This is a genomic window from Mesorhizobium sp. WSM4307 (assembly GCF_007003945.1).
GTDB lineage: Bacteria > Pseudomonadota > Alphaproteobacteria > Rhizobiales > Rhizobiaceae > Mesorhizobium.
Genome location: NZ_VFTB01000008.1, coordinates 111,762 through 166,268 on the forward strand (window position 1 = coordinate 111,762; position 54,507 = coordinate 166,268).

A 54,507-nucleotide genomic window follows, 5' to 3' on the forward strand; every position below is an offset into this window, starting at 1 on the left:
CAAGTATGACGCCGTCTACGCGGCGGGCGGGCGCGGTCCCGAATACATCCGCATCGACAAGCGGGTGCAGGCGCTGGTGCGGCATTTCCACGAGGCCGGCAAGCCGATCTTCACCATCTGCCATGGCGTGCAGATCCTGATTGCGGTCGACGGTGTGGTGCGGGGCAGGGAAGTGGCGGCGCTCCACTATTGCGAGCCGGAAGTGACGCTCGCCGGCGGCATCTACATCGACGTCGCGCCGACCGGCGCCCATGTCGACGGCAATCTGGTGTCGGCCAAGGGTTGGCCGGGCCTGTCCAACTTCATCCGTGAGTGCCTGAAGGTGCTTGGCACCGAAATCCGCCATGGCGAGATCCTGATGCGCGAAGAGCGCCAGGCCGCCTGAACAGGGGTTTGCTTCCGCCGCCGCGCCACGGCGCGGCGGTCGTCGTTCTACATCGTCGCCCGTGCCTCGCGGAACGACACCAGCTTCCGGCGATTCTCGTCCCACAATGCCAGTTTGACGCAGCGCAGGCTGTCGAGCAGCGTGACGCGACCGATGCCGCGCAGTTCCGGATAGTCGCGCAGCACTTCCTGCAGCCGGTAGCAAGGCACCTTGGCGGAGAGGTGGTGGACGTGATGAACGCCGATATTGCCGGTGAACCAGTTCAGCACCGGCGGCAGGTCGTAATAGGACGAGCCATGCAAGGCGGCATGCTGGAACTCCCAGTCGTCATCCTTTGCCCATTCCGTCTCCTCGAACTGGTGCTGGACGTAGAACAGCCAGATGCCTGCCGAGCCGGCGAGAATGACGATCGGCAGATGGACGACCAGGAACGCACCGGGACCGACGGTCCAGATAAGCAGGGCCGCCGCTAGCGCGATGGCGAGATTGGTGGTCATCGACGACACCCAGGGCGTCAGGCCGCCGCGCATCATGCCGATGGGCAGCCTTTGCGAGAAGATGAACAGCCAGATGGGTCCAAGGCCGAACATCACCAGTGGATGGCGATAAAGGCGGTAGGCGAGGCGCCCGCGCCAGGACAATTGCCGGTATTCGGCAACGGTCAGCGTCGTGATGTCACCCATGCCGCGCTCGTCGAGATTGCCGGCGCTGGCATGATGTGTCGCGTGGGCGCGCCGCCAGCAATCGTAGGGTGTCAGCGTCAGGACGCCGAGCGCGCGGCCGATCCAGTCGTCGGCATAGCGGTTGGCGAAGAAGGACCCATGGCCGCAATCATGCTGGATCATGAAGATGCGCACCAGGAACCCCGCTGCCGGAAGGATCAGGATCAGCCCCCACCAATGGCCATAGGCATAGGCAGCCGAGGAGAGCGCCCACAGCGTGGCGAACGGGATGAGGGTGATGGCGAGTTCGACGGCGCTGCGTCGCCGGTCCGGCTTCTTGTAGCGCGCCAGGACCTTCAACCAGGCACGCTTGCTGTTGGCGACCGCATCGGGGGAAATCATGTTCATCAGGAAGCATAGGCACGGCATGTGGCTACCGCAAGGCAGCCATCACGCAAAATTACTGCGCGTAATTGTCGCGTAAAGAGCTACTGCCGCCGCAATCTGGTACCGCCATCCTCGACCCGATCGAGGCGGTCGAGCAATTGCCTGAAGCGGTCATGAGTATCGGTTTCGATACGGAAAGCCGGCAAGGTACGCAGAAAACGCGTCATCGCCTCGGCACCGAACTGGCGCCTGACTTCTGCGGCGAGCCTTTCTGCCTTTTCAGCCTTGTTGCGGGTCATCATTTCAAATCCTGTGTCGGCTCCGAAACTCCTCCAGTAGGGGAATGGTTCCCGCATCACGCTTCCGTGGCAAGCTAAGCCGGCAAGTACGGTAAACTTTGAATTAAAATCTAAGCATCGCCATTGATCACGACCCAGGTCCGGCCCAAGGCTCAATGATCGCTTACCCCTTGATTTTTGGCTGCCAAACCTCGATATCGGGCACAAAATCCATACCATTCGAGATGACGGGAAACGGCGATGAGCGACCAGGCAAAAGACGAACGCGCGCCCAGTGAAGCCGAGGCGACCGAGGCCAATGCCGAGCGGACGGAAGGCAGCATCGATGGCGACTATGAAGCGCTTGTGCGACTGCTGAAGGAAAATGAAGAGCTGAAGGACCGCGCGCTGCGCGTCGCGGCCGAGATGGAGAACCTGCGCCGCCGCACCGCGCGCGACGTACACGACGCGCGCACCTATGCGGTTGCGAATTTCGCCCGCGACATGCTGTCGGTGTCGGACAATCTGCGCCGCGCGCTGGACGCCATTCCGGCGGAGGCGAAGGCCTCGGGCGACGCCGGCTTCAAGGCGCTGATCGAAGGCGTCGACCTGACCGAGCGCGCGATGCTGTCGGCGCTGGAACGGCATGGGGTCAAGAAGCTCGCGCCGGAAGGCGAGAAGTTCGATCCCAATTTCCACCAGGCCATGTTCGAAGTGCCCAATCCCGATGTCCCGGCCAACACCGTCGTCCAGGTCGTGCAGCCGGGCTATTCGATCGGCGAGCGCGTGCTGCGTCCGGCCATGGTCGGCGTCGCCAAGGGCGGCCCGAAGATTGCCGCCGAGGCGCCGGTCGAGCCGGGGCCGGTGAATGAGCAGGCGGAGAAGGATGCGTAGTTAGGGGTAGGGCAGTAGGGAATAAGGCAGTCGTATCAATCGTGCGGCTTCGTGCTATGCATACGCCCAATTCCTAATCCCTAAGCCTACTCCCTTACCGCCATGCATCCCATCGCCCTACTCGACTATGCCGGCGTCGCTGTTTTTGCGGCGACCGGGGCGTTGGCTGCTTCGCGAAAGCAACTCGACATGATCGGTTTCCTGTTCCTTGCTAGCGTCACCGGCATTGGCGGCGGCACGTTTCGCGACCTCATCCTCAACGTGCCGGTCTTCTGGGTTGGAAACCGCGACTATGTGCTGATCTGCGCGGTGGTGGCGATCCTTGTCTTCTTCACCGCGCATCGCGTCGAATCCCGCTACAAGCTGCTGTTGTGGCTCGACGCCATCGGGCTGGCCGCTTTTTCAGTGATGGGTGCGGCCAAGGGCCTGGCGATCACCGGTTCGCCGGTGGTTTCGATCATCACCGGCATGCTGACCGCGACCTTCGGCGGCATATTGCGCGATCTGCTTGCCGGCGAACCATCGGTGCTGCTGAGGCCGGAGATCTACGTCACGGCCGCTCTGGCGGGCGCCGCCATCTTCACATTTGGCGACGTCGCCGGATTGCCCCAGATCGTCTCGGGGTTGGCCGGCTTCGTCGTGGCGCTCGCCGTGCGCGGCGGCGCGCTGCGTTTCGGCTGGTCGTTTCCGTCATACAAGAGCCGGCCAGGCCGGCGGCCGGAGGATATTCCGTAAGGAAGGGAATAGGGAGTAGTCAGTAGTGCGTAGTCAGCGAAGCGTGAATCGTAGCGTCTTGCCTACTGCCCTTACGCCGCAAAGCGCTGCGCTTCCCCGCCATAGTAATTGACGTAGCGGGCGCCGATCTCCTTGACCGGCATCACCACGAAGACATCGACGGTCGAGAATTCGCGGTCGATGACGCAGCCGTCGCCGATGCGGGCGCCGACCCTCAGATAGCCCTTCACCAGAGGCGGCATCGCCGCGATCGCCGCCTTGGTGTTGACCGCCTCGATCGGCATCAGGTCCATGGAACAATAGCGCCCGGACACCGCGCGCACGTCCCAGGCCGAATTCGTGCGGCAGTGATGGGCGAGATAGGTGAGCGCCTCGGCATGCGCCGCCGGCACGGTACCGTGGAAGGAAGCGCAGCCGGTCATCACGCCGATTTCGTAGTGATTGATGTAGGCCCAGATGCCTTGCCACAGCGCCTCGATGGTGCGCTTCGAGCGGTATTCCGGCAAAACGCAGGATCGGCCGAGCTCGAGGAAACGCTGGCCGGGATGGCGGGCGATGAGCTTGGTCAGCTCGAATTCGCCTTCGGAATAGAAGCCCCCGGCGGCGGCCGCGATTTCTTGCCGCAGCAGCCGGTAAGTGCCGACGATGCGGCGGTGTTCGGGGCCGGAAATCGAATTGTCGAAGACGAGCAGATGATCGCAAAGCGGATCGAATCGGTCGGCGTCGCGGCGGTCCTGCGCCTGGAACAGGTCCTTGCGGGCGCCAAGCTCGTCATAGAATACGCGGTAGCGCACTTCCTGCGCGGCCGCGATCTCGGCCTCGTTGCGGGCGAGCCGCACTTCGAGATTGCCAATACGGCCGAGTGCTGCGCCCTTTATGACGGAATCGACATTACGCCCGCCGAGCAAGGCGCTGCTGGCGTTCGGCCGAGTGTCACATTCCGGCATAACTGTATGCACGAGTGATTCTCCTTCGAGCCATCCCTCTTGGCACGGGGATACGGTGTAGGTGCAACAGGATTGTGACAGTACCGTGATAAGGCGTCGCGGGCAATACTTCGTCGGCTGGCGAAAACGGTCAACCGGCTACGTTAGGTGAGGAGGAGCGAGGCGCCTTTCGTTTGCACGGATCAACTCGCCGCGCTTCAAACCCTTGTTTTGATGGGGGTCGCCCTCGATAAATCGGGGCCTCTTTGGGTTGGCGTGCATCAGCCGCCCAGCTGGAAAAAAGCGGATCAGGCCGCAACCTGGCCCTCGACGGCGTTGACGAGCGCATCCGGGTCGAGGGGCTTGGTGACGAAGCCGCTGGCGCCATGGGCAAGCACCGCATGGCGCGTCTTTTCCTGGCTGTCGGCCGACAGCACCATGATCGGCACGGGCGGCGCCGATGTCTCTTCCTCATGGCGGCGGATCGCGGCAATGGCATCCAGCCCGTCCATGACCGGCATATGCAGGTCCATCAGCACCACGTCGAAGCGGTGCTTGTGCCCGGCGCTGGTGACGGCCTCGACGGCGGCCTTGCCATTGCCGACTACCTTGACGCGGTGCCCCGCCTTCAACAGCGTGGCGCGGGCCAGCATGGCATTGATGTCGTTGTCCTCGGCGATCAGCACGGACAAGCCCAACTGGCGGTCGCTTGAAGCGCGCAGCGCAGGGGTGCGGCGCTTTTCCGGCTGCGGCTGGGCAAGGGCCGGCGCATGGCTGGTCAAAAGAACACGCAAAAGTGTTCCACCGCGCACCGGCCGGGCCAGGAAGGTCGCGTAGCCGCTGGCGCGGAATTCGCCAAGCAGGCCGCGGTCGGTCGGTGCGATCAGCGTAACGGCTTCGCAATCCAAAAAGCCGACTTGGCGCAACCGTTTGAGCACTCTCCCATCGCTCTCCTCCATGGCCGCGTCGACCAGAACCACGTCGCAGCCGTCGGCGAAGGAGGCGGCCTGTGCCACCGTGGTGGCGATGGCGGCCGCGCCGCCATTGGCGCGGATGGTGCGGGCGATGGCGTCTGCCTCGACGGCGTTCCTGGACAGGATCACCGCGCGCCTGCCGGCAAGCACGTTCTGCCGGCCCTGAGGCGCCTCGGTGGCCTCCGTGGCCGGGATTTCGAAGACGAATTCCGACCCTTGGCCAAGCCGGCTGGACACCGAAATCGTGCCACCCATGGCAGCCACCAGTCGCTTGGAGATGGCAAGTCCGAGCCCCGCTCCGCCATGTGCGCGCGTCGAGGTGCCGTCGGCCTGTTCGAACTCCTCGAAGATACGCTCCATGTCCTCTTCGCGCAGCCCGGGACCGGTGTCGGTGATGGTGAAGCAGATGCGGTCGGTGGTCTCGGTGCGGGCGCGCGCGATGCTGACCAGCACACCGCCGCCGTCGGTGAACTTGATGGCGTTGCCGATCAGATTGAGCAGCACCTGCCTGACCCGGCCTGGATCGGCTGTGATCAATTGCGGTACATCCGGTTCGACGTGGCAGCCGAGGCCAATACCCTTCGCGAAGGCGCGGGCGGCGAGCAATTCGATGATGTTGTCGGCGATCTCGCGCACCGACATGGGCTGCGGTTCCGGATCGAAGCGACCGGCCTCGATCTTGGAATAGTCGAGCAGGTCCTCGATCAGGGCGAGCAAGGCGCTGGCCGAGGTCGAGATGGCGCCGACATAGGTCTGCTGTTCCGGCGACAGGCTGGTATCGGCGAGCAGCCTGGCCATGCCCATGATGCCGTTCATCGGCGTGCGGATTTCATGGCTGACCGTGGCGAGGAAGCGCGATTTGGCCTGGCTTGCGTATTCGGCGCGCTCGCGCGCGGTGATGAGCGAGGATTCGGCGCGCTTGCGGGCAGTGATGTCGCGGGCGATGGCGCGATGCGATGCCGTGCCGCTGTCCTTGTCGCGCACCGACAGTTCGATCCAGGAGAACCAGCGCGGGCCGCTTGGCGTGCGGATGGCGACATCGGTGGAACTGAGGCACTCATGGTCGGAAAAGGCGGCATCGGGGACGATGCCGACCTCGATGCCAAGTTCGGCCAGGGTCTTGCCGGCAAGATCGCGCTGATCGGCTTCGACCAGATCGGCGAACACCTTGTTGGCATAGACGATGTGGCCGTCGCGATCGCGATGGATGACGAGGTCGCCCAGCGCATCGATGAGACCGCGAAAGCGCTCCTCGCTTTCCTGCATTTCCCACATGCGGTCGGCCAGCGTCTCGATTTCGGCGCGGCTTCGGGCGGTGGTCTCGTCCAGCATTACCACGGTGCGGTGGGCGCTGCGTCTGGCATGGAAATGCATGGCCAGGCCGGCGAGGCCGGTTGCCAGCAAGGCGAGGCTGATGAAGATCGGCGCCCCGGTCAGATGCGCGAGGCCCGCCAGGACCAGGATGGCGACGAAGGTGAGCAGCGGCAGGCCTTCCCGCCTGACCAATTGTTGCTCGGGCACCAGCGGCGGTGCGGCGATGAACCGCCGCGCCGCCGCTGGTGCCGCAACCGCATCGACATCGTCGCCCTTGTTTGCCTGTCGGCTGTCGGATTCCGCGATCATGCGAAACCCTTGCCAGACAGAGATTATGGAAAATTGCGGCGGATCGTTCGAATTTTAGCGGATAGGCGTTTTTGTCCCGGCAGCGGCGGATTCGCCACCGGATTAGGCGATCCATCCGCTGGCTGGAGCCCGCGAGGCGGGCTTACATGTCGACGACGACGCGACCGCGGATCTTGCCGTCGACGATGTCGCGCGCGGCATCGATGATATTGTCGAAGCCGATGGTCGTGGACAGGCTGGCGAGCTTCTGCAGGTCGAGATCGGTGCCGATGCGCCGCCAGGCCTCGAGGCGCACGGCCTTCGGCGCCATCACCGAATCGATGCCGAGCAGCGAGACGCCGCGCAGGATGAAGGGGGCGACGCTCGACGGCAGATCCATGCCGCCGGCCAGGCCGCAGGCCGCGACCGCGCCGCCATAGGAGGTCATCGACAGCACATTGGCCAGCGTGTGGCTGCCGACCGAATCGATGCCGCCGGCCCAGCGTTCCTTGGCCAGCGGTTTGGCGGGCTGGCTGAGCTCGTCACGCGAGATCACCTCGGCGGCGCCGAGATTTATCAGATAGGGGCTTTCGGCATTGCGTCCGGTCGACGCAATGACGTGGTACCCGAGGCTGGACAAGATGGAGACCGCGACCGAACCGACGCCGCCGGCTGCACCCGTCACCACCACCGGGCCGCGATCAGGCAGGATGCCGTGCCGCTCCAGCGCCATGACGCAGAGCATGGCGGTATAGCCGGCGGTGCCGACCGCCATCGCGTCATGGGCGCTGATGCCTTCCGGCAGCGGAACCAGCCAGTCGCCCTTGACGCGGGCACGCCCGGCATAGGCGCCGAAATGCGTCTCGCCGACACCCCAGCCATTCAGGATGACCTTGTCTCCCTTGCGCCAGTCGGGATTGGAGGACGAGATGACCGTTCCGGCGAAGTCGATGCCCGGCACCAGCGGCCAGCGGCGGACCACCGGCGCCTTGCCCGTAATGGCCAGCCCATCCTTGTAGTTCACCGTCGTCGCCTCGACCGCGACGGTGACGTCACCCTCCATCAGGTCGGCTTCGGTGAGATCCGTCACGGCGACCGACTGTTTCTTGTCGGCGTCGCGCGAGACGAGGATGGCTTTGAAGGTTTCGGACATCTTTTTCTCCGCGAACTTGCTTGGCGTCCTTGACTGTGCGGCGATGGCCGCGTGGGGTCAATCTTTGGAAGATTTGGCGTTCGAAGCTTTGGGCTCGCGACGCCAGCCGATGAGTTCGTCGAAGACGACCAGTGCCGCGCCCACGGAAATGAAGGCGTCGGCGAGGTTGAAGATGGCAAAGGACCAAACCGGCGTGTGGAACAAGATGTAGTCGATGACGTGGCCGTAGACGGCACGGTCGATCAGATTGCCCAGCGCGCCGCCGGTGATCAGGGCAAAGCCGGTGCGGGCGATGACATGGCCCGATGGCGTGCGGGTGGCGAGGTAGAGCACGAAAGCCACGACCATAACGGCGATGACCACCAGGCCGGTATCGCCGAAGGAGGAGAACATCGAGAAGGCGATACCGGTGTTGTAGGTGCGAAACAGCGCCAGGAACGGCACCAGATCGAGCTTTTCCTGGAAGGGCAGGCCGGCCTCGACCAGATGCTTGATCCACTGATCGAGCGCGATGGCCGCGACGACGAGCAGCGCGTAGGGGGACCATGATCTCACGGGCGGGCAACCTTCATTGCTGGTCGGCGATTGGTTCGAGCCTCAGCGCGCCGCGCCGGATCTCGAACAGCATGATGCCGGTGGCGACGGCGAGATTGAGCGAATCGGCGCGGCCCGCTTGCGGGATCCTGAGCAGCCGGTCGCAACTCGCTGCCAGGCTTTCAGGCAGGCCCTGTTGCTCATTGCCCATCATCAGCAGCACAGGCCCACGGGAAAAATCGACCGAGCGGTAGTCGACCGCACCCTTCAGATGCGTGCCGGCGACAAGGCCAGAAAATCCGCCGCGCCAGGCAAGGAAGGCCTCGGTCGTTGCCTTCGCCACCGGCACGGCGAAGATCGAACCCATGGTGGCGCGCACCGTCTCCACGGAAAACGGGTCCGTGGTGTCGCCGACCAGGATGACACCCTTGGCGCCGACGGCATCGACGGTGCGGATGACGGTGCCCAGATTGCCAGGGTCGCGCACCCGGTCGAGCGCCACCCAGACATCGCCATTGTCGGCGCGGATGTCCTTCAGCGCCAGGAATTTTTGCGAGAAGACGCCGACCACCATTTGCGGATTGTCGCGGCGGGTGATGGCGACAAGCACTTTTTCCGAGACTTCGAGCACCGTGCCGCCGGCGGCAACCGTGCGCGCGGCGACCTTTTCCACCGCCGGGTTGCCGCGCCCGGCCTTGGCGAACACAAGCGTCCTGATCTGCCAGCCCAGGTCGAGCGCATCGATGACCAGCTTCAGCCCCTCCGCCATGAAGGCGTTCTGCTGGTCGCGGAATTTCTTCAGGGCGAGTGCCTTGATGTCCTTGATCAGCGGATTGGCGAGGCTGGTGACTTCCTTCACCTGGCCAGGTGCGCCCACATGCCGTTCGTTCATTCAGGCCACCCAACGCGAAAACAATGAGGTCGAAAGCGCCCTGCCAGCGGACTTTTCGCGAATGATCAGCTCACCCGATTCAACCCTGCCGCCCATGCCGGCGAAGGTGTCGCGCATCAAAGCGTGGATGGCGAAGAAGGAGGCGCGGATCGAATAGGCGGTCAACACCACGGCAAGCGGCTTCGGCGTCAGGATCGCGCGACAGAGATCGGTCAGGGCAGGCAGATCCTCGAACAATTGCCAGACCTCGCCCTTGGGGCCACGGCCATAGGCCGGCGGGTCGAACAGGATGATGTCATAGCGGCTGCCGCGGCGCTCCTCGCGCTCGGCGAATTTCACCGCGTCGTCGACGATCCAGCGGATCGGCTTGCTGCCCAGCCCGGCCATCTCCTGGTTTTCACGCGCCCAGCCGATCGCCTTCTTCGAGGCATCGACATGGGTGACCTCGGCGCCGGCGCGGGCCGCCACCAATGAGGCGAGGCCGGTATAGCCGAACAGGTTCAGCACCTTGACCGGCCGCCTGGCCGCCGCGATCAGCCCGGCCATGTGGTCCCAGTGCGAGGCCTGTTCGGGAAAGACGCCGACATGGCGAAACGAGGTGAAACGGCCGAGATAATCGATGCCGTTATGCTTCATCGGCCAGGTCTCGCCGAGCGGCATCTTCGGGAAACGCCAGCGGCCGATGCCTTCTTCGTCGGTGTCGCCGGTGAAGATGGCGTCGGCACGCTCCCAGTCCCTCGCCGGCAAGGCCTTCTGCCAGATCGCCTGGCCCTCGGGCCGCACGATGCGGTAGGGGCCATATTGTTCGAGTTTCTGGCCGGCGCCGCTGTCGAGCAGCGCATAATCGGCATTCGGCGCCACTTCGAGAATCAGCGGAAGCTGCTCGGCGGGCAGGGCGCCGTCACGGCGGGCAAGGATGCGCGGCGCGGAATTCGGTGCGGGCTGGCTGTCCGGGCTGCCGGCCTGCTTTTCCCGTGGCCTTGCCTCCGACCTTGCCGCACCACGATTGTCGTGCGCACGCGCCTGTTGCGCGCCGTCTTTCGCGGGCGGGCGGCCGTCGCGGCGTTTGTCGCGAAAAGACTTCAAGAAGCAGCATCTCCGGCGGTTCGGCCCGCTTCTGCCACAGCTATGCCCTTCGGCGCAACAAAACCCGCGCGACATTGCGACGGCGGCGCGGTGGCGGGCGGTTCAGCCGCGCCTGATCGCAAGCAGGGCGAGAGCCAGCGAAATGAAGCCGGCGGTTTTGAATGCCGTGACAGCCATGTGGCCGGTTTCCCAACGCAGCCGGATGGCTTCGAAACCATCCGGGATCGGGCCCGGCACCCAGGTGGCGAGGACATCATTGGCCGGTTTGACGAGAACGAACCACAACACGAGCGACAGCGCGTAGAGCAAGGCGGCTACGAGCGCGAACCAGAACGCCGGGCGATCGTCGCGCAGCAGCCAGGCTAGCAGTCCGGGGCAGGCGATTGCCGCGATGTCCAGCGGCGCGCCAATCACCGCGAAGAGCAGGAACTGGCCGTTGAAAACGGTGGTCTCGCGCCAAAGGGCCGGCGACCACTGGGTGAGCCGGGGTGCCGATTCCAGGACGTGGGCGAAAGACGGCCCGAGGCTGAGTGCGGCGACCATGGCAGTCAGCACAGACCAGAACAGCAGGAAACCGTATATCTGCATGCCGGAACAACGGTCCCTCGTCCGAGGAGTTCCGAGCCATCAAGCCGCTTGCGGCGCCAAGCATGGCGGCCCTATCGTTCGTCGCCAACGGATTGCCATTGATGTCCCGCTCCGAACGCCTGCTCGACCTGATCCAGTCGCTGCGCCGGCACCGCTGGCCGGTGAGCGGGCAGGCGCTGGCCGATGAGCTCGGGATTTCGATCCGCACGCTCTACCGCGATATCGCCACGCTGAAGGGGCAAGGCGCGCCGATCGAGGGCGAGGCGGGACTGGGCTATGTGCTCAAGCCCGGCTTCATGCTGCCGCCGCTGATGTTCAGCGACGAGGAGATCGAAGCCATCGTGCTCGGTTCGCGCTGGGTTGCCAAGCAGCCGGACCAGCGTCTTTCGGCCGCTGCCGCCAATGCGCTGGCCAAGATCGCGGCCGTGCTGCCGGAGGATCTGCGCGAGGATCTCGATGCCTCGACCCTGTTGGTCGGGCCGCAGATGACGGCCATTGAAGGCATAGATCTTGGCGTCGTGCGGCAGGCCATCCGCCACGAACGCAAACTCGGTTTTCTCTACCGCGATGCCGGTGGTGCTGCTTCGCAACGTATCGTCTGGCCGTTCGCGCTCGGCTTCTTCGACAAGGTGCGGGTGGTGGTGGCGTGGTGCGAGATGCGACAGGATTTCCGGCATTTTCGCGCCGATCGCATATCCGGCCTCGACGCCGTCGATGCGCGCTATCCGCGTCGCCGCCAGGCGCTGCTCAAGGAGTGGCGGGCAACGCTCGACAAGCCGCGCGGGCCATGATGCCTACTGCCAGAATCTGACAGTAGCTTGCCCTATATCAGCCAAGTCGAAACGTTGAAACAGCTTGGAGAGCAGTCATGGTAAGCCCGAATTTCGTCATTCTCTATGTCGACCAGCCGCTCAAGAGCGGTGCCTTCTACAGCGCGCTGCTGGGGCGCGAGCCGCTCGAAAGCGCGCCGGCCTTCGTGCTGTTCGTGCTCGACAACGACTTCAAGCTCGGCCTGTGGTCGCGCCATACGGTCGAGCCGGCGGCGGCCGCGGCCGGTGGCGGCGCCGAGATCGTGTTTGCGCTGGAGACGCCGGATGCGGTCGACGCAACCCACGCCGACTGGTCCGGACGTGGCTTGGAGATCCTGCAGACGCCGACCGACATGGATTTCGGCCGCACTTTCGTTGCGCTCGATCCCGACAACCACCGCCTGCGCGTCTACTGGCTGTCCGACGGGCAACAGGCCGATGGAGAGCAGAAATGAGCGCGTATTGGATCGCCGTTGCGTCGGCCGAACATGTCCGGCGCGGCCGAAAGGACGGTTTCATGCAGGTCAATCACGGCAAGGCGGCGCCGCTGCGTCGCGTCAAGCCCGGCGACGGCATCGTCTACTATTCGCCGACCACAGTTTTGCGCGAAAAAGACGGCCTGCAGGCATTCACGGCAATCGGCACGGTGCGGGAAGGAGAACCCTATCAGGGCGACATGGGCGGCGGCTTCACGCCGTTCCGGCGCGATGTCGAGTGGATGGCGGCTGAAGAAGCGCCGATCAAGCCGTTGCTCGAACGGCTGGACTTCACCGCCGGCAAGTCGAACTGGGGATATCAGCTGCGCTTTGGCCTGTTCGAAATCACCGATCACGATTTTCGTCTGATCGCAGAGGCGATGGGTGCTGCAAAGAAACTTGCAGAAGCTAGGGCTTGAGAGCCTTGTAGACGGCAATGCCCGCTGCAAGGTCCTCGAGTGCCGCGCCAACCGACTTGAACAGCGTGATCTCGTCAGGGCTCTCTCTGCCCTTTTTCCGGCCGCGCGCCAATTCGTGCAGGTCGGCGACGATGGCGTCCGTCTTCAGCACGCCCGAGGCCAGCGGCTGGACGATGTCGCCGGCTTCCTTGGTGGCGCCGGCGCGGGTGTCGACATACACGCGGGCGCGGGCGATGGCGTCGTCATCACTTTCACGCATCGTCGGGGTGAAGCCGCCGACCAGGTCGACATGGGTGCCTGGCCGCAACAGAGCGCCCTTGATCAGCGGCGTGGTGGTGATCGTCGCCGAGGAAACGATATCGGCCTCACCAAGCTCGGTATCGAGGTCGGTCGCGGTGCTGGCCGCAAAGCCATCGGCGCGCAAATCGGCCGCGACTTTCTCGGCGTTTGCCGGGGTGCGGTTCCATATGCGGATGGTTTTGATCGGCCGCACGGCCGAATGCGCCTTGGCGAGGAACGGCGATAGGGCGCCCGCGCCGACCACAAGCAGCCGCGAGGCGTCGTCGCGGGCAAGGTAGGAAGCCGCCAGCGCCGAGGCGCAGGCGGTGCGCCATTGCGTCAGCCGCTGGCCGTCGATCAGGGCTTCCGGTTCGCCTGTCGCGCCATTGAGCAGGAGATAGAGCCCCATCACGGCGGGCTTGCCGATGGCGTTGTTGTCGGGCGAGACGGTGACGATCTTGACGCCGATATGGCCGCCGGAAGACGTGCCGGCGGCGTTGAAATCGGTCCATGCCGGCATCAGCAGCAAGGTCGAGGCGGCACCATCGGGCCGTTCGACAGCGTGATGATGCCTGACCGGCTGCACCGCACCTTCGCGGAATGCCGCGCGCAACGTCTCGACCAGTCCGGGAAAGGTCAGCGCACTGTCGACCTCGGCGGCCGAAATGGTCAGCATGAACAGCTCCGCGGAACGAAAGGCGCCGGCCGGCCCATCAACTGGTCGGCTTTGGCAATGCCGACCCTTGGGCCGACCCTTGGGCCGACCCTTGGGCCTGTCCTTGGGCTGATCCCTGCGGCGCTGATGGCGCGCGGCTGACCGCCTGGCGCAGGTTTTCCGCCTCGACGCCGCGCTGGCGCGCCAGTTTGCGGTAGCGGCCCTGCTTGACCCAGGTCGCCAGGCTGCCGACGATCATGCCGATGGCAAGCGCCAGGAACAGGAAAATGAACAGCGGCAAGGTGAGCGTCAGCTTCGGATTGCCGGGATTGAACGGATCCAGCGTGAAGGCGACGAGTTCGCGGTTGGCGACGGCCAGCGCGATCAGGATGATCGCCAGGGGCACGAAGACCACGATGAGCATGAAACGATTGAGCATTATGTTTTCCGTCGGAAGTTGGCGCTGCGCCTACTTGCCGCCGTTCAGCCTTTCGCGCAGTTCCTTGCCGGTCTTGAAGAACGGCACCCATTTCTCCTCGACCTCGACGGATTCGCCGGTGCGCGGGTTGCGGCCGGTACGGGCGGGACGGTTTTTCACCGAAAAGGCACCGAATCCGCGCAACTCGACCCGGTTGCCTTCGGCGAGTGCGTCGGTGATCTCGTCGAAGATCGCGCCGACGATGTTTTCGACGTCGCGCAGGAAAAGATGCGGATTGCGCGTGGCAATAATCTGCACAAGTTCGGACTTGATCATCAGACGGGTCCCCGTGAAAGCAGTTCGGTCGAAATTATGAGGATGATTTTATTGGCTTTTTCAGCTGCCCCAAACCGCGCTCAAGGGTGCCAGACAGAAACGAGGCCGTCAAGAAACAAGCGGTCGGCGCCAAGTTCGTGGATGACATCACTGCTGTAGTCCGGCAGGCCAAGCGCGCTGCCCACCGTTTTTACCATGGCTTTTGACCACAGGAAGCTGCCGCGCCGCTCCGTATCCTTCCATTCGACCACCTTGAGCTTGGCGTCGACACCCTTGGCCGCCAGCCAGTCGATCGCCTCGGTTTCGCCGCCGACGGCGTCGATCAGCCCGTTGGCGACACCCTGGCGGCCAGTAAAGATCGATCCGTCGGCCAGCGCCAGCGCCTGTTCGTGGGTCATCTTGCGGCGTTCGGCGACGATGCCGACAAACCAGTCGTAGCTGTCGAGGATGAGCTTGCGGACCATGGCGCGCTCGTCGTCATTGGTCGGCTTGAAAGGAGAAGGCGAAGCCTTGAGCGGCGAGGATTTCACCTCCTCCAGCTTGATGCCGAGCTTGTCCATCAGGCCGCTGACGTCGGGATACTGGATCAGCACGCCGATCGAGCCGACGATCGAGGTCTTGCGGGCGACGATGTGGTCGGCCGCACTTGCGATCATATAGCCGGCCGATGCGGCGAGCGTGCCGACTTCGGCCACAACCGGCTTGTCGGCGGCGACCTTGCGCACCTCCTCATAGATCGATTCACCGCCGACGGTGGTGCCGCCGGGTGAATCGATCGCGAGGATCACGCCCTTCACCTTCGACGACTTGCGGATGTCTTCCAGACGCTTGATCAGGTCCTCGTCCTCGGTGATCGTGCCTTCGATCCTGACCTTGGCAATATGGTCGACAGCCGAGCCGCCGAGATCGTCGCGATAGAACCAGGCCGACAGCGCGATCACGCCGAGGGCCACGATGCCGATGGCCGCAACACGCCAGAATGTCAGCTTGCGCCGCAAACGGCGGCGGTCGATCAGGTCGTCGGCTCTCAATGCCATGGTCAGCCTCACGGTCGGCGGGAAGAGACGCTTTTAGACCATGATGTCGTCATCGGGAAGCAGTTCCGCTTGCCTGTGGCGCGGCAATCGCCCGCGGCGATCCAAACACTGTCCTTTTTGTGACTGGCCTGTGCAAGGCACGCGAGGTAAGGGGAAGAACAGCGGTGATGAAAAAAAGGCGCAGGCGCGCCCATTTCTGCTATGAAGTACCGGCTGTTGTGCCGACCTCGTTTTCGTTTGTACAACCACAGTTGTCACATTTTTGCGGTTTTCGTGGGCTTGTGCTTGCTTGAGAGTGCCGGCCCCCCACCTATAGGCGGTGTTCCTTGGCGGGCAGGGTCTAGAAGAAAGCAGTCATGTTAGCGCGATCGAATGAACCGACCAGCCCCGAGACGGCGTTGGCTCCCCCGGCGGATGGCTGGACGCGGGGCGATGCGTTCGACCGCGCCCAACGTCATTCGCGCCGCGTGCGCGTGCTCAAATTCGCCGTGCCCCTGGCCGCGGCGCTGATCGCCGTCGCCTTCCCGATCTATTCCTATCTGGCCGCCCCCGTCTCGGTCGCGGTGCAGTCGGAAGGCGCCGCCTTTTCCAACGGCAAGCTGGTGATGGCCAATCCCAAGCTCAACGGTTTCACCAAGCAGAAGCAGCCCTATTCGATGACAGCCCTGCGGGCGATCCAGGATGTCAGCACGCAAGGCATCATCGAGCTCGAAGGCATAGACGCCAAGGTGCCGGTCGGGCCGGACAATGTCGCTGCCATCAAAGCCTCGCACGGTATCTACGATCGCGACGGCAATACGATGAAAATGACCAGCGACGTCATGATCACCACGACCGACGGCATGCAAGCCAAGTTCAAATCGGTCTTCCTCGACATGGGCAAAGGCACTATGAAGACGGACGACCCCGTCGACGTCAGCAGTGGCGGGTCGCAAATCACAGCGGATTCCCTGTCGGTCCAGGACAATGGCAAGATCCTGGTGTTCGAGAAGAGGGTGCGCGTCAACATCGATCCCGCCAGCGTGAAGGCGGCTGAGGCAAAGGGCGAAGAATCGAATGTGGCACAATAGTTCGACACGGCTTGCGGCCGCAACTTCGGTGCTGCTCCTGCTGGGCCTTGTGCCGTCGGTGGCGCAGTCGGGTGCCAGCAGCCAGGTGTCCGGGCTCAAATTGTCCGGCGACAAGCCAATCCAGATCGAAAGCGACAAGCTGGAGGTGCGGCAGGCCGAGAACCTCGCCGTGTTCACCGGCAACGTCACTGTCGTCCAGGGGCCAACCCTGCTCAAGGCCGGCAAGATGATGGTGTATTACGTCAAGGATCCCAACGCGGCCGCCAAGGGTACCGAAGCGGCGGGTGCCGCGATGACCGGCTCCGCCAACATTGACCACCTCGAAGTCAGCAGCAAGGTCTACATCAAGTCGAATGACCAGGTTGCGACCGGCGACAATGGCACCTTCGACATGAAGACGCAGGTGCTGGTCCTGTCCGGCAAGGAAGTGGTGCTGTCGCAAGGCCCCAACGTGCTCAAGGGCTGCAAGCTGACCGTGCAAATGAAGACTGGCCTGGCCAATGTCGATGGTTGCGGGGGACGTGTCATCATGTCGATGACCCCGCCGAAATCGGATGCGCCAAAGGCGGGAGCGACGAACCCCTGATGGCCAGCCTGTCATCGCTGACGGCGCGTCTTCCGGGACGTGCCGCAGCCAAGGTTTCGGCTCCGGCCACGATCACCGTCGACAAGACGAAGTTCAAGGGAACCTTGATCGCCAAGGGCCTGACCAAGAGCTACAAGGGCCGCAAGGTGGTCAGCGGCGTCACGCTCGGCGTGCGCGCCGGCGAGGCCGTCGGGCTGCTCGGCCCAAACGGCGCCGGCAAGACCACCTGTTTCTACATGGTTACCGGCCTTGTGCCGGTGGATGAAGGCACGATCGAGATCGACGGTTTCGACGTCACCTCGATGCCGATGTATCGTCGCGCGCGCCTCGGTATCGGCTATCTGCCGCAGGAGGCGTCGATCTTCCGAGGCCTCAATGTCGAGCAGAATATCCGCGCCGTGCTCGAAGTGGTCGAAAAGGATCGCAAGGTGCGCGAGCGCAATCTCGACGAACTGCTCGAGGAATTCCACATCAGCCATCTGCGCAAGGCGCCATCCATGTCGCTCTCCGGCGGCGAGCGGCGGCGCCTGGAAATCGCACGCGCGCTGGCGACGCGCCCGGCCTACATGCTGCTCGACGAGCCCTTTGCCGGCATCGACCCGATCGCCGTCGCCGATATCCAGCAGCTTGTGCGCCATTTGACGGCGCGCGGCATCGGTGTCCTCATCACCGACCACAATGTGCGCGAGACGCTCGGGCTGATCGACCGTGCCTACATCATCCATGCCGGCCAGGTGCTGACCCATGGCCGCGCCGACGAGGTGGTGGCGAACCCGGATGTGCGGCGGCTTTACCTCGGCGAGGGCTTTACGCTCTGACCTTTTTTCTCATGCAATTCCGGCTGGAGGATCGTTTCCGGAAATTTGCCTTAGGCGTGAAATTTGTTTCCTGGCACGATTTTTTGCGTGTCGCGGGCTGATTTTTCGCGATTTTGCTCCGAGATAACGCTCCGGTAAGCGGCTTTTGCTAGGCTTTGCCTTGACAAGCAAAAGCCGGGCCAGTTTTTATGGCCGGCTGCCGAATTCGTTTCGGGAGGCGCGGACGCGTAGAGGAGGCGTTTGAAACCGAACCATGGCGTTGGCGGCGAAATTACAGCTCAGACAGTCCCAGTCGCTGGTGATGACGCCGCAGCTGATGCAGTCGATTCGGCTGCTGCAGTTCACCCATGTCGAGCTTGAGCACTTCATCGACGAGGAGATCGAGCGCAACCCGCTTCTGGAGCGCGCCGAGCCGCAGGACGACGCCGCGAGCGACCAGGTGCAGAAGATCGAGGCAGAGCCGCAAGCGGCCGCCGAGGGCGACTGGTTCGAGAACGAGGCGGGGTGGAGCGCCGAGGCGATATCGGAAAAACTCGATACGTCGCTGGAGAACCTGTTTCCCGACGATCCCGGCATCAGCGAGCGGCTCGGACCCGACCTGACGGCGCAATGGAAATCGGCATCCGGCAATGGCGGCGGCTCCTCGTCCGAGGGGCTCGACGCCGGCGACATGGCGGCGAGCGCCATCACCTTGCGCGACCATGTCGGCGAGCAGATCGCCCTCGCCTTCGTCGATCTCGCGGCGCGGCTGATCGCAGGCGAACTCGCCGATGGCCTCGACGAAACCGGCTATGTCAGGGCTGATATCGAGGAGATCGCCGCGCGTCTGGGCACCGACGCAGCGAGCGTGGCCAAGGTGCTGGCGGTGTGCCAGACCTTCGAGCCGACCGGCCTGTTCGCCCGCGACCTTGCCGAATGTCTTTCGCTGCAGCTTGCGGCGCGCGACCGTCTCGACCCGGCGATGAAGGCCCTGGTCGCCAATCTCGAGCTCTTGGCGCGGCGTGATTTCCAGACGCTGAAGCGGATTTGCGGCGTCGACGAGGAGGATCTGCTCGACATGCTGGCCGAAATCCGGGCACTCGATCCGCGCCCGGGCATGGCGTTTTCGGGCGGCGCTAGCGACGCCATCGTCGCCGATGTCGAGGTGCGCGCGGCCAATGACGGCAGCTGGACCGTCGAACTCAACGCCGAGACGCTGCCGCGCGTGCTGGTCGACCATATTTATTTCGCCCAGGTGTCGCCGCATGCGAAGAACCAGGCGGAAAAGGATTTCCTGGCCGAATGCCTGCAGAACGCCAACTGGCTGACGCGCAGCCTCGACCAGCGGGCAAAGACGATCCTCAAAGTGGCCTCGGAAATCGTGCGCCAGCAGGATGCATTCCTGGTCCACGGCGTGCGCCAGCTGAAGCCGCTCAATTTGCGCACGGTGGCCGACGCGATCGGCATGCACGAATCGACCGTCAGCCGCGTTACCGCAAACAAATACATGCTGACCCCGCGCGGCGTGTTCGAACTGCGCTATTTCTTCACCGCCTCGATCGCCGCGTCGGGCGGCGGCGACGCGCATTCCTCGGAAGCGGTGCGTGATCGCATCAAGCAGCTGATCGACGAAGAAAAACCTATCGATGTACTTTCGGATGACGCGATCGTCGACATGCTCAAAGAGAGCGGCGTCGATATCGCCCGGCGCACGGTCGCCAAGTATCGGGAAGGCATGAATATTCCGTCGTCGGTGCAGCGCCGGCGCGAGAAGCGGGCGCTCGCCAGCGCCGGGCGCTAGGCCCCTGCGATTTTCCACAGCGGCCGAGCTTCATTGACAAGCCTCGGGGAAGTGGCTAGAAGCCCGCCCGCATGAGACGGGCCTGATGCCCGCTAGCGGATGGTCCGTCACGACAATGGCCTCGGGATGGTCAAAAAGGCGGCTTGTGATCAACCGGAAAGTTCGGATTTAAATCGGCGCGAGTGACGCCGCAAAGCTTGTGCGCACGGATCACGAGTATAAACTCGGGCCAGTTTGAAGCCTGAGCAAGGAAGGTCAGTTTTCAGATGAATCTGCGCATATCGGGAAAACACATGGATATCGGCGATGCGTTCCGCACACGCATCAACGATCGTGTCGGCGAAGCGATCGGCAAATATTTCGATCGCGGCTTTGCGGGACACGTCACCGTCATCAAATCGGGCTCGCGCTATTCGGCGGATTGCATGATCCGGCTGGATTCCGGCGCCTCGTTGCAGGCCACCGGCGATGCCCAGGATCCGACCCTGGCTTTCGAGGCCGCGGCCGATCGGCTGGAGACCCGGCTTCGGCGCTACAAGCGCCGTCTCAAATCGCACAATTCAGGCAATGGCGATTTGACCGACATCGCCTATACGGTGATGGCGCCGCTTGCCGATGACGACGAGGAGATGCCGGAGGATTTCGCGCCGGCCATCGTCGCCGAATCGACCATGACGCTGAAGACCATGTCGGTGGCCTCGGCGGTAATCGAACTCGATACCAAGGACAGTCCGGTGTTCGTTTTCCGCAACGCCGGAACCGATCATCTCAATATCGTCTATCGCCGGCCCGACGGAAACATTGGCTGGATCGACCCGTCCACGACCAAGGTCGCACAGGGATAAAAGCCAGCCGCACGAGGGGTGGGGACTGGCCACGGCAGGCGAACAAGGGATTTTCAAGCATGGATCTGAGCGATCTTATCAGCGTTCCGGCGATCTTGCCGGCGTTGAAGGCGAACTCCAAGAAGCAGCTTCTGCAATTGCTTTCTGAACGGGCGGCGGCAATTTCGGGCATTCCGGAGAGGGAAGTGTTCGACACCATCCTGCAGCGTGAGCGGCTGGGCTCGACGGGCGTCGGCAATGGCATCGCCATTCCGCATGGCAAGCTCGCCGGCGTGAAGCGCATCGCCGGTGTTTTCGCCCGGCTGGAAACGCCGGTCGATTTCGAGTCGCTGGACGACCAGCCTGTCGATCTGGTGTTTCTGCTGTTGGCGCCGGAAGGGGCGGGCGCCGATCATCTGAAGGCCTTGTCGCGCATCGCGCGCGTGCTGCGCGACGCCGACACCGTGGCCAAGATCAGGGGGACGCGCGATGCCGCGGCGATCCACGCGCTGCTGTCGGACACGCAGGCCTCGCACGCCGCCTGAAGCCGGATTTTGAAAAGACTTGCCAAGGGCCGCCGCGGGCGGCCCTCTTCGTGTCAGCCAACCGGTCGCTTTTAGTGAATGGCGACGGTGGTCAGGTCGTTTTCCATGGCGCCGGCCAGCGCGCGGTCACGCGCGTCGGAAAGCAGGATCGGCTGGCCATTGGCGGCAAACAGCGCCCACAATTCCAGGCCGGGCGCGATTTCACCGATGTTGGGGAAGCGGCCGAGCAACTCGTCGCTCGAGACCTTGCGCAGATAAGCGACCGAGCCTTCGCCGAGATGGGCGAATTCACCGCTGGTCATGGTGATATTCTCGTCAGTCCTGGTCATTTCAAGCCTCCTTGGCGCGAGGACGCCGCTCAAGGCCATCCCGCATGAGAGCCGTCGGTGAAGATCAGTCTTTCACCGATATATTTATTTTCCGTACCAGCCGTTCGGATTCCGGCCGATCGAGGTCGATCGACAAAAGGCCGTTCTTCAGCTCCGCCGCGATCACACGCATGCCGTCGGCCAGCACGAAACAGCGCTGGAATTGGCGCGCGGCGATGCCGCGATGAAGGAATTCGCGCTCGGTGTCGTCGGTCTGACGGCCGCGCACGACCAGCTGGTTTTCCTCCGTTGTCACATCGAGATCGCTTTCGGCGAAACCGGCGACGGCGAGTGTGATGCGCAGCCTTTCGGCCTTGCCGTCGGCACCGCTGAGGCGCTCGATGTTGTAGGGAGGGTAGCTATCACCGGACTTCGCCAGACGCTCCAAGGTCTTTTCCATGGCATCGAAACCAAGGAGAAGCGGGCTGGAGAAAGGCGTCATTCGGCTCATGTTACACTGTCCTCTCAAGAGCGACATAAACTGGAAAAACCCGGATGGCATTTTTCCCGATGGCCTTGATATGGTCCGCCCCGCGACCAAGTTCAAGCCACCACAAGACCCGCCCAAAAAGACCAAGCCTTGGACTCACAGGAATAATCGACATGGCGCTTGAAACGACGCGCGGATGCAAGGAGAAGCGCCGGGGTCGTTCTTCAGGCGTGCGATCGATCCGGTGAGCTCACGGCCTCCCAAACAAGGAATTGAAATGCCCCAACCACGCAAGATCATCATCGACACCGATCCCGGCCAGGATGATGCCGTCGCTATTCTCTTGGCGCTCGGCAGCAGCGAACTGGAGATCGTCGGCATCACCGCCGTTGCCGGCAACGTGCCGCTGAAGCTTACCGAGAAGAATGCCCGCAAGATTTGCGAACTGGCCGGCCGCCCGGAGGTCAAGGTCTATGCCGGCGCTATCCGTCCCCTGGCGCGCACATTGGTCACCGCCGAGGAAGTGCATGGCAAGACCGGCCTCAACGGGCCGCAGCTGCCCGAACCGACGATGAAGCTGCAGGAGCAGTATGCCGTCGACTTCATCGTCGAGACGCTGATGAAGGAAGAGAGCGGCACCATCACGCTCTGCCCGCTCGGGCCGTTGACCAACATCGCGCTGGCGCTGATCCGCGAACCGCGGATCGCGCCGCGCATCAAGGAAATCGTGCTGATGGGGGGCGGCTTCTTCGAGGGCGGCAACGTCACGCCCGCGGCCGAATTCAACATCTATGTCGATCCGCAGGCCGCCGATCTGGTGTTCAAGGCCGGCATCCCGATCGTGATGATGCCGCTCGACGTCACCCACAAGGCGCTGACCACCACCAAGCGCACGCAGGCTTTCCGCGCGCTCGGCACCAAGGTCGGCATCGCGACCGCCGAGATGCTGGAATTCTTCGAGCGTTACGACGAGGGCAAATACGGCACCGATGGCGGCCCGCTGCACGACCCCTGCGTCATCGCCTACCTGTTGAAGCCGGACCTGTTCAAGGGCCGCAACTGCAATGTCAGCGTGGAGACCGCCTCGGAACTGACCATGGGCATGACCGTGATCGACTGGTGGGGCGTCACCAAGCGGGAAAAGAATGCCATGGTGATGCGCGACATCGACCATGACGGCTTCTTCGCGCTGCTGGTGGAGCGGCTGGGCCGGCTGTAACACTTCCGCCGATCGATGCAGACGGTTTGCCCAGAGGCATAGAGCTTCTGGGCATGTCTCACTCGGGAAACCGGTAGAAGACGACGCCATTGTCGCGCGTGACGCGTTCGATGCCCGCATCTGACCCAATCAGATGCGGGCGGTCGTCGTCGATGAGCACAGACGAGCCATCGTCGAGAACAAGCACATAGAGGATGTACTTACCGTCTCTCCATTGGGCACTTTTGATCGTTGCATCGATGGCACCGACAGACCGAATCGGGCTTGCGTCGTTGGCCCATTTGTTCGCCGCCAACATGAGCATAATCGCAAACGCACCGATGAAGAGGATCACGCCAGGCGCATTCCTCTTCAAACCATCCCAAGTCCAAAAGACAGGCATGAATCCCCCGATAGAGATTCATGTGGTGGTGGGAGAGCAGACTTTCAATCGGTTGCTATGCGAGGGCGCTGCAACTCTTCGCGTCGCCCGGCTCGCGGCCGCCGTTACTTCGACCTCGAAAACGCCAGCCAAAGGCCACCGCCGACCAGAAAACTGCCGCTGATCCTGGACATGAGCTTGATGCGGTGGGCCGACAGCAGGCGCCCGGCGCGGCCGGCGGCGAGTGCGTAGGTCGAATCCGACACGGCGGCAAAGATCATGGCGGTGAGACCCATGACGACGATCTGCAGCGAGTAATTGCCTTGCGGCGCGATGAACTGCGGAAAGAAGGCGCCGAAGAACACCAGCGTCTTGGGGTTGCTGAGCGCCACCACCAGGCCCTGCAGGAAGAAACCGCCGCGCGGCTTTCTGGCGGTTCCGTCGGCATTCAGCGTGCCCTTGGAGCGGAACATCTGCACGCCCATCCAGATCAGGTAGGCGGCGCCGATCAGCCTGACCCATTCGAACCAGTGGCCCATGCCCGCGATCAGCGTGTTGAGGCCGATGCCGACAATGGCGATCATGATGGCAAGCCCGGCCTGCGTGCCGGCGACATTGGCCAGACCGGCGCGGGTTCCGTGCCGGATGCTGTTGGCGATGATCAGCGTGACCGTCGGTCCCGGCACCAGGATGATAACGATGCAGGCGAGAACATAGGCGGCGTAAAGTTCCAGCGACATGATCTTCCTCAAAATGCTGCCAATGCGGCGTGGCAGGCGACAATTAATGCATGCGGGTAACCTCCGCGCAAGCCTGACGCGAAACGCCGGGCCGTTGCACGTGCGTCAGGCGCCGGCCTGCCAGGGCAGCGTCGCCTCATAGGCGGCGGCGGCCCTCAGTACGGCGAGGTCGCCGCGCGGCCGGCCGATCAGCTGCATGCCCATTGGCCGGCCCTTGTCGTCGAAGCCGACCGGCACGTTGACCGCCGGGCAGCCGCCCAGCGTGGCGAAGGCTGAAACCTGCATCCAGCGGTGATAGCTGTCCATCGGCCGTCCCGCGACCTCGCTGGGCCAATGCATGCCGACTTCGAAGGGGAAGACCTGCGCGGTGGGCAGGGCGATGAGATCGAAGCGGTCGAAGATCGACAGCAGCATCTGATGCCAGGAGGTGCGCACCACCGAGGCCGCGCGGATCTGCGGCGCCGTCAGCCGCATGGCGTTCTCGATTTCCCATATGGCTTCCGGCTTCAGCACACCGCGCTTGGAAGGATCGTCGTAATGGACCTTGAGGGCGCAGCCGCTGCTGGCCTGGCGCAGCGTCACGAAGGCCTGCCACAGCGCTTCGAAGTCGAAATCCGGGAGCAAGGGTTCCGCCGGGAAGGATGCATCCGCGAAGCGGCCGAGAGCCGCCTCGCACAGATCGAGGATGCCAGGTTCGACTGGCAGATGGCCGCCGAGGTCGCCGAGCCAGGCGACGCGGCCGCCAGTCGATGGCGGTGCAAGCCCTTCGAGAAACGAACCCGGTTTCTCATAGGACAGGGGCGCCTGCGGATGGTAGCCCGCCTGCACGTCGAGCAGCAGCGCCATGTCGGTGACGTTGCGGCCCATCGGGCCCTCGACGCCCATCTGCGCATGGAAGACCTCAAGATCGGGTCCGGCGGGTACAAGCCCTTGCGATGGCCGGAAGCCGTAGACATTGTTCCAGCCTGCCGGATTGCGCAGCGAGCCGCCGAAGTCGCTGCCATCGGCGACGGGCACCATGTCGAGCGCCAGCGCCACCGCCGCGCCGCCGCTCGATCCGCCGGCGGTGAGCGCCGGATCGAAAGCGTTCAGCGTCGGCCCGAAGACGTTGTTGTAGGTGTTGGATCCCAACCCGAATTCGGGAACATTGGTCTTGCCGATGATGATGGCGCCGGCGTTGCGGATGCGCTCGACGAAGAAATCGTCTTCCTGCGGCACGAAATCGGCAAAGATAGGCGAGCCGAAGGAGGTCCTGAGCCCGGTCGTCGAGGCGAGGTCCTTGATGGCGATCGGCAGGCCGAAGAGCGTCCCGGTTTCGCTCGCTTGCCTGGCATCGGCTGCATCGGCCTCGCGCAGGATATCGTCGCGGTCGCGCAACGAGACGATGGCGTTGACCAGCGGGTTGACCGCTTCGATGCGGTCGAGGAAGGCCGTCACCACCTCGCGCACGGACAGTTTCTTGCGGCTGATCGCGCCGGCAAGGTCGATGGCGGACAGGCGGCAGATATCACCGGCCGGCGGCACGGCATGTTTCGTCCCGGGGCGCATCACTTTCAATGGGTTTCCAGCAAGGCTTGATCGACATCCTTGGCCAGCGGGATCGCCGGCTGGGCGCCGGGCTTGAGACATGCGAGCGAGCCCGCCGCAGCGGCGCGTGCCAGTGCCTTGTCGAGGGCCAGGCCGGCAGACAGGCCGGCAGCGAAGTAGCCGCAAAAGGTGTCGCCGGCGCCGACCGTGTCGACAGGCGTGATCTTCATGGCCGCAAGGGTGAGGAACTCGCTCGGTGTCGCTGCCATGACGCCGTCGCCGCCGAGGGTGACGACGATGGTGCGGCCGGTTTTCGCGGCGAAGTCGCGCATGCGTGCCGCGCGGTCGCGGCCGTTCAGCGCCAGCGCCTCGCCATAGAGGTCGAACTCGGTCTCGTTGGCGACGGCATAATCGGTCTTTCCGAGGAAAGCCGCCGCGTCGCCCTGGAAAGGAGCGGTGTTGAGCACGGTGATGGCACCGGCCGCCCGTGCCTGGTCGAGTGCCGTATCGACGGTCGCCAGCGGGATCTCGTGCTGGAGCAGCACGACATCGCCCTTTTGGAGGAAGGCCTTGGAAAGGTCGCCGGGCACCACGGACGCATTGGCGCCGGGGACCACGGCGATGATGTTCTCGCCATCGGCGCCGACCATGATCAGCGCCGTTCCGGTCGAGGCAAAGGTTTCGCCCACGCCCGACAGGTCGACCCTGGCCTCGCGCAGCAACGCCAGTGCCTCGCCGGCGAAACTGTCCTTGCCGACGGCGCCGACCATGCGCACCTGGACGCCGGCGCGCGCGGCAGCCAGCGCCTGGTTGGCGCCCTTGCCGCCCGGCGCCGTGGCGAAACTGGAACCGCTCACCGTTTCGCCGGGGCTCGGCAAGCGGTCGACTTTGGCGATAAGGTCGAGATTGATCGAGCCGATGACGACTATCAAGAAAGTGCCTCCCTGCCAGCGCTGGCCGGAAATCAGGATCGACTTTCGGAAAGCACGATATGGATCGAGATCCACAATGTGGATCGAGATGACGAGCTGCGCCGGTGCATCCGTATCGATGCGCCGTCACCCCGGTTGTGCGGGAAGCTAGCGCTTCCTGCGATGAGTTGCCAGACCATGTGGATATCAAAAGGCGATTTGTCGCCTCACTCGCAGCGCACGGTGACGATGCCCTGATAGGTGCCCGCGGGAAAGACGCCGCTCGACTTGGTGGCGGTGAGATCGACCTGCAGGGCGTGGGTGCCGTTGGTGACCCTTTGCGGCACGCTTCCGTTGATGTCGACCCCCGTGCCATCGAGCCGGAAGACCGAGGCGAAGGTGACGTTGGTGCCGCCGCCGGTCGGCGCGGACGAGAATGCGGCAGGCGCCGGCGCCGAAACCGAATAGCAGTCCAGCAGGTTGAGCAGGGTGCACAGAAGCGAGCTCGCCACCACGGTGGCGCTGGCGCTCGATCCGCCTGCCTGTTTGGAACCCAGTATGCTTATGGCAGGATTTGCGGTCATCGTCCCCGATGCCCCGACCATGATGGTGCAGGTGCCGATGATCGCCGCCGGTGCGGGCTGGCTGAAGCCGGCAAGGGCTGCTATCGTAAGCAGCGCGGGGCTATTTTTTCTTCTTCTTCTTGCCATCGCTGTTTCCGGTCCTGATGGTCCAGCCTTCGTTGGCCCATCCAGGTGATGCGGCCGCGGTCGCGGGAGCGCTCGTGGCCACGCTTCCGGTCGGGCCGTCGCCGCCGAGGCCCATTTTGAGCAGTTTCAGCTCCATCTGCAGGCGCTGGACCTCCAGTTCATACAGCCGGCTGCAGTCGAGGCGTTTCGGCGTACGCCCGATCGGGATCACCACCCGGCCGTAGGTGGCGACGCCATTGTCCGTCTGGTTGTTGCCTCTGATAACGCCGAGATCGACATAGGCACCAGAACCGGAAACGGCGGAACGGCAAGTGGTGCCGTCCGCGGCATGGACCTCGTCCTGGCCCTGGGGCAAGGTGACACCGGGCAAATTGAAGCCGTTCTCGTTCTGGTTGAGATTGTAGATCTGGTCCTGGGCCTGAGTTGGAACGGTGCTTGTGACAGCAACCGCGAGTGCCAGCGTCAGGACTTGCGGTGCCCAAAGAACTTTCCGCATATCTGCGCCCTTATCTGCGTCTGCTGGTTGGGGAAGGGGATGCTTTCCGTACAGATACGCACTTTACGCTCGGCGGCGCCGCCGAAGGGCACGACCACAAGGACGGGACGGGAGGCCTGGGCGCCGAGCTGGAAGGCAGCCGGTGATATCCTGGCGTCCACCGGCTGAAAATCCTGATCGTAGACGTGGATTTCGATCTTGATCTTCTGGTCGTATGGATTGGCCGGGAAGACGCGGACCGCGAAGACGTCGGTGAAACTGTTGACCTCGCCGCGCATCGGCGACATCGACTGCGCCGCCGCGGCAGCAGGGATCAGGCCGACGGCCAGCGCCGTCGCCAGGGTTCGAAAAGGTGTCAAGGATGCCTCCTTCCCCGGGCGCTACTCGCAGCGAAGCGTTACCGTTGCCTGATAGTTGCCGTTGGCGAAGCGGTTGCTGCCGCCCTTGGTGCCGGCGAGATGGACCGAAACGAGGTCGGCGCCGGGTGTGCTGATGGCGGTAGCGGAACCGGTCTCGACGATGGAGTGCGCACCGGCGGAAGAGTAGGTTGGCGTCCAGGTGGTCGACGTCGTGTCGGCCGACGGCACTGTCGTGGCGGTAACCGGATCGACGCTCAGCGACACGCCGCCTGTCGTCGTCAGCGTGACGGTTCCGGCAGAGCCGCCGCTGTTGTGGGAACTGAGGGTCTGGAGGTCGGGACTGACCGTCATCGTGCCATTGGTGGCAATGACAAGCGTGCAGGTCGGGGTGATCGTGCCATTGAAAATGACATTTTGCGTCGCAGCCGATGCAGGCTGGCCCAGACACGCGACCAGCAGGGTTGCACCGAAGGCGGTGCGAAACAACTTCATCGAGACCTCCTATTAAGTCGGATCGCCCGAATTAACAGGAGTCATGATCGCTTTATCGTGGTTAATTTAGTGTAAACTTAAATAATTCTCGGAAATAACATCTTATAAAGAACCGAAGGTTGTCACCGGTTGTAACGTGAATTTCCGATAGAATCCAATTAATACTTTCTGCTATCCAAGATCTGTAAATTTCTTCGCCGGAAACTGGAAAAACGATATTTACGACGACACTTGGCCCGCCTCCCAGCCAAGGATGGCGCGCTTGCGGGTCAGGCCCCAGTGGTAGCCGGTGAGGTCGCCGGACTTGCCGATGGCGCGATGGCAAGGCACCACGAAGGAGAGCGGGTTGGCGCCATTGGCGGCGCCGACCGCGCGGCTGGCGCTTGGCGCGCCGATGCTGGCGGCGATCGAGGAATAGGTGCGGGCCTTGCCCATCGGGATCTGCAGCAGCGCCTCCCAGACGCGAACCTGGAAGTCGGTGCCGATCATGACGACGTGCAGCGGCTGGTCGGGGCGCCACAGCGTCGGATCGAAGATGCGCGCGGCGTAAGGACCGGTCGCGGCCAGGTCCTCGACATAGATGGCGTTCGGCCAGCGGCTGGACATGTCGGCGAAGGTGGCGCGCTCCTCGCCGGGGTCGCAGAAAGCGAGGCCGGCAAGCCCGCGGTCAGTGGCCATGATCAGGGCGGTGCCGAAAGGCGAGGGATGGTAGCCGTAGCGCATCGTGAGGCCGGCGCCGCGTGTCTTGTAGTCGCCCGGCGACATTGCCTCATGGGTGACGAACAGGTCATGCAGCCGGCCAGGGCCGGACATGCCCAGTTCGAACGAGGTTTCGAGCAGCGGCATGCCGGAATCGAGCAGCCGGCGGGCGTGGTCGAGCGTCACCGCCTGCAGGAAGGCTTTGGGCGACAGGCCGGCCCAGCGGGTGAAGAGTTTTTGCAGGCCGGTTGGCGTCTCGCCGACTTCCTCGGCAAGCTCCTCGAGCGAAGGCTGGTCGCGATAGTCGAGGCTGATCTTCTCGATGGCGCGGCGCACGATCTCGTAGTCGCTGCCTTGTGGCGTGATGTCCTTTTTGAGGACGGCTGTCTGTGTGCTCATCGAACTGTCTCCTTGGCCAGGAATATCGCCCCTCGGGGCGGCGATCGCCACCCGAAACTTGCCTTCTTGCCGTGCATACCCAGATAGACTCGGGGTTTCGAGAGCCTGTTCCATCCCGATGGGTCGGGACGGGGCTCTCTCTTTGTGTTCGAGCATGATCTTTTCCGAAAACCGGTATCCACTTTTCGGGATCATGCTCATGCCAGGAGTCGCTCATGGCTGGCGAGAAAGTGCATTTGACCGGGGCAAAGGAAACCTTGCTGATGACGCTGTACGGCAAGGCGCTGGAGAGCCGGCTGCCCCATTCGCTGCTTGGGGATCATTTCGCCGACGAGGCGGTGCACAAGATCGACTATGATTTCTCCAGGCTCAAGGTCGACGAGAATCTCGGCATCGGCCTGGCGATCCGGGCCAAGACGCTGGACGTTCGTGTCGAGGATTTTCTGGCGAGAAATCCCGGCGCCATCGTGCTGCATCTGGGCTGCGGGCTCGATACGCGCATCTTCCGTGTCGATCCGCCGCCAGGCGTGGACTGGTTCGATGTCGACTATCCCCAGGTCATCGAACTCAGGCGAAAACTTTACCCGTCCCGCGACCGTTATCATCTCATCGCTTCGTCGGTGACCGAGCCTGGCTGGCTGGCCGAAGTACCCCGCAACCGCCCCGCCATCGTGGTGGCAGAAGGGCTGACGCCCTATCTTCCCGCAGCCGAAGGGCTGCGCCTGGTTTCGCGGCTTGTCTCGCACCTTGCCGGCGGCGAGCTGATGTTCGACGCCTACAGCCGTTTCGGTCTGACGCTGCTTCGTCTCAATCCCACCATCAAGGCGACTGGCGCAGAGGTTCACTGGGCGATCGATGATCCGCACGAGCTGGAACTGGCGGTTCCGAAACTGCGGTTCGTCGAGGATATTTCCGCCTACATGCCCGAACACGCCGCCCGCATGGGCTGGTCCGCCAAACTTTTCGTTCGCCTGTGGAAACACATTCCGGCGCTGCGCAAGGTCGGCAGGCTTCTGCGCTATCGGTTCTAGAGCAATTCCAGGAAAAGTGTGAACGGTTTTCCGTCCGGAATTGCGTCAAAACAAAGAGCCGTTCAGCGCGCCTTGGCGGTCGCCAGCGCGCGCGAAAAGGCGGTGGCAAAGCTCTCGCGGGACTCGGGATCGAGAAAGCCGCCGATCGGCACGTTCCGGCCTTGGCCTTCGACCGTCATTTTGGTGATGCCGATCTCGGCGTGGCGGGCGACCGAAAACCGTGCCCAGAACGGGTTGAAGCGGTGAGCTTCCGATTTTCCGGAAGGGGCCGTCTTGCGGATGTCGAGGGTGGTACGCGAGACCGATACCTCCTCGCGGGCGCGGGCGGCGCGGTAGTTGACACGGAAGGCGATGTAGACGGCGACCACGTCGAGACCGAAGAAGCCAAATACCGGCCATGCGCCGCGCGACAGGAAGAACGCGCCGGTCGCCAGCCAGCCGAACGACAAAGCGCCCATCAGGACCAGGAAGCCCGTCCTGCCCAGCGACCGGTGCGGGGTCAGCAATGCGTGAAAGAAGGGCTCGTCAGCCTGGAACGAGGCGTTTGTGTCGCTCATGACAGGATATTATAGGAAGGAAATGGCGAGCCCCAAGTCCAAAGATTCTTCCATGCTCGAAAAAGACCTGCCAGCCGGACGACGTGACGGCTCGAACGCCAAGCCGTGCTCGCGGCCGGTGCGGCGGACGTCACGCTACAGTCCGGCCGAAGTGCACGAGATCTTCCGCCGCTTTTCCGTCCAGCGGCCGGAGCCGAAGGGTGAGCTCGAACATGTCAACGCCTTTACGCTCCTGGTGGCGGTGGTGCTCTCGGCGCAGGCGACGGACGCCGGCGTCAACAAGGCGACAAGGGCCTTGTTCAAAGCCGCCGATACGCCGCGGAAGATGCTGGCACTGGGCGAGGCCAAGGTCGGCGATTACATCAGGACCATCGGTCTGTGGCGCAACAAGGCCAAGAACGTCATCGCGCTGTCGGAAGCGCTGATCCGTGACCATGGCGGGGAAGTGCCCGACGACCGCGATGAGCTGGTGAAGCTGCCGGGCGTCGGGCGCAAGACCGCCAATGTCGTGCTCAACATGGCCTTCGGCCAGCATACGATGGCGGTCGACACGCATATTTTCCGGATCGGCAACCGGCTCGGCCTGGCGCCCGGCAAGACACCCGAACAGGTCGAGCAAGGGCTGCTGAAGATCATCCCGGACGAATATATGCGCCATGCGCATCACTGGCTGATCCTGCATGGCCGCTATGTCTGCAAGGCGCGCAAGCCGGACTGCCCGGCCTGCGTCATCGCTGATATCTGTAAGGCGCAGGAGAAGACGACCAGCATTCCGGCGCCGTTGGTGCCGATCGCTCCGCTCGATCCACTGGACGCGGTTCAGGCCCAAAGCTGACCGGGCTTCAACTCTCCTCCACGAACACTTCTTCGCGCTTCTTCTTGACCGAGGGCAGGAAGACGATGACGAGCACGGCCAGCGCCACCAGTAGCAGGCCGGCGCTGATCGGCCGCGTCACGAAGGTGCTGGGGTCGCCGCGCGACAGGATCATGGCGCGGCGCAGGTTTTCCTCGAGCAGCGGGCCGAGCACGAAGCCGAGCAGCAGGGGAGCCGGTTCGCAGCGCAGCTTGGTCAGGACATAGCCGAGCAGGCCGAAGAAGGCGACGGCATAGAGATCGAAAGCATTGGTGTTGACGCTGTAAACGCCGATCGAGCAGAACGCCATGATGATCGGGAAAAGCACGTAATAGGGGATCGTCAGGAGCTTCACCCAAAGGCCGATCAGCGGCAGGTTGAGGATGATCAGCATCAGATTGCCGATCCACATCGAGGCGATGACGCCCCAGAACAGCGCCGGCTGCTCGGTGGCGACATTGGGACCGGGCACGATGCCCTGGATGATCATGGCGCCGATCATCAGCGCCATCACCGGATTGGCCGGAATGCCCAGCGTCAGCATCGGGATGAAGGAGGTCTGGGCGCCGGCATTGTTGGCCGATTCCGGTCCGGCGACGCCCGCGATGGCGCCCTTGCCGAATTCCTGCGGGGTTTTCGACACGCGTTTCTCGACCGTGTAGGAGGCAAAGGCCGCAAGCACCGCACCGCCGCCGGGCAGGATGCCCAGCGCCGAACCGATGATGGTTCCGCGCACGATGGGTGCTGCCATACGCTTGAAGTCGTCGCGGGTCGGCATCAGGCCGGAGACCTTGCTGATCAGCACCGAGCGCTCATGCTCGGTTTCAAGATTGCGCAGGATCTCGGCGATGCCGAAGACGCCGACCGCCACCGCGACGAAATTCAGCCCGTCGGCATATTCGCGGATGCCGAGGGTGAAGCGCGGCGCGCCGGTGTAGATGTCGGTGCCGACGATGCCGAGCAGCAGGCCGAGCACGACCATCGCCAGCGCCTTGACGATCGAGCCGTGAGCAAGCGCGATGGAGGAGACTAGGCCGACGATCATCAACGAAAAATACTCCGCCGCGCCGAACCGCAGGGCTATCGCCGTCAACGGCGGGGCAAAGACGGCGACGAGGAAGGTCGACACCGTGCCGGCGAAGAACGAGCCGATCGCGGCGATCGCCAATGCCGCCCCGGCGCGGCCCTGGCGGGCCATCTGATAGCCGTCGATGGCGGTGACGGCCGACGAGGATTCTCCAGGCATGTTGATGAGAATGGCGGTGGTCGAGCCTCCATACTGGGCGCCGTAGTAAATGCCGGCGAGCATGATGAGGGAAGAAACCGGGTCGCCGATCTGGAAGGTGATCGGCAGCAGCATGGCGATGGTTGCGGTGGCGCCGATGCCGGGCAGGACGCCGATCAGCGTGCCGAGCAGGACGCCGATCAGGCAGAAACCGAGATTGGCCGGCGTCGAGGCGGTCGAAAAGCCGAGCGCGAGGTTGTTGAGCAAGTCCATGTCAGCGCCTCACAATGCCAGCCATGAGGGCAGCCAGGGGCCGAAGCGCTGGAAGGGCAGGCCGAGCGCGTAGCTGAAGACGAGGATCGAGAACAGCGTCAGGCCAGCCGACAGCACGAGCGCGGTGAGCGCCTTCATGCGGCAGCTGGCGAAAGCGGCGATCAGCGCCGTCAGGAAGATCGACGGCACGAAGCCGAGGCCGCGCACCGTCAGGCCGAAGAAGATCGGCGCCGGCAGGATGAACAACATGCCGCGCCACGCCATGGGGCCGATCGGCTCGCCCTCGACGCTTATCGCCTGGATCAGGATGATGGCGCCCAGCAGGATCAGCACGATCGCCAGGACCAGCGGGAAATAGCCCGGTCCCATGCGTAGCGCGGTACCGATTTCGAGGCTGAGCGACTGCAGCGCGAAAAACGCGCCGAAGAAGATGAACAGCGCGGCGCACAGGCCGTTGGTCCTGTCGATTGCGAAAGGTTTCATGGCGGTCCTTCCTGACCCTTGGAGCGGGCCTGCCGTTGCAGGTGAAAACGGATCGAAGCGAACGGGGCGCCGCTGGCGCCCGGTTCAAGCCATCAGTCGGCGTACTGGCCGGCGGCTTCGATGATCGGCTTCCAGCGCGCGATCTCGCTTTCCAGCTTTGCCTTCAGCGCCGCCGGCGTCGCGTCGGCCTCCGATGACGGCCTGGTGCCGAGTTCGGCGAAGCGGGCGATGACGTTCGGGTCCTTCAAGGCGACCTGGAGCGATTTCGACAGGCGGTCGGTGATCTCGGCCGGCGTGCCCTTCGGCGCATAGAGGCCGTGCCAGATGCCGACCTGCACCGCGGGGAGGCCGGCTTCGATCGTCGTCGGCACATCCTTCAGCACGTCGAGGCGCTCCGGCGAGGTGACGGCATAGGCCTTGATCGTGCCGCCCTGGATCTGCTTGGTGGTGTTGGTCGTCTGGTCGCACATGATGTCGACCTGGCCGCCGAGAAGATCGGTCATGGCCGGGCCGGTGCCCTTGTAGGGCACGGTGACCAGCGGCGTGCCGATGGCGCTCATGAACAGCATGCCGCACAGATGCGAGGCCGCACCGATGCCGGCATTGGCGACGGTGATGCTGTCCTTGTTGACCTTGGCGTAGTCGACAAGCCCTTTCAGATCGGTCGGCGGGAGTTCCTTGCGGCCGACGATGGTCATCGGCACTTCGGTCACCAGGCCGACATATTCAAAGGCGTTCAGCGTGTCGTAGGCGAGTTTTCTGTAGAGCGTGGCACTCGTCGCCATGCCGATATGATGGAGGAGCAGCGTGTAGCCGTCGGGATCGGCATTGGCGACGCGGCCCGCGCCGAGCGTACCGCCGGCGCCGCCGACATTCTCGACGATGACCTGCCGGCCGAGATCCTTCGACACGGCTTCCGCGACGAGCCGGGTGACGGTGTCGGTCGGACCGCCGGCCGCGAACGGCACGACAACGGTGATGGTGCGTTCGGGATAGGATTGTGCGTCGGCGGTGAACGAATAAAGCGTGAGGGCCGCAGCGGCGGCCAGAGCGGCAACAAATTTTCGCATCGTAATTCTCCTCCCGGGATATGAATAAACCGCTGCGCGGAACTCCTCTCAATGCCGGCCGCGAATGAAACAACAACCAGCGCAGGCCAATAGATTGCAATCGGACTCAAATGGCAAACCGGGATATCCGCGGCAGCCGGCATGCAACGGATAGATGTTCGAGCCAGAAGGCCGGATCCGAAACGGTCGATCGTCGAGCGGCTTCGGCAAATGCCGATTGCGGACCTCTGTCCGCTCTCGTTCTATTCCAGATCTATTGGTAGCCGTAACCGCGCGCCATCGCCGCCGCGAACACCGGGATCAGCAGGAAGACGAAGGCCTCGGCGCGGATATAGGTCTTTACCGAGGCCAGTTCGCCCGCCGGCACGGCGAAGGAGGGATTGGCGCTGGCCTGCCGGTTCCAGGAAATGAAGCGCACGGTCGGGATGATCGAAAGCAGGCCGACAATGCCGAACGCCGCCATCTTGGCCCAGAACATCCAGTTGTAGATGTAGAACTCCCATCCCTTGAGGCCCCAGAGGACACGGCCGATGCCGACGATGATGATGAGTGAGGCGATGATACCATAGTGGCGGTCGATGCCGGCGAGTCGCTTGAGGGTTACGGCGGGCAGGTCGCCGCGGATCAGCACGAATTCGGCGCCGATGATCCCTGCCAGGGAAAACACCAGCAGATGATGGATAATGGCAAGCACAAGGTCGGTCGTGTCCGTTTCTTCCCTGGGTTGAGCACCAGCCCCGCGTCTGAAAAGGTCGCGCCGCAAATGTGCTGAATCAGCCTGCCGGGAAATTAACACCGTCGGGCAGAATTCCCATAGAAAGCTGCTCCCTGGTCATAGGCGGCGTTGACGCTCGGTCCAGGCACGTTAGGTTCGCAGGCATGACCGGACTGAAACGCCCCCTGAATCCGATGCCTGACCTGATCCACGCCGTCTTGACGGAACGCGGGCTGATGACTGCCTGTGAGGCCCGGCCGGACTACCAGAAGAACGACTATCTCGGCTGGATTGCCCGCGCCAAGCGCCCGGACACCAGGCAGAAGCGGCTCGACCAGATGCTGGACGAATTGCAACGTGGCGGTGTCTACATGAACATGGCCTGGCGCGGCTAAAGATCTGCTTAGGCCGCTGTTCTGGATGATGGCGCGTCTTCCGCTGGCCCTTGCACCGCAGGGGCAATTTGCTAAGCGCGGACAAGATCAGCAAGGCAAATCCAATGAACAACCGCAAAGTGACCGTCACTCCCGTCATCGAAACGCAGCGAACCATTCTGCGGGCACACCGGCTGGAGGATTTCGACGCCTATGCAACGATGTGGGGCGACCCCGCCGTCACCCGCTTCATCGGCGGCAAGCCGCGCACGCGCGAGGAAAGCTGGATGCGCTTCCTGCGTCATGCCGGCCTGTGGTCGCTGCTCGGCTACGGCTTCTGGGCGATCGAGGAGAAGGCGACGGGCCGCTTCGTCGGCGAGGCCGGGTTTCACGACCTGAAGCGCGGCATGGAACCGTCGATCGAAGGCATTCCAGAGGCCGGATGGGCGCTGGCACCGGAAGTGCACGGGGCGGGCCTTGCCACAGAGGTCGTCGGCCGTGTGCTGGCCTGGGGCGAAGAAACCTTTGGACGGGTGAAAACCGTCTGCATCATCGATCCCGAGAATACCGCCTCGTTGAATGTCGCTGATAAGGTCGGCTATCGCGAGGTGTTGCGGACCACCTATCATGACGCGCCGACCGTGCTGCTGGAGCGGCTGTCCTGAACCTGGATTGCAGATCAGGTAGACTAGCCCGCCTTGCGGCGCAGCTTCCGCGCCAGATCGGCCCATGGATCGACGCTTTCGGCGGCCGGCGTGACGCCTCGGCCTAGCAGCACCGTCGAGGCATCGAACGGCGTCGGTCTGGCGATCCCATAGCCCTGGGCATAGTCGACGCCGATGGTCTTCAGCGCGGCGACGATACCGTCGCTCTCGACGAACTCGGCGATGGTACGCTTGCCCATGACCTTGCCGATGTGGTGGATCATCTCGACCATGGCGCGGTCGATGCGGTCGTCCAGCATGTCCTTGACGAAGCTGCCGTCGATCTTGAGGTAGTCGACCGGCAGGTGCTTCAGATACGCGAAGGACGACATGCCGGAGCCGAAATCGTCGAGCGCGAAGCGGCAGCCCAAGCCGCGCAGATCGGCAATGAAACGCATGGCGTTGGTGAGATTGGCGATAGCGCTGGTTTCGGTGATCTCCAGGCAGATCATGGCAGGCGAAATGCCATGGATGAGGAATTGCTCGCCCAGGAAGCCGAGAAAGCTTTCGTCGCCGAACGTCGCGCCGGAAAGATTGATGGCGCATGTTGCGATGGGCGGCGTGCGCGGATCGGCCTGCCGGGCGGCCAGGATGCGGAAGGTGTTGCGCACCACCCAGCGGTCGATCGACGGCATCAGGCCATAGCGCTCGGCCGCGGGAATGAAACTCTGCGGGGTGACGAAGCTGCCGTCTTCGTCGGTCAGCCGCAACAGGATCTCTATATGCGCTCCCACCTCGACGATGTCGTCGTTGAGCGGCCAGATTTCCTGCGCATGAAGCCGGAAACGGTCTTGCACCAGCGCGGCGTGCAGACGCTGCACCCAGGCCATCTCGCCGAAACGCTCGCGCAAGTCCACGTCGCCCTCGCTGTGGACCTGGACGCGGTTGCGGCCCTTGTCCTTGGCCATGTAGCAGGCGACGTCGGCGGCCCGCAGCGTTTCCGCGATCGTCACCTGCGCATTGGCGATCTCCACCATGCCGATACTGACGCTGGTGTTGAACGTCCTGCCATCCCAGGCGAAATGCAGATTCTGCACAGCCGCGCGCAGCCGTTCGGCGATGTCGCACGCTTCGTCGGCTTCACAATCGACGAGCAGCACGCCGAACTCGTCCCCGCCCAATCGTGCCAGCACGTCGCCCGGCCGCAATTCGCAGGTCAGCAGCGCCGAGATCTGGCGCAGCAACTGGTCGCCCGCCGCATGGCCGCACGTATCGTTGACAAGCTTGAACTGATCGAGATCGAGATACATCAAGGCGTGCTGCCGGGGCTGGCCCTGCAATTCGACGATTGTCCTTTCCAGCCGGCTTTCGAAATCGCGCCGGTTGGCGAGCCCGGTCAACGCATCATGCGAGGCCTGCCACGAAAGCCGCTCGATGTAATCCTCTTCTCGCGTCATGTCGTGGAAGGCGAGCACGGCGCCGACGACCTCGCCGGAAACGAGCAACGGTGCGCCGGTCAATGCGACGGGAACAACGGAGCCGTCCGGCCGCTGCAGCAATTGTGGACGGGCGCTGGAACGGCGCGCTTCGCCGGCCAGGAGACGCTCGACCAACTGCGTTTCTTCAACGCCGGTGCCCTTGTCGATGAGGCGAAAGAATGCTGCGATGGGTTTGCCCCTTGCAGCGCCGAGCGGGCAGGCCAGCAGTTTTTCGGCAACCGCATTCATGTAGTCGAGCCGCCCGTCGCGGCCGGTGCTGACGACGGCCTGGCCGATCGAAGCCAGTGTTATCTGGGCGCGCTCGCGCTCGGCATTGAGCGCCAGCTGGAAGGCCTGGCGCTGCGCAAGGAGCTTGCGCGTGCGCCACACGGCAAGCAGGATCAACAATGCGGCAGTGACGAGATTGGCAAAGGTAAGCAGCATCTGGATGAAGCGCGATCCCTCGCCGAGACTGTCCGAGAAGGCCTTGGACAATGGAGTGACCTGACGATCGAGCCGATGAATTTCCGCCTTCCAGGCGCTGATCTCGGCTGTCGACGCCGGCCCCTTGCCGAGTGTCGCATGCATCGTATCGCCGAGCCGCTGGATGGCGAGGATCATTGTGTCGGCCGCCGCCCAGTGCCGAATAGCGGTATCGAGATAGCTGAACTTCCGGAAATTCTGGAACAGCCAGATCAGCCCGGCAACGTCGTCCGCGTGGTTTCTGCCTTGCAGAAAGCCTGTGCGCGCTGCCTCTGCATCGGGTTCGGGCTGCTCGAGCGCCAGGCGGGCCGAGCGGTCGGCAAGCGGAACGGCGATCGCTTCGCGATACTCGGTGAAGAACGCCTCATTGCCGGTATCCGCATAGAGGCTGAGGAAATAGATGGCGTGCTTTTGCCCCTTGGACCACTGGCTTTCCCCGCCGACATAGGCGCGAACCGCCGAAAGCGTGTACAGGCTGAGGCTGGCGACCAGCGCCTGGACGAGGACGACGGCGATGAACGGCCAGACGAGCCCGAGAAGACGGGGGCTGGCGTCCAGCGATGATGGCGTCTTCGAATTCACGGACGTGCCATGATCCTGTCAGCGCGTCTGTCCGACTGTTTCACCCGTCGGTTAAGACGATTCTCTGCCCCTCATGTCGCGCAAATGGCGACGACAACCGCTTATCACGAGGGACTTAACAGCCAATAAATAGCTCCGTTCGCTTTGAAGCCTTTTCTTGAGTTGGGTGACTGAATATTACGCAGCGTCAATTGACTGTTTGAACTTGAATCGGTTTGTATTCGAAGCTTATCAGTCCTTTTCGGCCTATAACCGCGCGGGTTAGGGCAGGGTCTCCGCTGCAAGACATGCCTGTTCGAGCATCGAGGCATCCTCGCCGAAGGCTCGAGTGGCGCGGGCCGCCGCCTCGAGCAGCGGCCGTTTCATGCGCTGAAGGAAGGCGGCATCGACGTGCGTGCTCGGCCCAGCCAGCGTCAAGGCGCCGAGCAGGACGCGTCCCGGTCCGAACACCGGTGCCGAGACGCCCGCCGTCTCGGGGTCCCGGTCGCCGACGGCGAGGCAGGTCCGGCGTATGGTCTCATAGGGCTCGCCCGCCTCGCCGGAAAATGCCGCAAGCACGCGTCCGCCCGAACCGACGAGCAAAGGCAACAGGTCGCCCTCGCGTATGGTGTAGCGGATCGGGTGCTTGGATTCGACGCGGTAGAGACAGGTGCGGACGTCGCCCGAGCGGACATAGAAGGCAACACTCTCCCAGCTGTGCTCGGAAAGGTCGCGCATGATCGGCAGCAGGATGTCGACCGCCACGACCGAACGCTGATAGAGCGACCAGGCCGCACTGCTCGGCATCGCGCTGGGCGCTGCCGTCGACCATGGGCCGCAGGCGTCGTCGATCACCATCGCCCGCATGGCGGCAACCTGCGGTGTCGGCAATGCACTCGGCGACGTGCATGGCGGCGCCGGCGAACAGGCGCTGTCCTTCTACGGTAATATCGCCAAGGCGATCGATGGCGGGGCGGCGTTGGGGAAGGCGGTCTCGGCACGGCTCGACCGGTTCTTCGTCGAGGAAAGGGGTTATGTGCCAGGGCTCGGCCACCGCTTTCACCCGGTCGATCCGCGCGCACCGCGCCTGCCGGAACTGACCCGCGAATTTGCCGCGCGTGGAGTCGTCAATGGAGGGTTCGCCGACATCGCCGAGGCGATCGAGGCGGAGGTCGCACGCCGCAAGGGCAAGGGGATACCGCTCAACATCGATGGCGCCACGGCCGTCATCTATGCGAACTCGGCTTCCCGCCGCCGCTGACGCGCGGGCTCTTCGTGCTGTCACGTTCCGTCGGCATCCTGGCGCACGCCTGGGAACAGTCGCAGCAAAGCGAGCGCAACAAGGGGCCGCTGCCGCGCGAATGGTTGTGGGTCTATACCGGCATGCCGGTACGCCCTCTTCCCGAAAAGGGTGGTAGGAGCGGCTGAGGAATTGTCCTCAGGTTGCATCGGTCGGCGTGGGCTGGGGAAGTGTCAGGGTCTTCACCAGCGTCGAAAGATCCGGTTCGTCGATCAACATCGCCGCGTCGGCCGGCGTCAGCCATGCCCGCTGTCGCCGCTTGGCCTCCTGCCAGTTGGCCAGTTCCTCGGTCACTTCAAGCAGGTAGACGATGACATCGACATGGACAAAGCGGTTGGCCAGCCGCTTCCAGTAGGAATAGGTGCCGGCCGGGTGCTTCAGGGTCTTGCCAAGCACGCCGGCTTCTTCCATCGCCTCGATGGTGGCGGCCTTGCGTCCGTTCTTGCCTTTCATCGGCCATCCCTTGGGGACGATGAAGCGCCTCGTCGTTCTCGACGTGACCAGCATCACCTCGAAACTCCCATCCGCGGTCAAGCGAAAGGGGATCGCCGCCACCTGGCGGATTCTTTCCCCTTTCTTGGCCCGGCGTGCGGCCTTTTTCTTCGTGGTTTTCATCTGCAATAGTCCAGTCGGTCAGTGCCCCATAGCGTGACGCGGCGCCTTTGCAAACCCAAACTGCCGCAGGGGCACCCTCAAGGTCCCCTACCATGTAAGTCGGCTAAATAAAAGAAGCCCGCCTGTCAGCGGCAATTGCTCACGGCCGTGCTGCCGATGATCTGCGTCTGGCAGCCCGGCCTGACCCGTGGCACGACCGGCGGTGGCTGCTGGACGATCACGCGGTCCTGGTCGCGGTACTGCTGTTGCTGCTGCTGGAATTGCTGCCGCTGAATGCGGCTCTGCAAGGCCTGCAGATCGTTCTGCTGGATCGGCGCGTTGCTGTTGATCGCGGGATTGGCCACCTGAGCGGAAGCGTGCAGCGCAAAGCCGGCTAAAAAAGTAGCGGCCAGCACCGCCGACGCAAGTCTCATCAATAGTCGGCGCGCCGACATCGGCACATTCTTGCTAAAAATCCTGTTCATTCCCGCAATATAGGGTGTTTGTCCGGCGATGCCATGGCGGTCCATCGGTCGCCTTGAAATCAATCGTGACCCCGCCCTGTCCCGGCCATCCGGCCAGCGGCCACGGATTGCAGGCGACGCCAGCGCTGGAGACCGGCACGGACATCGCGCCAGCATCGCCTCTATCGAAGGCCCGGGGGCAGAGTTCTTCTCCAACACAAGGAGCGGAGATCGAAGGCCGCTTCGCGGTGGCGGAGAATCTGCCCGGCAACCTCGCATTGCACTTGACGCAAGCGATCGATTCGCCGCTCTATCGGGTCGGCGCCGGCCTCGAGCTGAATGGCGCCGGCATGTCCGCCAGGGACAATGGCGCCTTCGGGGAAACGGTCAAACAGAATGCAGTCAGCGCGCCTCTCAAGGTCAGTTTCCAGGCTGGCTCGAGGCGGAGCCGGGCGGGAGAGGTCTTGATGAGGAAATACGCGTATTTGGTTGCGATGCTGGGTGCGGCCTGCATCGCCGGTGTGCCGGCCGTGGCCGCGCAGACCAAAGGCGACAAGGTGGCGGCTCCGCCCGCCGCGGCCGATGCGCCACAACTGCCGGGCGGGGCATCGGCCTTGTCCGAAACCCATGGCGACTGGACGGTCAATTGCCAGATATCGGGCACGAACAAGGTCTGCAGCCTGTCGCACCAACAGTTCAACAAACAGAGCAACCAACGGCTGCTGGCGATCGAGCTGTCGAGCAAGACCGGCGACGAGGCGACAGGCACTCTTGCCCTGCCGTTTGGGCTGGCGCTCGCCAAAGGCGTCACCCTGACCATCGATGACCAGAAGCTGGACGGCAGCCTGGCATTCAACACTTGCCAGGCCGTCGGCTGCCTGGTGCCGGTGGCGTTCGACGCCAATGTCACGCCGCTGCTCAAGAATGGCACGACGCTGAAGATCGACGCCTTCGCGGCGGATACGGGACAAGCGGTGAGCTTTTCCATTCCGCTCAACGGTTTCGGCGGCGCGCTCGCCCGTACGGCGGAGCTCTTGTCAAACTGACGGCTCAGTCCGGAATCTGATGCGCGGCGTCCAGCTGGCGTCGCGTGTAGTCTTTGATGTTCGCAATTCCCTAGGGAAGGCGCTGCGCGCTTTTCCAGGGAAAACCGCTCACACTTTTCCTGGAATTGCTCCAATACACGTCAAACGACGATCGTTTTCAGCCGCTCGGCAATGAGGGTGGCGAGCCGCGCCGCCACCTCGTCCTTGGTCATTTCGGGCCATTCCTCGACGCCGGCCTTCGACACGATCCGCACCCGGTTGCGATCGCCGCCCATGACGCCTGAAGGGCCGATGCCGCTTTCGTGCGACACATCGTTGGCGACGATCAGATCGGCGCCTTTCTTCGCGAGCTTGGCCTGGGCATTGCGCAAGAGATCCTGCGTCTCGGCGGCGAAGCCGACGACCAGGCCGGGTCGCTGGCTGTGATGGCCGACGCCGGCAAGGATGTCGGGGTTCTCCACCATGCGCAGCACCGGCGGTCCTTCGCCCGCCACCTTCTTGATCTTTTCGCCGGCCGAATTCTCGCTGCGCCAGTCGGCGACGGCGGCGACGAACACCGCGGCATCGGCGGGCAAAAGCTGTTCGACCGCATCGCGCATTTCCTGCGCACGTTCGACATGAATAGTCCTCACGCCAGCCGGGTCGGCGATGCTCACGGGACCGGAGACGAGGCGCACATCGGCGCCAAGCCTTGCCAATGCGGCGGCGATGGCGTGGCCCTGCTTGCCGGAGGAACGGTTGGCGATATAGCGCACCGGGTCGATCGGCTCATGCGTCGGGCCGGAGGTGACGATGATCCTACGCCCCGCCAGCGGCTTGGGGCCGGCATCGAGCAGCGCCTCGACTGCGGCGACGATCTCCAGCGGTTCAGCCATTCGGCCTTCACCGGCCTCGTTGCTTTCGGCCATCTCGCCCCTGGCAGGGCCGACGAAAGTGACGCCGTCCTTGCCCAAGGTCGCGCGGTTGCGGCGGGTGGCCGGATGCGACCACATTTTCGGATTCATCGCCGGCGCCATCAGTACCGGCTTGTCGGTGGCCAGCAGCACAGTGGAGGCCAGATCGTTGGCGTGACCATTGGCGAGCTTGGCCATCAGATCGGCGGTGGCGGGAGCCACGACCAGAAGATCGGCCTCCCTCGACAGCCTGATATGGCCGACATCGTGCTCGTCATTGCGGTCGAACAGTTCGGTGAAGACGTGGTCGGCCGACAGCGCGCCAACCGACAGCGTGGTGACCAATTCCTGCGCTGCGGCAGTCATCACCACCCTTACTGCCGCACCATGCTCGCGCAGCCGGCGGATCAGGTCCAGCGCCTTGTAGGCGGCGATGCCGCCACCGATGATAAGCAGGATGCGCTTGCCGGAAAGCGTGCCCCGCGGAAGGATCTTGCCCGCAGGGGCCGCAACCGCGGTCGCCGCACTGTGCATGCTGGTCAGTTCGCGCAAGGTGTTTTCGATCTGGTCGATGCGGCCGGATCCGATCTGACCGTCGACGGCGGCCCGGATCATCACCCTGGCCTGCTCCTCCATGGAGCGGTTGTTTTCCGCCGCCAATCGGCGCAGCAGCTCCTTGACCTCATCGTCAAGGTTGCGGATCGTGATGCTTGCCATGTGATTGCGCTTTGCTCATGCCGGTCGAAGGCGATGATAGCAATGCAATCAATTTGCCGCAAGTTGCGCTCAACCTTCGTTTTTCAGGTCTAAAGAATCTTCCATGCGATATGGACCAGCGTCAGCGCGATCACCCACAGCGCGACGCGGCCGGAGCGGCTGTAGCGCGCCTCGGCCTTGCCGATGGCACGCGCCGTGGTCTCGTCGAAACGCAGGCCGTGCTCGGCCATCAGGTCGATCTCGCGCGACAGCCGGTCGGTGCGGGCGGCAAGCTCCGGCGCCTGGCGGGCGAGCGTTAGCAGCGCCTTGGCGCCGTCGCGCGCATCGATCATCATGCTGCGCGGGCCAAGGTTTCCTGCGATCCAGCCGCCGACCACCGGCTCGGCGGTCTTCCACATGTTGAAGGCCGGATCGAGCGTGCGCGCCACGCCCTCGACCACGACCATGGTCTTCTGGAGCAGGATCAGTTCCGGCCGTGTCGCCATGTCGAAGAGTTCGGTCACCTCGAACAGCAGCGTCAGCAGCTTGGCCATGGAAATGGTCTCGGCCGGCTGGCCGTGGATCGGCTCGCCGATGGCGCGGATCGCTTGCGCGAAGGCCGCGACATTGTGCTGGCGCGGCACGTAGCCGGCCTCGAAATGCACTTCGGCGACGCGCAGATAATCACGCATGATGAAGCCGTAGAGGATTTCGGCGAGGAAGCGGCGCTCCTTCTTGCCGAGACGTCCGGCAATGCCGAGATCGACGGCGACGATGGTGCCGTCCTCCTCGACGAACAGATTGCCCGGATGCATGTCGGCGTGGAAGAAGCCGTCGCGCAGCGTATGGCGCAGGAATGACTGGACGAGATTGGCGGCGATCGCCTTCAGATCGTGGCCGGCCTCCTCCAGGCCTGCGATGTTGTTCATCTTGACGCCGTCGACCCATTCCATGGTCAAAACGTCACGGCCGGTGCGCTCCCAGTCGACGGATGGCACGCGAAAGCCCGGATCGTCCTTGGTGTTCTCCCCAAGTTCGGAGAGCGCCGCCGCCTCGAGGCGCAAATCCATCTCGATCTTGGTTGTCTGCGCCAGCGTCTCGGTCACCTCGACAGGCCGCAGGCGGCGCGAGGAGGGGATGTATTTCTCCTGCAGGTGGGCGGCGAGGAAATAACTTTCGAGATCCTGGAAGAAGCGGCGGCGCACGCCGGGCCGGATGACCTTCACCGCGACCTTGGCGGCAGCGCCATCATGGATGGCTTCGGCGGCATGGACCTGGGCGATCGAAGCGGCGGCGACGGGGTCGCCGAACTCGGCGTAGAGATCACTCACCTTGCGCCCGAGCGAGGCTTCGATGGCCGCTACCGCCTCAGTTCTCGGGAAGGTGTGCATCTTGTCCTGCAACATGGCGAGATCGAGCGCCATGTCGTTGCCGACGACGTCGGGCCGCGTTGCTAGGAACTGGCCGAGCTTGACATAGGACGGGCCGAGCCGGACCACCGCCTTGGCCAGCCGGTCGCTGCGCTCATAGGCGAGCGCGCGGCGGCGGGTGAACAGCCGCGCCAGCCGCCAGCCGAATTTCGGCAGGCCTGACAGTTCCTCGCCCGGCAGGGCGGCGATGACGCCCTCGCGCACCAGCACCCAGCCGGCCCGCGCGAGCCTGAAACCGGCGCCGACGCTGCTCATGGCCGCACCAAGGCCGGTTCTTGAGGCCGGCATGAGCCATATCGAGAATGGGAAATGCGGGCCAGCCTCAAAGCTTCCAGCCCGAATGAAGCGCGGCAATACCGCCGGAATAGTTGCGGAAGGAAACACGGTCGAAACCGGCGCGGGAAATCATTGCCGCGAAATTCTGCTGGTTGGGGAATTTCGCGATCGATTCAACCAGATAGGAATAGGGCTCGCCGTCGCCGGTAACCATCTTGCCGATCTTGGGGATGGCATTGAACGACCAGGCTTCATAGGCCTTGTCGAGCAACGGCATCTCGACCTCGGAAAATTCCAGGCACAGGAACCGGCCGCCGGGCTTCAACACGCGGAACGCTTCTGCGAGCGCGACATCGATGCGCGGCACGTTGCGGATGCCGAATGCGATGGTGTAGGCGTCGAAGGTGGCGTCGGTGAAGGGCAGTTCCTCGGCATTGGCCTCGACGAAATCGGTGTTGCCGGACAGGCCTTTCTTTTCGGCCCGGTCGCGGCCGACAGCGAGCATCGAGCCGTTGAGGTCGAGCACGGTGGCGTGGGCGCTGCCATGGCTGGCATCGACGATGCGGAAGGCAATGTCGCCGGTGCCGCCGGCCACATCCAGGACCTTCCAGCCCGGCCGCTTCGGCGGGTTGAGCCAGGTGACCATGGCATCCTTCCACAGCCGGTGCAGGCCTGCCGACATCAGGTCGTTCATCAGGTCGTAGCGATTGGCGACCTTGTGGAAAACATCGTTGACCAGGGACTGCTTCTCGCCTTCCCCCACACGCTTGAAACCATAGGAGGTTTCCATGCCGCCCGCGGCCGTGGTTCTCTCAACTGACATTTTTTTGATCCGTCATAAAACCGGCGGGACCATAGCCGATCGATGCTGTGGGCGCTATTGTTTAAGGCGCGGTGTTCAGCCGCGCTTCCAGGTGGTGGGTTTTCAAGACCTGGACTGACCGACGGGATGTTTGAATGCCTTTGAAAGCGGAACTGCACTGCCATATTGAAGGGGCAGCGGCGCCAGAGCTCGTCATCCGCCAGGCGCAGAAATACGGCGAGGATGCCTCGCCCTATATCCAGAACGGTTCCTTCGTCTGGCACGATTTTACGTCCTTCCTCGCGGCTTACGATTTTTCCGCCGATCTGTTCCGCACCGAAGAGGATTACGCGCGGCTGGCCGATCACTATCTGACCAGTCTTGCCCGCGATGGCGCCATCTATTCCGAAGTCTTCACCTCGCCGGACCATGCGACGAAAGCCGGGCTCTCGCCCAAGGCCTATACCGATGCGCTGGGCGAAGGCATGCTGCGCGCCAAGGCCAAGACCGGCATTGAGGGCCGCATGATCGTCACCGGCGTGCGCCATGTCGGCGTGGAATCGATCGAACGGGCGGCACGCTTCGCGGCGCGCTGCGGGAATCCGCTGGTCACTGGCTTCGGCGTTGCCGGCGACGAACGCGTGGGCGAGATGGAGGACTATGTCAGGGCTTTCGAGATCGCGCGCGAGGCCGGGCTCGGCATCACCATCCATGCCGGCGAGCTGACGGGCTGGGAGACGGTCCAGGCGGCGCTTGACCATATCCGCCCCTCGCGCATCGGCCACGGCGTGCGCGCTATCGAGAACCCGGATCTTGTCCGGCGCATCGCCGACGAAGGCATCGTCCTGGAGTGCTGCCCCGGCTCCAACATCGCGCTCAAGGTGTTCGACAGTTTTGCCGACCATCCGTTTCCCGCCTTGCAGGCCGCCGGCTGCAAGGTGACGCTCAACTCCGACGACCCGCCCTATTTCTGGACCTCGATCAAGCGCGAATACGATATCGCGGCGGAGCATTTTGCCATGAACGAAAAGGCGCTTGCCGCCGTCACCAGAACCGCCATCGAAGCCGCCTTTGTCGACAGGAAGACCAAGGCGGCACTTTTAGCCCGGCTGAACGGCGCGGCGCGCTGATTTTCTTCCGACAAAGCTGTGGTCGATGGCGGCCAAGCGGTTCCTTGGCCGGTCCATAGTCGCTAGGGTCGTTCCAGCTGCCTGAAGCGCGTCCGCGCGCCGGGCGACACGCATCAGGAGAACATCATGAAGGGCGTCACCGTCGTCGACCATCCGCTTGTCCAGCACAAGCTGACCATCATGCGCAAGAAGGAGACGTCCACGGCCGGTTTCAGGCGGCTGTTGCGCGAGATATCGCTGCTGCTCGGCTACGAGGTCACGCGCAATCTCGAGCTGACGACGACAACGATCGAAACGCCGATCGAGACCATGGAAGCGCCGACGCTGGAGGGCAAGAAGCTGGTGTTCGCTTCGGTGCTGCGCGCCGGCAACGGGTTGCTGGAAGGCCTGCTTGACCTGGTGCCGGCGGCGCGCGTCGCCCATATCGGCCTCTATCGTGACCACGAGACGCTGGAGGCGGTCGAATATTTCTTCAAGGCGCCAAGCGATCTCGCCGACCGGCTGGTGATCGTCGTCGATCCGATGCTGGCGACGGCCAATTCGGCGATCGCGGCTATCGACAAACTGAAAGGGCGCGGCGCCACCAACATCCGCTTCCTCTGCCTTTTGGCGGCGCCCGAAGGCATCGAGCGTTTCACCAAGGCGCATCCGGACGTTCCGGTCTTCACGGCCTCCATCGACCGCCAGCTCAACGAGAAGGGCTACATCATGCCCGGCCTCGGTGATGCCGGCGACCGCATGTACGGGACGAAATAGCAGCAGGCAAAATTCCTGGTACTGTTTACCGAATATTTACGCAACGGCGCGGTTTTAGCCCCCGTTAAAGCGGCAAATACCATGCCGGGGCTAAACGATTGGCTCTCACGAAGGCCGATCCATGCTGCGCAAGCTTCTCATCCTCAGCGTCTTTGCCGGGACATCGGCATCGATCCCGGTCGTCTATCAGTCGAATCCGCGGATGTTCGAAGACCTGCTGAAATCGACGGTGACGGCCAGGCCCGAGGTCGAGGCACAACCGCAGGTCAACCTGGCGTCGGTTCCCGACAGACCGGCGGCGCCGCTGGCGACCGGCCGCAAGGTCGTCGTCACCGCGGACGGGCGCGGGCATTTCTCGTCGACCTTCAAGCTCAACGGCCGTCAGGTCGACGGCATGATCGACACCGGCGCCACGCTGGTCGCCGTCAACACCTCGACGGCACGCAGGATCGGGCTGTCGCTCAATCCGTCCGATTTCAGCCATGAGGTCAACACCGCCAACGGCTCGATCAAGGCGGCGGTGGTGACGATCGACCGCCTGCAGATCGGCAGCATCAGCGTCGACGGCGTGCAAGCCATCGTGCTCGACGACAGGGCGCTCAGCACCAATCTGATAGGCATGAGCTTCCTCAGCCGGCTCGGCAAATATCAGGCCGAAAACGGTACGCTGCTGCTCATCCAATAATCAACCGCGCGGCAGGATCCGCCGGATGACGGTTTTGTCCGCCGGCGGCTTCGAGGTGCCGATCGCATAGGCCGAAACCACGGTGGCGGCGGCCGCCTCGGCATCGGAGGGCGAGCGGGCGTGGACCAGTGCCAGCGCGTCTCCGGCATGGACTTCCGCGCCTATGGGCAGCAGCCTGGTGATGCCGACGCTGGGGTCGATCTTGTCGTCAGGCCTCGTGCGCCCGCCGCCCAGGCCAACCACCGCAAGGCCGATGTCGCGGGTGGCGATGCCGGTGACGAAGCCGTCCGTCGTCGCCCTGACCGCGAATTCCGTGGCTGCCACGGCCAAATATTTTTCCGGCTTCTCGATGAAATCGGCGGGGCCGCCGAGCACCGCCACCATGCGGGCGAAGGTGGCGGCGGCGCGGCCGCTGGTGAGCGTCTCGGTGGCGCGCCGCAAGCCATCCTGGTTGGACGACACCAGTCCCGTCGACTGCAGCATTTCGGCGGCCAGCGCCAGCGTCACATCCTCCAGCCGCCGGTCGCGCAGACGGCCGGTGAGGAAATCGACGGCGCTGCGCACCTCGACGGCATTGCCGGCGGCCGAGGCCAGCGGTTCGTTCATGCCGGTGATCAGCGCCGAGACCTTCAATCCGGCGCCGCTGGCGACCTCGACCAGGCTGTTGGCGAGCGCGGTCGCGTCGCGCGACTTCTCCATGAAGGCGCCATTGCCGACCTTGACGTCGAGCACCAGCGAGCCCAGACCGGCGGCCAGCTTCTTGGACAGGATCGAGGCGGTGATCAGCGGGACCGACTCCACGGTGCCGGTGACGTCGCGTATGGCATAGAGCCGGCGGTCGGCGGGCGCCAGATCGGCGGTCTGGCCGATGATGGCGCAGCCGGTTTCCAGCACCGCCTGACGAAACAACGCGAGATCGGGCTGGGTGATGTAGCCGGGGATCGCATCCATCTTGTCCAGAGTGCCGCCGGTATGACCAAGGCCGCGGCCCGAAATCATCGGCACATAGGCGCCGCAGGCGGCGACGATCGGCGCCAGCATCAGCGAGACATTGTCGCCGACGCCACCGGTCGAATGCTTGTCGGTGACCGGGCCGGGCAGGTCCGACCAGTCGAGCACATCGCCGGAATCGCGCATGGCCAGCGTCAACGCCACGGCCTCGTCGCGGTTCATGCCGTTGAAGAACACCGCCATGGCGAAAGCCGCGGCCTGGCCATCGGTGACGGCGCCCGAGGTCACGCCGCCGATGAAGGCAGCGATTTCACCGGCCGAGAGCCTGTGACCGTCTCGCTTGTGGCGGATGATTTCCTGCGGAAGCATCAGCTCTCCAGCAGTCCGTCGCGGAACACTCTGTGCAGGACCGTTGCCAGCCGCGACCCGCCGACCGGCGCCATGTCCTTGGTCTCCTGGTGCGAAAGCTCGGCTCCGGTCATGCCGGCCGCCAGATTGGTGATGACCGAACAGGCGGCGACGCGCAGGCCAAGGAAGCGGGCGAGAATGACTTCAGGCACGGTCGACATGCCGACGGCGTTGGCGCCCATGATGCGCGCCATGCGGATTTCGGCCGGCGTTTCGAAGCACGGGCCGGAAAACCACATATAGACGCCCTTGTGCAGCGCGGTGCCGGTTGCCTTGGCGGCGCGTTCGATCGCCTTGCGGATGCCGGCATCATAGGCTTCGGTCAGGCCGACGAAGCGGCGGTCGCTGGGCTCGCCGATCAGCGGATTGCTGCCGGAGAAATTGATGTGGTCGGTGAGCATCATCACCGAGCCCGGCGGCATGTCCGGGTCGACCGAACCGGCGGCGTTGGTGAGGATCAGTTTGGTGATGCCGATGCCGGCGAGCACTTCCAGCACCGGGCGCATCGCCGCCGCGTTGCCGTGCTCGTAATAATGGGCGCGGCCGGACAGCATCAGCACCGGCTTGCCGGCAAACAGGCCCGCCACCACTTCGCCGGCATGGCCGCTGACGCCGCTTCTGGGAAAGCCGGGCAGGTCGGCATAGGGGACGCGGATCGGGTGCTCTATCCGGTCGACAAGGACACCGAGGCCCGATCCCAGCACCAGCGCCGTCGACGGCGCCAGGCCGTCCAGCCTTTCGATGAGATGGTCCACCGCCTTTTCGGTCATTGCAGCCCGCTCTTCATTTGAGCCAATTCCTCATTTCAAGATGTCGCCGCGGAAACCATAGGGCAGCATGTCACCCATGGTCACGGTCTCGGCCACGCCCGTATTGTCGCAGAGGTAGAGTTTTGTGTCCGGTTGGCAGAATTCGGCCAGCCGCTGGCGGCACCCGCCGCAGGGCGAGCATTTGGCCATGCGTTCGGCAAGGACGGCTATTTCGACGATCTTGCCGCCGCCGCCCATAATGTAGTGGCCGAGCGCGGTGGTCTCGGCGCACCAGCCTTCCGGATAGGAGGCGACTTCGATGTTGGCGCCGGTGAAGACGCGTCCGTCCTCGGTGCGCAAGGCCGCGCCCACCGGAAATTTCGAGTAGGGCGCATAGGCCTTGGCCATGGCGGCTCTGGCCGCTTCGAACAGATCATGCGACATTTCAGTTGTTCTCTCCGATGATCGTGTCCAAAACCCGGCGCGAGGCACGCGCCGGGCCGTCAACCCTTAAAGCGCGTCGCGTCGAAACGGATTCAGGCGATGCGCTTTAACTCTCTGTTTTATGCATGTCGTTCTCCCAAAACCGAGGTCACTTTTGGGCGACATGCATTAGCGTTCCTTGACATAGGGCACGCCGCCGGCACGCGGCGGGATGGCTTTGCCGATGAAGCCGGCGAGCAGGATGACGGTGAGGATATAGGGCAAGGCCTGCATGAACTGCACCGGCACCTTGCCGATGATCGGCAAGGGTGATCCCTGCAGGCGGATCGCCGCCGCGTCGAGGAAACCGAACAGCAGGCAAGCGAACATGGCGTTGACCGGCTTCCACTTGGCGAAGATCAGCGCTGCCAGCGCGATGTAGCCCTTGCCGGCGGTCATATCCTTCACGAAGCCGCCATTCTGCACCATCGACAGATAGGCGCCGGCGACGCCGGTGAGGATGCCGGTGCAGATCAGGGCGCGGTAGCGCAGCCAGGCGACCGAAATGCCGGCGGTGTCGACGGCGGCCGGGTTCTCGCCGACGGCGCGCAGCCTGAGGCCGAAGCGGGTGCGGAACAGCACCCACCAGGTGAACGGCACCATCAGGAAGGCGAGGTAGACCAGCAGCGAATGGCCCGAGATCAGTTCCGCATAGATCGGCCCGATGATCGGCACGTCCCTGACCGCCTCGGCGCCGGGCCAGACAATCGCGTCGAACCGTTCGCCCGGCTGCAGCGCCGGCGTGCGCCCGCCCTGCTGGAACCAGGCCTGACCGAGGATGATGGTCGATCCGGCGGCGATGAAATTGATCGCCACGCCGGAAACGATCTGGTTGCCGCGGTGGGTGATCGAGGCGAAACCGTGCACCATGGCGAAGGCGATCGAAATCAGGATCGCCATGCCGAGGCCGACAAAGGCCGAATGGAACACGGAAGCAGCGGCGGCGCCGGCGAAGGCGCCGACCAGCATCTTGCCTTCCAGCCCGATGTCGAAGATGCCGGAACGCTCGGAAAAGAGGCCGGCGAGGCAGGCGAGCAGCAATGGCACCGACAAGCGGATGGTCGAGTCCAATATCTGCACGATGGCGATAAAGACATCCATCTCAGGCGCCCTTTCCCTTGACCGCTTCCATGCCGACCGACCTCGGACTGAACGAGGCGAACAGCGCCTGGATGTAAGGCCTGAACATGTGTTCGAGCGCGCCGGCGAACAGGATCACCAGACCCTGGATGATGACGATCATGTCGCGGCTGATCGCCGGCATTTCGAAGGCAAGTTCGGCGCCGCCCTGATAGAGCATGCCGAACAGGACCGCCGCTAGCACGATGCCGACCGGATGCAGGCGCCCCATCAGCGCCACGGCGATGCCGACGAAGCCGGCGCCGGAGACGAAGTCGATCGCGACATTGTGCTGGTCGCCCATCACCGGATTGAGCGCCATCATGCCGGCCAGCGCGCCCGAGATCATCATCGCGGTGATGATGATGCGGGTTTCCGAAATGCCGGCATAGCGCGCCGCCTTGGGGCTATGGCCATAGGTGCGCATCTCATAGCCGAGCTTGGTGCGCCAGATCAGCAGCCAGACCAGGAAGGCCATGAGCAGCGCCAGCAGGAAGGTGACGTTGAGCGGCGCCGAGCGGATCTTGGCGCCGAACAGCTCGATGATCCAGTTGAGTTTCGGCAGTTCGGCGCCGGCAAGGAAGTTGCGGGTCTGCGGTGCCTGCGACCCCGCCGGCTTCAACGCTCCGACCAGCAGATAGACCATGATCGAGGCGGCGATGAAGTTGAACATGATGGTGGTGATGACGATGTGGGAGCCGCGCCTGGCCTGAAGGTAGGCGGGGATCAGTGCCCACAAAGCGCCCACAAGTGCCGAAGCGACGATGGCCATCGGAAATGTCAGCCACCAGGGCAGCACGCTGTCGAACGACAGGCAGACGATGGCGATGCCGAGGCCCGCAATGTAGGCCTGTCCCTCGGTGCCGATGTTGAACAGGCCGCAATGCGCCGCGACCGCCACCGAAAGCCCGGTGAAGATGAAGGTGGTGGCATAGAAGAGGGTGAAGGCGATGCCCGTTCCCTTGCCGAATGCGCCCTCGACCAGGATGACGGCGGCGCGGAACGGGTTCTCGCCGACCAGGAGCACGACGAAGCCGGCGACGATGAAGGCCACCGCCAGGTTGATCAGCGGGATCAGCCCATAGTCGGCCCAGGCCGGCAGTTTGGCGTATGGCGTGC

62 protein-coding genes and 1 pseudogene (2 of these 63 running past the window's edge) are annotated in these 54,507 nt (G+C 63.8%); 22 read left to right on the forward strand and 41 right to left on the reverse strand.

The genetic code is table 11. The features are described from left to right. Nucleotides 1-385 carry the 3' portion of a DJ-1/PfpI family protein gene (locus FJV83_RS20240; RefSeq protein WP_095772468.1) on the forward strand. Its footprint begins 236 nt before the window's first position, so the window shows 385 of its 621 coding nt (coding positions 237-621); its start codon lies beyond the left edge, outside the window; the stop codon is at nt 383-385. 47 nt (nt 386-432) lie between these two features. On the opposite strand, the gene FJV83_RS20245 is transcribed toward FJV83_RS20240, so the two are convergent. Both FJV83_RS20245 and FJV83_RS20250 read right to left on the reverse strand, forming a co-directional pair. Further along, nucleotides 433-1,455, reverse strand: a complete 1,023-nt coding sequence (locus tag FJV83_RS20245; RefSeq protein ID WP_095787073.1) for a fatty acid desaturase — start codon at nt 1,453-1,455, stop codon at nt 433-435. A gap of 80 nt (nt 1,456-1,535) precedes the next feature. Next, nucleotides 1,536-1,736: a hypothetical protein gene (locus tag FJV83_RS20250; RefSeq protein ID WP_095772470.1), complete on the reverse strand. Its 201-nt coding sequence runs from the start codon at nt 1,734-1,736 to the stop codon at nt 1,536-1,538. 237 nt (nt 1,737-1,973) lie between these two features. On the opposite strand from FJV83_RS20250, the gene grpE reads away from it, so the two are divergent. Next, nucleotides 1,974-2,606, forward strand: coding sequence for a nucleotide exchange factor GrpE (gene grpE, locus FJV83_RS20255; RefSeq protein ID WP_095772471.1), 633 nt, complete (start codon nt 1,974-1,976; stop codon nt 2,604-2,606). Nucleotides 2,607-2,708: 102 nt separating this feature from the next. Further along, entirely contained in the window at nt 2,709-3,341 is a 633-nt protein-coding gene (locus FJV83_RS20260; protein ID WP_142884556.1) for a trimeric intracellular cation channel family protein, read from the forward strand. 71 nt (nt 3,342-3,412) lie between these two features. Here the strand turns inward: FJV83_RS20260 and FJV83_RS20265 are convergent, their stop codons facing one another. From FJV83_RS20265 to FJV83_RS20295, 7 genes are all read right to left on the reverse strand, one after another. Beyond that, complete coding sequence (locus FJV83_RS20265; RefSeq protein WP_179296420.1) at nt 3,413-4,288, reverse strand: GNAT family N-acetyltransferase; 876 nt, start codon at nt 4,286-4,288, stop codon at nt 3,413-3,415. Between the two features lie 287 nt (nt 4,289-4,575). After that, entirely contained in the window at nt 4,576-6,864 is a 2,289-nt protein-coding gene (locus tag FJV83_RS20270; protein WP_095787070.1) for a PAS domain-containing hybrid sensor histidine kinase/response regulator, read from the reverse strand. Between the two features lie 142 nt (nt 6,865-7,006). Further along, nucleotides 7,007-7,996, reverse strand: coding sequence for an MDR family oxidoreductase (locus FJV83_RS20275; protein WP_095772475.1), 990 nt, complete (start codon nt 7,994-7,996; stop codon nt 7,007-7,009). Nucleotides 7,997-8,053: 57 nt separating this feature from the next. Beyond that, entirely contained in the window at nt 8,054-8,551 is a 498-nt protein-coding gene (lspA, locus tag FJV83_RS20280; RefSeq protein WP_095772476.1) for a signal peptidase II, read from the reverse strand. A gap of 13 nt (nt 8,552-8,564) precedes the next feature. Continuing rightward, on the reverse strand, nt 8,565-9,422 hold the full coding sequence (locus tag FJV83_RS20285) for an RNA methyltransferase (protein ID WP_095772477.1): 858 nt from the start codon (nt 9,420-9,422) through the stop codon (nt 8,565-8,567). Continuing rightward, the gene (locus tag FJV83_RS20290) at nt 9,423-10,508 is read right to left on the reverse strand and encodes a class I SAM-dependent rRNA methyltransferase (protein ID WP_142884555.1); all 1,086 of its coding nucleotides are present in this window, start codon (nt 10,506-10,508) and stop codon (nt 9,423-9,425) included. It abuts the gene before it with no gap. A gap of 102 nt (nt 10,509-10,610) precedes the next feature. Beyond that, on the reverse strand, nt 10,611-11,096 hold the full coding sequence (locus FJV83_RS20295; protein ID WP_095772479.1) for a hypothetical protein: 486 nt from the start codon (nt 11,094-11,096) through the stop codon (nt 10,611-10,613). Between the two features lie 101 nt (nt 11,097-11,197). Here FJV83_RS20295 and FJV83_RS20300 point away from each other — a divergent pair, with 101 nt between their 5' ends. The 3 genes from FJV83_RS20300 to FJV83_RS20310 all read left to right on the forward strand — a co-directional run bounded on the left by FJV83_RS20300 (nt 11,198) and on the right by FJV83_RS20310 (nt 12,800). After that, a complete protein-coding gene (locus FJV83_RS20300) occupies nt 11,198-11,887 on the forward strand; it encodes a YafY family protein (protein ID WP_095772480.1) in 690 nt (229 codons plus the stop codon). 77 nt (nt 11,888-11,964) lie between these two features. Continuing rightward, entirely contained in the window at nt 11,965-12,360 is a 396-nt protein-coding gene (locus FJV83_RS20305) for a VOC family protein (protein ID WP_142884554.1), read from the forward strand. Continuing rightward, nucleotides 12,357-12,800: an EVE domain-containing protein gene (locus FJV83_RS20310; RefSeq protein ID WP_095772482.1), complete on the forward strand. Its 444-nt coding sequence runs from the start codon at nt 12,357-12,359 to the stop codon at nt 12,798-12,800. Before FJV83_RS20305 ends, FJV83_RS20310 begins: the two co-directional genes overlap by 4 nt. On the opposite strand, the gene FJV83_RS20315 is transcribed toward FJV83_RS20310, so the two are convergent. From FJV83_RS20315 to sppA, 4 genes are all read right to left on the reverse strand, one after another. Next, nucleotides 12,790-13,755 carry an ornithine cyclodeaminase family protein gene (locus tag FJV83_RS20315; protein WP_095772483.1) on the reverse strand — a complete coding sequence of 322 codons (966 nt, stop codon included), beginning with the start codon at nt 13,753-13,755 and terminating at the stop codon, nt 12,790-12,792. The genes FJV83_RS20310 and FJV83_RS20315 overlap by 11 nt on opposite strands. Before the next feature lie 37 nt (nt 13,756-13,792). Then, nucleotides 13,793-14,173, reverse strand: a complete 381-nt coding sequence (locus tag FJV83_RS20320; protein WP_142884553.1) for a DUF1049 domain-containing protein — start codon at nt 14,171-14,173, stop codon at nt 13,793-13,795. Between the two features lie 30 nt (nt 14,174-14,203). Next, nucleotides 14,204-14,488, reverse strand: coding sequence for an integration host factor subunit beta (locus tag FJV83_RS20325; protein ID WP_006200394.1), 285 nt, complete (start codon nt 14,486-14,488; stop codon nt 14,204-14,206). Between the two features lie 80 nt (nt 14,489-14,568). Next, the gene (gene sppA / locus FJV83_RS20330; protein WP_095772485.1) at nt 14,569-15,525 is read right to left on the reverse strand and encodes a signal peptide peptidase SppA; all 957 of its coding nucleotides are present in this window, start codon (nt 15,523-15,525) and stop codon (nt 14,569-14,571) included. 356 nt (nt 15,526-15,881) lie between these two features. Here sppA and lptC point away from each other — a divergent pair, with 356 nt between their 5' ends. The 6 genes from lptC (at nt 15,882) to ptsN (ending at nt 21,148) form a co-directional block, all read left to right on the forward strand. Next, nucleotides 15,882-16,595 carry an LPS export ABC transporter periplasmic protein LptC gene (lptC, locus tag FJV83_RS20335; RefSeq protein WP_095772486.1) on the forward strand — a complete coding sequence of 238 codons (714 nt, stop codon included), beginning with the start codon at nt 15,882-15,884 and terminating at the stop codon, nt 16,593-16,595. Then, the gene (locus FJV83_RS20340) at nt 16,582-17,181 is read left to right on the forward strand and encodes an LptA/OstA family protein (RefSeq protein WP_142884552.1); all 600 of its coding nucleotides are present in this window, start codon (nt 16,582-16,584) and stop codon (nt 17,179-17,181) included. The genes lptC and FJV83_RS20340 overlap by 14 nt, the downstream gene beginning before the upstream one ends. After that, entirely contained in the window at nt 17,181-17,999 is an 819-nt protein-coding gene (gene lptB, locus FJV83_RS20345; RefSeq protein WP_010911489.1) for an LPS export ABC transporter ATP-binding protein, read from the forward strand. The genes FJV83_RS20340 and lptB overlap by 1 nt, the downstream gene beginning before the upstream one ends. 253 nt (nt 18,000-18,252) lie before the next feature. Further along, the gene (gene rpoN, locus FJV83_RS20350; protein WP_142875654.1) at nt 18,253-19,779 is read left to right on the forward strand and encodes an RNA polymerase factor sigma-54; all 1,527 of its coding nucleotides are present in this window, start codon (nt 18,253-18,255) and stop codon (nt 19,777-19,779) included. 266 nt (nt 19,780-20,045) lie between these two features. Continuing rightward, nucleotides 20,046-20,624 (forward strand): ribosome-associated translation inhibitor RaiA, encoded by a 579-nt coding sequence (raiA, locus tag FJV83_RS20355; protein ID WP_095772489.1) that lies wholly within the window; start codon nt 20,046-20,048, stop codon nt 20,622-20,624. A 59-nt stretch (nt 20,625-20,683) separates the two neighbouring features. Beyond that, on the forward strand, nt 20,684-21,148 hold the full coding sequence (ptsN, locus tag FJV83_RS20360) for a PTS IIA-like nitrogen regulatory protein PtsN (RefSeq protein ID WP_019861194.1): 465 nt from the start codon (nt 20,684-20,686) through the stop codon (nt 21,146-21,148). A gap of 71 nt (nt 21,149-21,219) precedes the next feature. Here the strand turns inward: ptsN and FJV83_RS20365 are convergent, their stop codons facing one another. Both FJV83_RS20365 and FJV83_RS20370 read right to left on the reverse strand, forming a co-directional pair. Then, nucleotides 21,220-21,477 carry a DUF1150 family protein gene (locus tag FJV83_RS20365; protein WP_032920755.1) on the reverse strand — a complete coding sequence of 86 codons (258 nt, stop codon included), beginning with the start codon at nt 21,475-21,477 and terminating at the stop codon, nt 21,220-21,222. A 64-nt stretch (nt 21,478-21,541) separates the two neighbouring features. Next, entirely contained in the window at nt 21,542-21,967 is a 426-nt protein-coding gene (locus tag FJV83_RS20370; protein ID WP_013893014.1) for an Hsp20 family protein, read from the reverse strand. A gap of 256 nt (nt 21,968-22,223) precedes the next feature. Here FJV83_RS20370 and FJV83_RS20375 point away from each other — a divergent pair, with 256 nt between their 5' ends. Next, on the forward strand, nt 22,224-23,165 hold the full coding sequence (locus FJV83_RS20375; protein WP_095772490.1) for a nucleoside hydrolase: 942 nt from the start codon (nt 22,224-22,226) through the stop codon (nt 23,163-23,165). 58 nt (nt 23,166-23,223) lie between these two features. Here the strand turns inward: FJV83_RS20375 and FJV83_RS20380 are convergent, their stop codons facing one another. From FJV83_RS20380 to FJV83_RS20420, 9 genes are all read right to left on the reverse strand, one after another. After that, nucleotides 23,224-23,499, reverse strand: a complete 276-nt coding sequence (locus tag FJV83_RS20380; RefSeq protein ID WP_245318102.1) for a hypothetical protein — start codon at nt 23,497-23,499, stop codon at nt 23,224-23,226. A 152-nt stretch (nt 23,500-23,651) separates the two neighbouring features. Next, nucleotides 23,652-24,266 (reverse strand): LysE family translocator, encoded by a 615-nt coding sequence (locus tag FJV83_RS20385; RefSeq protein WP_095772492.1) that lies wholly within the window; start codon nt 24,264-24,266, stop codon nt 23,652-23,654. A gap of 105 nt (nt 24,267-24,371) precedes the next feature. After that, a complete protein-coding gene (locus FJV83_RS20390) occupies nt 24,372-25,817 on the reverse strand; it encodes an amidase (protein ID WP_142884620.1) in 1,446 nt (481 codons plus the stop codon). A gap of 2 nt (nt 25,818-25,819) precedes the next feature. Beyond that, a complete protein-coding gene (locus FJV83_RS20395; protein ID WP_095787143.1) occupies nt 25,820-26,725 on the reverse strand; it encodes a ribokinase in 906 nt (301 codons plus the stop codon). Between the two features lie 206 nt (nt 26,726-26,931). Then, nucleotides 26,932-27,414 carry a hypothetical protein gene (locus FJV83_RS20400; protein ID WP_142884551.1) on the reverse strand — a complete coding sequence of 161 codons (483 nt, stop codon included), beginning with the start codon at nt 27,412-27,414 and terminating at the stop codon, nt 26,932-26,934. Continuing rightward, nucleotides 27,389-27,910 carry a hypothetical protein gene (locus FJV83_RS20405; protein WP_095772495.1) on the reverse strand — a complete coding sequence of 174 codons (522 nt, stop codon included), beginning with the start codon at nt 27,908-27,910 and terminating at the stop codon, nt 27,389-27,391. The genes FJV83_RS20400 and FJV83_RS20405 overlap by 26 nt, the downstream gene beginning before the upstream one ends. Then, the gene (locus tag FJV83_RS20410) at nt 27,877-28,269 is read right to left on the reverse strand and encodes a hypothetical protein (RefSeq protein WP_095772496.1); all 393 of its coding nucleotides are present in this window, start codon (nt 28,267-28,269) and stop codon (nt 27,877-27,879) included. The genes FJV83_RS20405 and FJV83_RS20410 overlap by 34 nt, the downstream gene beginning before the upstream one ends. 21 nt (nt 28,270-28,290) lie before the next feature. Further along, nucleotides 28,291-28,761 carry a hypothetical protein gene (locus FJV83_RS20415; RefSeq protein WP_095772497.1) on the reverse strand — a complete coding sequence of 157 codons (471 nt, stop codon included), beginning with the start codon at nt 28,759-28,761 and terminating at the stop codon, nt 28,291-28,293. Between the two features lie 219 nt (nt 28,762-28,980). After that, nucleotides 28,981-29,859 carry a bifunctional helix-turn-helix domain-containing protein/methylated-DNA--[protein]-cysteine S-methyltransferase gene (locus FJV83_RS20420; protein ID WP_095772498.1) on the reverse strand — a complete coding sequence of 293 codons (879 nt, stop codon included), beginning with the start codon at nt 29,857-29,859 and terminating at the stop codon, nt 28,981-28,983. Nucleotides 29,860-30,074: 215 nt separating this feature from the next. Here FJV83_RS20420 and FJV83_RS20425 point away from each other — a divergent pair, with 215 nt between their 5' ends. Then, on the forward strand, nt 30,075-30,890 hold the full coding sequence (locus FJV83_RS20425) for a class I SAM-dependent methyltransferase (protein WP_142884550.1): 816 nt from the start codon (nt 30,075-30,077) through the stop codon (nt 30,888-30,890). Nucleotides 30,891-30,952: 62 nt separating this feature from the next. Here FJV83_RS20425 and FJV83_RS20430 read toward each other — a convergent pair whose 3' ends face one another. Then, nucleotides 30,953-31,447 carry a DUF2244 domain-containing protein gene (locus tag FJV83_RS20430; RefSeq protein ID WP_095787054.1) on the reverse strand — a complete coding sequence of 165 codons (495 nt, stop codon included), beginning with the start codon at nt 31,445-31,447 and terminating at the stop codon, nt 30,953-30,955. Nucleotides 31,448-31,469: 22 nt separating this feature from the next. Here FJV83_RS20430 and nth point away from each other — a divergent pair, with 22 nt between their 5' ends. Further along, nucleotides 31,470-32,282 (forward strand): endonuclease III, encoded by an 813-nt coding sequence (gene nth, locus FJV83_RS20435; RefSeq protein ID WP_142884549.1) that lies wholly within the window; start codon nt 31,470-31,472, stop codon nt 32,280-32,282. Nucleotides 32,283-32,289: 7 nt separating this feature from the next. On the opposite strand, the gene FJV83_RS20440 is transcribed toward nth, so the two are convergent. From FJV83_RS20440 to FJV83_RS20455, 4 genes are all read right to left on the reverse strand, one after another. Beyond that, entirely contained in the window at nt 32,290-33,798 is a 1,509-nt protein-coding gene (locus tag FJV83_RS20440; RefSeq protein ID WP_142884548.1) for a tripartite tricarboxylate transporter permease, read from the reverse strand. Between the two features lie 9 nt (nt 33,799-33,807). Further along, the gene (locus tag FJV83_RS20445; RefSeq protein WP_142884547.1) at nt 33,808-34,281 is read right to left on the reverse strand and encodes a tripartite tricarboxylate transporter TctB family protein; all 474 of its coding nucleotides are present in this window, start codon (nt 34,279-34,281) and stop codon (nt 33,808-33,810) included. A gap of 92 nt (nt 34,282-34,373) precedes the next feature. After that, nucleotides 34,374-35,351, reverse strand: coding sequence for a tripartite tricarboxylate transporter substrate-binding protein (locus tag FJV83_RS20450; RefSeq protein ID WP_095772504.1), 978 nt, complete (start codon nt 35,349-35,351; stop codon nt 34,374-34,376). A 253-nt stretch (nt 35,352-35,604) separates the two neighbouring features. Continuing rightward, the gene (locus FJV83_RS20455; RefSeq protein WP_246691893.1) at nt 35,605-36,045 is read right to left on the reverse strand and encodes a DUF2214 family protein; all 441 of its coding nucleotides are present in this window, start codon (nt 36,043-36,045) and stop codon (nt 35,605-35,607) included. A 185-nt stretch (nt 36,046-36,230) separates the two neighbouring features. Here FJV83_RS20455 and FJV83_RS20460 point away from each other — a divergent pair, with 185 nt between their 5' ends. Both FJV83_RS20460 and FJV83_RS20465 read left to right on the forward strand, forming a co-directional pair. Next, nucleotides 36,231-36,461, forward strand: a complete 231-nt coding sequence (locus tag FJV83_RS20460; RefSeq protein ID WP_095772506.1) for a YdeI/OmpD-associated family protein — start codon at nt 36,231-36,233, stop codon at nt 36,459-36,461. Nucleotides 36,462-36,565: 104 nt separating this feature from the next. After that, nucleotides 36,566-37,105, forward strand: a complete 540-nt coding sequence (locus FJV83_RS20465) for a GNAT family N-acetyltransferase (protein ID WP_095772507.1) — start codon at nt 36,566-36,568, stop codon at nt 37,103-37,105. A gap of 23 nt (nt 37,106-37,128) precedes the next feature. Here FJV83_RS20465 and FJV83_RS20470 read toward each other — a convergent pair whose 3' ends face one another. Next, nucleotides 37,129-39,627, reverse strand: a complete 2,499-nt coding sequence (locus tag FJV83_RS20470; RefSeq protein ID WP_142884545.1) for an EAL domain-containing protein — start codon at nt 39,625-39,627, stop codon at nt 37,129-37,131. A gap of 261 nt (nt 39,628-39,888) precedes the next feature. Beyond that, entirely contained in the window at nt 39,889-40,473 is a 585-nt protein-coding gene (locus FJV83_RS20475; RefSeq protein WP_246691894.1) for a hypothetical protein, read from the reverse strand. Here FJV83_RS20475 and FJV83_RS20480 point away from each other — a divergent pair. Further along, nucleotides 40,391-41,034, forward strand: a pseudogene (locus FJV83_RS20480) (citryl-CoA lyase); the annotation flags it as partial. The gene FJV83_RS20475 and the pseudogene FJV83_RS20480 overlap by 83 nt on opposite strands. Before the next feature lie 10 nt (nt 41,035-41,044). Here FJV83_RS20480 and FJV83_RS20485 read toward each other — a convergent pair. After that, nucleotides 41,045-41,521: an NUDIX hydrolase gene (locus FJV83_RS20485; protein WP_095792612.1), complete on the reverse strand. Its 477-nt coding sequence runs from the start codon at nt 41,519-41,521 to the stop codon at nt 41,045-41,047. A 125-nt stretch (nt 41,522-41,646) separates the two neighbouring features. Further along, nucleotides 41,647-42,030: a hypothetical protein gene (locus FJV83_RS20490; protein WP_245318103.1), complete on the reverse strand. Its 384-nt coding sequence runs from the start codon at nt 42,028-42,030 to the stop codon at nt 41,647-41,649. Nucleotides 42,031-42,050: 20 nt separating this feature from the next. Here FJV83_RS20490 and FJV83_RS37080 point away from each other — a divergent pair, with 20 nt between their 5' ends. Beyond that, entirely contained in the window at nt 42,051-43,010 is a 960-nt protein-coding gene (locus FJV83_RS37080) for an invasion associated locus B family protein (RefSeq protein WP_246691895.1), read from the forward strand. Nucleotides 43,011-43,150: 140 nt separating this feature from the next. Here FJV83_RS37080 and coaBC read toward each other — a convergent pair whose 3' ends face one another. The 3 genes from coaBC to ubiE all read right to left on the reverse strand — a co-directional run bounded on the left by coaBC (nt 43,151) and on the right by ubiE (nt 47,128). Continuing rightward, entirely contained in the window at nt 43,151-44,620 is a 1,470-nt protein-coding gene (gene coaBC / locus FJV83_RS20500; protein ID WP_210248193.1) for a bifunctional phosphopantothenoylcysteine decarboxylase/phosphopantothenate--cysteine ligase CoaBC, read from the reverse strand. Between the two features lie 89 nt (nt 44,621-44,709). Next, complete coding sequence (gene ubiB / locus FJV83_RS20505; protein WP_142884618.1) at nt 44,710-46,284, reverse strand: 2-polyprenylphenol 6-hydroxylase; 1,575 nt, start codon at nt 46,282-46,284, stop codon at nt 44,710-44,712. 67 nt (nt 46,285-46,351) lie between these two features. Then, nucleotides 46,352-47,128, reverse strand: coding sequence for a bifunctional demethylmenaquinone methyltransferase/2-methoxy-6-polyprenyl-1,4-benzoquinol methylase UbiE (gene ubiE, locus FJV83_RS20510; RefSeq protein ID WP_142884544.1), 777 nt, complete (start codon nt 47,126-47,128; stop codon nt 46,352-46,354). Between the two features lie 134 nt (nt 47,129-47,262). On the opposite strand from ubiE, the gene FJV83_RS20515 reads away from it, so the two are divergent. The 3 genes from FJV83_RS20515 (at nt 47,263) to FJV83_RS20525 (ending at nt 49,678) form a co-directional block, all read left to right on the forward strand. Further along, the gene (locus tag FJV83_RS20515; RefSeq protein ID WP_095772511.1) at nt 47,263-48,237 is read left to right on the forward strand and encodes an adenosine deaminase; all 975 of its coding nucleotides are present in this window, start codon (nt 47,263-47,265) and stop codon (nt 48,235-48,237) included. Between the two features lie 126 nt (nt 48,238-48,363). Next, nucleotides 48,364-48,993 (forward strand): uracil phosphoribosyltransferase, encoded by a 630-nt coding sequence (gene upp, locus FJV83_RS20520; protein ID WP_010911460.1) that lies wholly within the window; start codon nt 48,364-48,366, stop codon nt 48,991-48,993. A 121-nt stretch (nt 48,994-49,114) separates the two neighbouring features. Next, nucleotides 49,115-49,678 carry a TIGR02281 family clan AA aspartic protease gene (locus FJV83_RS20525; protein ID WP_095772512.1) on the forward strand — a complete coding sequence of 188 codons (564 nt, stop codon included), beginning with the start codon at nt 49,115-49,117 and terminating at the stop codon, nt 49,676-49,678. Here the strand turns inward: FJV83_RS20525 and deoA are convergent, their stop codons facing one another. From deoA to FJV83_RS20550, 5 genes are all read right to left on the reverse strand, one after another. Beyond that, entirely contained in the window at nt 49,679-50,998 is a 1,320-nt protein-coding gene (gene deoA, locus FJV83_RS20530) for a thymidine phosphorylase (RefSeq protein ID WP_095772513.1), read from the reverse strand. Then, a complete protein-coding gene (locus FJV83_RS20535; RefSeq protein WP_069093120.1) occupies nt 50,998-51,807 on the reverse strand; it encodes a purine-nucleoside phosphorylase in 810 nt (269 codons plus the stop codon). The genes deoA and FJV83_RS20535 overlap by 1 nt, the downstream gene beginning before the upstream one ends. A 30-nt stretch (nt 51,808-51,837) precedes the next feature. Beyond that, complete coding sequence (cdd, locus tag FJV83_RS20540) at nt 51,838-52,230, reverse strand: cytidine deaminase (protein WP_095772514.1); 393 nt, start codon at nt 52,228-52,230, stop codon at nt 51,838-51,840. A gap of 168 nt (nt 52,231-52,398) precedes the next feature. Beyond that, nucleotides 52,399-53,370 (reverse strand): ABC transporter permease, encoded by a 972-nt coding sequence (locus FJV83_RS20545; RefSeq protein ID WP_142884543.1) that lies wholly within the window; start codon nt 53,368-53,370, stop codon nt 52,399-52,401. 1 nt (nt 53,371) lies between these two features. Continuing rightward, nucleotides 53,372-54,507, reverse strand: partial view of an ABC transporter permease gene (locus FJV83_RS20550; protein WP_142884542.1) — the 3' portion only. It continues 4 nt past the right edge of the window; 1,136 of the gene's 1,140 nt are visible here — the last part of the coding sequence; the start codon falls outside the window, past its right edge — the gene reads right to left on this strand; its stop codon occupies nt 53,372-53,374.

Coding starts and splice junctions, on each gene's coding strand:
- FJV83_RS20245 (WP_095787073.1), bottom strand. CDS start 1,455: ATGAACATGATTTCCCCCGATGCGGTCGCCAACAGCAAGCGTGCCTGG.
- FJV83_RS20250 (WP_095772470.1), bottom strand. CDS start 1,736: ATGATGACCCGCAACAAGGCTGAAAAGGCAGAAAGGCTCGCCGCAGAA.
- grpE (WP_095772471.1), top strand. CDS start 1,974: ATGAGCGACCAGGCAAAAGACGAACGCGCGCCCAGTGAAGCCGAGGCG.
- FJV83_RS20260 (WP_142884556.1), top strand. CDS start 2,709: ATGCATCCCATCGCCCTACTCGACTATGCCGGCGTCGCTGTTTTTGCG.
- FJV83_RS20265 (WP_179296420.1), bottom strand. CDS start 4,288: ATGCCGGAATGTGACACTCGGCCGAACGCCAGCAGCGCCTTGCTCGGC.
- FJV83_RS20270 (WP_095787070.1), bottom strand. CDS start 6,864: ATGATCGCGGAATCCGACAGCCGACAGGCAAACAAGGGCGACGATGTC.
- FJV83_RS20275 (WP_095772475.1), bottom strand. CDS start 7,996: ATGTCCGAAACCTTCAAAGCCATCCTCGTCTCGCGCGACGCCGACAAG.
- FJV83_RS20285 (WP_095772477.1), bottom strand. CDS start 9,422: ATGAACGAACGGCATGTGGGCGCACCTGGCCAGGTGAAGGAAGTCACC.
- FJV83_RS20295 (WP_095772479.1), bottom strand. CDS start 11,096: ATGCAGATATACGGTTTCCTGCTGTTCTGGTCTGTGCTGACTGCCATG.
- FJV83_RS20300 (WP_095772480.1), top strand. CDS start 11,198: ATGTCCCGCTCCGAACGCCTGCTCGACCTGATCCAGTCGCTGCGCCGG.
- FJV83_RS20305 (WP_142884554.1), top strand. CDS start 11,965: ATGGTAAGCCCGAATTTCGTCATTCTCTATGTCGACCAGCCGCTCAAG.
- FJV83_RS20310 (WP_095772482.1), top strand. CDS start 12,357: ATGAGCGCGTATTGGATCGCCGTTGCGTCGGCCGAACATGTCCGGCGC.
- FJV83_RS20315 (WP_095772483.1), bottom strand. CDS start 13,755: ATGCTGACCATTTCGGCCGCCGAGGTCGACAGTGCGCTGACCTTTCCC.
- FJV83_RS20320 (WP_142884553.1), bottom strand. CDS start 14,173: ATGCTCAATCGTTTCATGCTCATCGTGGTCTTCGTGCCCCTGGCGATC.
- FJV83_RS20325 (WP_006200394.1), bottom strand. CDS start 14,488: ATGATCAAGTCCGAACTTGTGCAGATTATTGCCACGCGCAATCCGCAT.
- sppA (WP_095772485.1), bottom strand. CDS start 15,525: ATGGCATTGAGAGCCGACGACCTGATCGACCGCCGCCGTTTGCGGCGC.
- lptC (WP_095772486.1), top strand. CDS start 15,882: ATGTTAGCGCGATCGAATGAACCGACCAGCCCCGAGACGGCGTTGGCT.
- FJV83_RS20340 (WP_142884552.1), top strand. CDS start 16,582: ATGTGGCACAATAGTTCGACACGGCTTGCGGCCGCAACTTCGGTGCTG.
- lptB (WP_010911489.1), top strand. CDS start 17,181: ATGGCCAGCCTGTCATCGCTGACGGCGCGTCTTCCGGGACGTGCCGCA.
- rpoN (WP_142875654.1), top strand. CDS start 18,253: ATGGCGTTGGCGGCGAAATTACAGCTCAGACAGTCCCAGTCGCTGGTG.
- raiA (WP_095772489.1), top strand. CDS start 20,046: ATGAATCTGCGCATATCGGGAAAACACATGGATATCGGCGATGCGTTC.
- ptsN (WP_019861194.1), top strand. CDS start 20,684: ATGGATCTGAGCGATCTTATCAGCGTTCCGGCGATCTTGCCGGCGTTG.
- FJV83_RS20365 (WP_032920755.1), bottom strand. CDS start 21,477: ATGACCAGGACTGACGAGAATATCACCATGACCAGCGGTGAATTCGCC.
- FJV83_RS20370 (WP_013893014.1), bottom strand. CDS start 21,967: ATGAGCCGAATGACGCCTTTCTCCAGCCCGCTTCTCCTTGGTTTCGAT.
- FJV83_RS20375 (WP_095772490.1), top strand. CDS start 22,224: ATGCCCCAACCACGCAAGATCATCATCGACACCGATCCCGGCCAGGAT.
- FJV83_RS20385 (WP_095772492.1), bottom strand. CDS start 24,266: ATGTCGCTGGAACTTTACGCCGCCTATGTTCTCGCCTGCATCGTTATC.
- FJV83_RS20400 (WP_142884551.1), bottom strand. CDS start 27,414: ATGGCAAGAAGAAGAAGAAAAAATAGCCCCGCGCTGCTTACGATAGCA.
- FJV83_RS20405 (WP_095772495.1), bottom strand. CDS start 27,910: ATGCGGAAAGTTCTTTGGGCACCGCAAGTCCTGACGCTGGCACTCGCG.
- FJV83_RS20415 (WP_095772497.1), bottom strand. CDS start 28,761: ATGAAGTTGTTTCGCACCGCCTTCGGTGCAACCCTGCTGGTCGCGTGT.
- FJV83_RS20420 (WP_095772498.1), bottom strand. CDS start 29,859: ATGAGCACACAGACAGCCGTCCTCAAAAAGGACATCACGCCACAAGGC.
- FJV83_RS20425 (WP_142884550.1), top strand. CDS start 30,075: ATGGCTGGCGAGAAAGTGCATTTGACCGGGGCAAAGGAAACCTTGCTG.
- FJV83_RS20430 (WP_095787054.1), bottom strand. CDS start 31,447: ATGAGCGACACAAACGCCTCGTTCCAGGCTGACGAGCCCTTCTTTCAC.
- nth (WP_142884549.1), top strand. CDS start 31,470: ATGGCGAGCCCCAAGTCCAAAGATTCTTCCATGCTCGAAAAAGACCTG.
- FJV83_RS20440 (WP_142884548.1), bottom strand. CDS start 33,798: ATGGACTTGCTCAACAACCTCGCGCTCGGCTTTTCGACCGCCTCGACG.
- FJV83_RS20445 (WP_142884547.1), bottom strand. CDS start 34,281: ATGAAACCTTTCGCAATCGACAGGACCAACGGCCTGTGCGCCGCGCTG.
- FJV83_RS20450 (WP_095772504.1), bottom strand. CDS start 35,351: ATGCGAAAATTTGTTGCCGCTCTGGCCGCCGCTGCGGCCCTCACGCTT.
- FJV83_RS20460 (WP_095772506.1), top strand. CDS start 36,231: ATGACCGGACTGAAACGCCCCCTGAATCCGATGCCTGACCTGATCCAC.
- FJV83_RS20465 (WP_095772507.1), top strand. CDS start 36,566: ATGAACAACCGCAAAGTGACCGTCACTCCCGTCATCGAAACGCAGCGA.
- FJV83_RS20475 (WP_246691894.1), bottom strand. CDS start 40,473: ATGCGGGCGATGGTGATCGACGACGCCTGCGGCCCATGGTCGACGGCA.
- FJV83_RS20485 (WP_095792612.1), bottom strand. CDS start 41,521: ATGAAAACCACGAAGAAAAAGGCCGCACGCCGGGCCAAGAAAGGGGAA.
- FJV83_RS20490 (WP_245318103.1), bottom strand. CDS start 42,030: ATGGACCGCCATGGCATCGCCGGACAAACACCCTATATTGCGGGAATG.
- coaBC (WP_210248193.1), bottom strand. CDS start 44,620: ATGGCAAGCATCACGATCCGCAACCTTGACGATGAGGTCAAGGAGCTG.
- ubiB (WP_142884618.1), bottom strand. CDS start 46,284: ATGAGCAGCGTCGGCGCCGGTTTCAGGCTCGCGCGGGCCGGCTGGGTG.
- ubiE (WP_142884544.1), bottom strand. CDS start 47,128: ATGTCAGTTGAGAGAACCACGGCCGCGGGCGGCATGGAAACCTCCTAT.
- FJV83_RS20515 (WP_095772511.1), top strand. CDS start 47,263: ATGCCTTTGAAAGCGGAACTGCACTGCCATATTGAAGGGGCAGCGGCG.
- upp (WP_010911460.1), top strand. CDS start 48,364: ATGAAGGGCGTCACCGTCGTCGACCATCCGCTTGTCCAGCACAAGCTG.
- FJV83_RS20525 (WP_095772512.1), top strand. CDS start 49,115: ATGCTGCGCAAGCTTCTCATCCTCAGCGTCTTTGCCGGGACATCGGCA.
- deoA (WP_095772513.1), bottom strand. CDS start 50,998: ATGCTTCCGCAGGAAATCATCCGCCACAAGCGAGACGGTCACAGGCTC.
- FJV83_RS20535 (WP_069093120.1), bottom strand. CDS start 51,807: ATGACCGAAAAGGCGGTGGACCATCTCATCGAAAGGCTGGACGGCCTG.
- cdd (WP_095772514.1), bottom strand. CDS start 52,230: ATGTCGCATGATCTGTTCGAAGCGGCCAGAGCCGCCATGGCCAAGGCC.
- FJV83_RS20545 (WP_142884543.1), bottom strand. CDS start 53,370: ATGGATGTCTTTATCGCCATCGTGCAGATATTGGACTCGACCATCCGC.